The organism is Micromonospora craniellae, from assembly GCF_014764405.1.
GTDB lineage: Bacteria > Actinomycetota > Actinomycetes > Mycobacteriales > Micromonosporaceae > Micromonospora > Micromonospora craniellae.
Genome location: NZ_CP061725.1, coordinates 173015 through 230002 on the forward strand (window position 1 = coordinate 173015; position 56988 = coordinate 230002).

General features: G+C 71.7%; 54 protein-coding genes, 1 pseudogene and 1 CRISPR repeat array (2 of these 56 only partly in view). Of the genes and pseudogenes, 19 read left to right on the forward strand and 36 right to left on the reverse strand.

Annotated elements, in window-relative coordinates; genetic code table 11:
• The 7 genes in view from cas6e to cas3 are tightly spaced (at most 30 nt apart) and all read right to left on the reverse strand, a layout consistent with a single transcriptional unit that may run on beyond the window.
• On the reverse strand, positions 1-386 hold the 5' portion of the coding sequence (cas6e, locus tag ID554_RS00775) for a type I-E CRISPR-associated protein Cas6/Cse3/CasE (protein WP_117230998.1). The gene continues 319 nt to the left of window position 1, outside the view; only the first 386 of its 705 coding nucleotides appear in the window; it begins with the start codon at positions 384-386; its stop codon lies off the left edge, out of view.
• Entirely contained in the window at positions 368-1120 is a 753-nt protein-coding gene (cas5e, locus tag ID554_RS00780; RefSeq protein WP_117230997.1) for a type I-E CRISPR-associated protein Cas5/CasD, read from the reverse strand. Before cas5e ends, cas6e begins: the two co-directional genes overlap by 19 nt.
• Positions 1121-1122: 2 nt before the next feature.
• Positions 1123-2283 carry a type I-E CRISPR-associated protein Cas7/Cse4/CasC gene (gene cas7e / locus ID554_RS00785; RefSeq protein WP_117230996.1) on the reverse strand — a complete coding sequence of 387 codons (1161 nt, stop codon included), beginning with the start codon at positions 2281-2283 and terminating at the stop codon, positions 1123-1125.
• A 12-nt stretch (positions 2284-2295) separates the two neighbouring features.
• Positions 2296-2874: a type I-E CRISPR-associated protein Cse2/CasB gene (casB, locus tag ID554_RS00790; RefSeq protein ID WP_223884382.1), complete on the reverse strand. Its 579-nt coding sequence runs from the start codon at positions 2872-2874 to the stop codon at positions 2296-2298.
• Between the two features lie 30 nt (positions 2875-2904).
• The gene (gene casA / locus ID554_RS00795; RefSeq protein ID WP_117230994.1) at positions 2905-4503 is read right to left on the reverse strand and encodes a type I-E CRISPR-associated protein Cse1/CasA; all 1599 of its coding nucleotides are present in this window, start codon (positions 4501-4503) and stop codon (positions 2905-2907) included.
• Positions 4484-4879 (reverse strand): hypothetical protein, encoded by a 396-nt coding sequence (locus ID554_RS00800; RefSeq protein ID WP_117230993.1) that lies wholly within the window; start codon positions 4877-4879, stop codon positions 4484-4486. The genes casA and ID554_RS00800 overlap by 20 nt, the downstream gene beginning before the upstream one ends.
• On the reverse strand, positions 4872-7340 hold the full coding sequence (gene cas3 / locus ID554_RS00805) for a CRISPR-associated helicase Cas3' (RefSeq protein ID WP_158573865.1): 2469 nt from the start codon (positions 7338-7340) through the stop codon (positions 4872-4874). The genes ID554_RS00800 and cas3 overlap by 8 nt, the downstream gene beginning before the upstream one ends.
• 489 nt (positions 7341-7829) lie before the next feature.
• Here cas3 and ID554_RS00810 point away from each other — a divergent pair.
• Positions 7830-9797 (forward strand): annotated as a pseudogene (locus ID554_RS00810) (N-6 DNA methylase); the annotation flags it as partial.
• 80 nt (positions 9798-9877) lie between these two features.
• Here the strand turns inward: ID554_RS00810 and ID554_RS00815 are convergent.
• Positions 9878-10363, reverse strand: coding sequence for an SRPBCC family protein (locus tag ID554_RS00815; RefSeq protein WP_117230990.1), 486 nt, complete (start codon positions 10361-10363; stop codon positions 9878-9880).
• 3 nt (positions 10364-10366) lie between these two features.
• Positions 10367-10708: an ArsR/SmtB family transcription factor gene (locus ID554_RS00820; RefSeq protein WP_117230989.1), complete on the reverse strand. Its 342-nt coding sequence runs from the start codon at positions 10706-10708 to the stop codon at positions 10367-10369.
• A 248-nt stretch (positions 10709-10956) separates the two neighbouring features.
• A CRISPR array of direct repeats spans positions 10957-11717; the repeat unit is 28 nt; unit sequence CTGCTCCCCGCGCACGCGGGGATGATCC.
• Between the two features lie 466 nt (positions 11718-12183).
• Between ID554_RS00820 and ID554_RS00825 the strand changes: the two genes are divergently transcribed.
• A complete protein-coding gene (locus ID554_RS00825; RefSeq protein ID WP_191088568.1) occupies positions 12184-13077 on the forward strand; it encodes an IS982 family transposase in 894 nt (297 codons plus the stop codon).
• Between the two features lie 21 nt (positions 13078-13098).
• Here the strand turns inward: ID554_RS00825 and ID554_RS00830 are convergent, their stop codons facing one another.
• A complete protein-coding gene (locus ID554_RS00830) occupies positions 13099-14256 on the reverse strand; it encodes an ISAs1 family transposase (protein WP_117230052.1) in 1158 nt (385 codons plus the stop codon).
• A 117-nt stretch (positions 14257-14373) separates the two neighbouring features.
• Positions 14374-15393 (reverse strand): XRE family transcriptional regulator, encoded by a 1020-nt coding sequence (locus ID554_RS00835; protein WP_223884384.1) that lies wholly within the window; start codon positions 15391-15393, stop codon positions 14374-14376.
• 303 nt (positions 15394-15696) lie between these two features.
• On the opposite strand from ID554_RS00835, the gene ID554_RS00840 reads away from it, so the two are divergent.
• The 3 genes from ID554_RS00840 to ID554_RS00850 all read left to right on the forward strand — a co-directional run bounded on the left by ID554_RS00840 (position 15697) and on the right by ID554_RS00850 (position 19266).
• Positions 15697-16848, forward strand: coding sequence for an FAD-binding oxidoreductase (locus ID554_RS00840; RefSeq protein WP_223884385.1), 1152 nt, complete (start codon positions 15697-15699; stop codon positions 16846-16848).
• A gap of 46 nt (positions 16849-16894) precedes the next feature.
• Positions 16895-17581 (forward strand): hypothetical protein, encoded by a 687-nt coding sequence (locus ID554_RS00845; RefSeq protein ID WP_117229832.1) that lies wholly within the window; start codon positions 16895-16897, stop codon positions 17579-17581.
• Between the two features lie 89 nt (positions 17582-17670).
• Entirely contained in the window at positions 17671-19266 is a 1596-nt protein-coding gene (locus ID554_RS00850) for a hypothetical protein (protein ID WP_117229831.1), read from the forward strand.
• A gap of 112 nt (positions 19267-19378) precedes the next feature.
• Here the strand turns inward: ID554_RS00850 and metH are convergent, their stop codons facing one another.
• Entirely contained in the window at positions 19379-22882 is a 3504-nt protein-coding gene (gene metH, locus ID554_RS00855; RefSeq protein WP_117229841.1) for a methionine synthase, read from the reverse strand.
• 294 nt (positions 22883-23176) lie between these two features.
• Between metH and ID554_RS00860 the strand changes: the two genes are divergently transcribed.
• On the forward strand, positions 23177-24046 hold the full coding sequence (locus tag ID554_RS00860) for a PAC2 family protein (RefSeq protein ID WP_117229830.1): 870 nt from the start codon (positions 23177-23179) through the stop codon (positions 24044-24046).
• A 140-nt stretch (positions 24047-24186) separates the two neighbouring features.
• Complete coding sequence (locus tag ID554_RS00865) at positions 24187-24978, forward strand: GntR family transcriptional regulator (RefSeq protein WP_117229829.1); 792 nt, start codon at positions 24187-24189, stop codon at positions 24976-24978.
• 252 nt (positions 24979-25230) lie between these two features.
• Here ID554_RS00865 and mshC read toward each other — a convergent pair whose 3' ends face one another.
• The 4 genes from mshC to ID554_RS00885 form a co-directional block, all read right to left on the reverse strand.
• Positions 25231-26463: a cysteine--1-D-myo-inosityl 2-amino-2-deoxy-alpha-D-glucopyranoside ligase gene (mshC, locus tag ID554_RS00870; protein ID WP_117229828.1), complete on the reverse strand. Its 1233-nt coding sequence runs from the start codon at positions 26461-26463 to the stop codon at positions 25231-25233.
• Between the two features lie 70 nt (positions 26464-26533).
• A complete protein-coding gene (locus ID554_RS00875) occupies positions 26534-27352 on the reverse strand; it encodes an SCO1664 family protein (protein ID WP_117229827.1) in 819 nt (272 codons plus the stop codon).
• Positions 27349-27924 carry a DUF3090 domain-containing protein gene (locus ID554_RS00880; RefSeq protein ID WP_117229826.1) on the reverse strand — a complete coding sequence of 192 codons (576 nt, stop codon included), beginning with the start codon at positions 27922-27924 and terminating at the stop codon, positions 27349-27351. Before ID554_RS00880 ends, ID554_RS00875 begins: the two co-directional genes overlap by 4 nt.
• A gap of 127 nt (positions 27925-28051) precedes the next feature.
• Positions 28052-28765, reverse strand: a complete 714-nt coding sequence (locus ID554_RS00885) for an MSMEG_4193 family putative phosphomutase (protein WP_117229825.1) — start codon at positions 28763-28765, stop codon at positions 28052-28054.
• A gap of 594 nt (positions 28766-29359) precedes the next feature.
• On the opposite strand from ID554_RS00885, the gene ID554_RS00890 reads away from it, so the two are divergent.
• Entirely contained in the window at positions 29360-29947 is a 588-nt protein-coding gene (locus ID554_RS00890) for a hypothetical protein (protein WP_117229824.1), read from the forward strand.
• Between the two features lie 185 nt (positions 29948-30132).
• Here ID554_RS00890 and ID554_RS00895 read toward each other — a convergent pair whose 3' ends face one another.
• Together ID554_RS00895 and ID554_RS00900 are read right to left on the reverse strand one after the other, a co-directional pair.
• Entirely contained in the window at positions 30133-30969 is an 837-nt protein-coding gene (locus ID554_RS00895) for an undecaprenyl-diphosphate phosphatase (RefSeq protein ID WP_117229823.1), read from the reverse strand.
• Positions 30966-32018, reverse strand: a complete 1053-nt coding sequence (locus ID554_RS00900) for an LLM class F420-dependent oxidoreductase (protein ID WP_117229840.1) — start codon at positions 32016-32018, stop codon at positions 30966-30968. The genes ID554_RS00895 and ID554_RS00900 overlap by 4 nt, the downstream gene beginning before the upstream one ends.
• A 147-nt stretch (positions 32019-32165) precedes the next feature.
• Between ID554_RS00900 and ID554_RS00905 the strand changes: the two genes are divergently transcribed.
• On the forward strand, positions 32166-33137 hold the full coding sequence (locus ID554_RS00905) for an aldo/keto reductase (protein ID WP_117229822.1): 972 nt from the start codon (positions 32166-32168) through the stop codon (positions 33135-33137).
• 58 nt (positions 33138-33195) lie between these two features.
• Positions 33196-33390, forward strand: a complete 195-nt coding sequence (locus ID554_RS00910) for a DUF5703 family protein (protein WP_117229821.1) — start codon at positions 33196-33198, stop codon at positions 33388-33390.
• Positions 33391-33473: 83 nt separating this feature from the next.
• Here the strand turns inward: ID554_RS00910 and ID554_RS00915 are convergent, their stop codons facing one another.
• Together ID554_RS00915 and ID554_RS00920 are read right to left on the reverse strand one after the other, a co-directional pair.
• On the reverse strand, positions 33474-34127 hold the full coding sequence (locus ID554_RS00915; RefSeq protein WP_117229820.1) for a hypothetical protein: 654 nt from the start codon (positions 34125-34127) through the stop codon (positions 33474-33476).
• 20 nt (positions 34128-34147) lie between these two features.
• On the reverse strand, positions 34148-35476 hold the full coding sequence (locus tag ID554_RS00920) for a M20/M25/M40 family metallo-hydrolase (RefSeq protein ID WP_117229819.1): 1329 nt from the start codon (positions 35474-35476) through the stop codon (positions 34148-34150).
• Positions 35477-35583: 107 nt separating this feature from the next.
• Here ID554_RS00920 and ID554_RS00925 point away from each other — a divergent pair, with 107 nt between their 5' ends.
• Both ID554_RS00925 and ID554_RS00930 read left to right on the forward strand, forming a co-directional pair.
• Entirely contained in the window at positions 35584-36183 is a 600-nt protein-coding gene (locus tag ID554_RS00925) for a hemerythrin domain-containing protein (protein WP_117229818.1), read from the forward strand.
• Between the two features lie 78 nt (positions 36184-36261).
• Complete coding sequence (locus tag ID554_RS00930) at positions 36262-37257, forward strand: LysR family transcriptional regulator (RefSeq protein ID WP_117229817.1); 996 nt, start codon at positions 36262-36264, stop codon at positions 37255-37257.
• Between the two features lie 245 nt (positions 37258-37502).
• Here ID554_RS00930 and ID554_RS00935 read toward each other — a convergent pair whose 3' ends face one another.
• From ID554_RS00935 to ID554_RS00945, 3 genes are read right to left on the reverse strand one after another with little or no spacing between them, the layout of a single operon-like run.
• Positions 37503-37853: a DUF3140 domain-containing protein gene (locus ID554_RS00935; protein WP_117229839.1), complete on the reverse strand. Its 351-nt coding sequence runs from the start codon at positions 37851-37853 to the stop codon at positions 37503-37505.
• The gene (locus tag ID554_RS00940; protein ID WP_158573797.1) at positions 37853-38017 is read right to left on the reverse strand and encodes a hypothetical protein; all 165 of its coding nucleotides are present in this window, start codon (positions 38015-38017) and stop codon (positions 37853-37855) included. The genes ID554_RS00935 and ID554_RS00940 overlap by 1 nt, the downstream gene beginning before the upstream one ends.
• Before the next feature lie 35 nt (positions 38018-38052).
• Positions 38053-40608, reverse strand: a complete 2556-nt coding sequence (locus tag ID554_RS00945) for an ATP-dependent Clp protease ATP-binding subunit (protein WP_117229816.1) — start codon at positions 40606-40608, stop codon at positions 38053-38055.
• A 169-nt stretch (positions 40609-40777) separates the two neighbouring features.
• Here ID554_RS00945 and ID554_RS00950 point away from each other — a divergent pair, with 169 nt between their 5' ends.
• From ID554_RS00950 to ID554_RS00970, 5 genes are all read left to right on the forward strand, one after another.
• Entirely contained in the window at positions 40778-41155 is a 378-nt protein-coding gene (locus ID554_RS00950) for a hypothetical protein (RefSeq protein WP_117229815.1), read from the forward strand.
• Between the two features lie 200 nt (positions 41156-41355).
• Entirely contained in the window at positions 41356-41616 is a 261-nt protein-coding gene (locus ID554_RS00955; RefSeq protein ID WP_013734364.1) for a hypothetical protein, read from the forward strand.
• Between the two features lie 8 nt (positions 41617-41624).
• On the forward strand, positions 41625-42680 hold the full coding sequence (locus ID554_RS00960) for a hypothetical protein (RefSeq protein WP_223884386.1): 1056 nt from the start codon (positions 41625-41627) through the stop codon (positions 42678-42680).
• Entirely contained in the window at positions 42673-45342 is a 2670-nt protein-coding gene (locus ID554_RS00965; protein ID WP_117229813.1) for an FtsK/SpoIIIE domain-containing protein, read from the forward strand. Before ID554_RS00960 ends, ID554_RS00965 begins: the two co-directional genes overlap by 8 nt.
• Complete coding sequence (locus ID554_RS00970) at positions 45339-46001, forward strand: hypothetical protein (RefSeq protein ID WP_117229812.1); 663 nt, start codon at positions 45339-45341, stop codon at positions 45999-46001. Before ID554_RS00965 ends, ID554_RS00970 begins: the two co-directional genes overlap by 4 nt.
• A 110-nt stretch (positions 46002-46111) precedes the next feature.
• On the opposite strand, the gene ID554_RS00975 is transcribed toward ID554_RS00970, so the two are convergent.
• Together ID554_RS00975 and ID554_RS00980 are read right to left on the reverse strand one after the other, a co-directional pair.
• Positions 46112-47464, reverse strand: coding sequence for a cupin domain-containing protein (locus tag ID554_RS00975; RefSeq protein WP_117229810.1), 1353 nt, complete (start codon positions 47462-47464; stop codon positions 46112-46114).
• A 3-nt stretch (positions 47465-47467) separates the two neighbouring features.
• Positions 47468-47710 (reverse strand): hypothetical protein, encoded by a 243-nt coding sequence (locus tag ID554_RS00980; RefSeq protein WP_117229809.1) that lies wholly within the window; start codon positions 47708-47710, stop codon positions 47468-47470.
• Positions 47711-47893: 183 nt separating this feature from the next.
• On the opposite strand from ID554_RS00980, the gene ID554_RS00985 reads away from it, so the two are divergent.
• Complete coding sequence (locus ID554_RS00985; protein WP_396888445.1) at positions 47894-48637, forward strand: PIG-L deacetylase family protein; 744 nt, start codon at positions 47894-47896, stop codon at positions 48635-48637.
• Positions 48638-48691: 54 nt separating this feature from the next.
• Here ID554_RS00985 and ID554_RS00990 read toward each other — a convergent pair whose 3' ends face one another.
• The 7 genes from ID554_RS00990 to ID554_RS01020 all read right to left on the reverse strand — a co-directional run bounded on the left by ID554_RS00990 (position 48692) and on the right by ID554_RS01020 (position 53272).
• Positions 48692-49072 carry a DUF2267 domain-containing protein gene (locus ID554_RS00990; RefSeq protein ID WP_117229808.1) on the reverse strand — a complete coding sequence of 127 codons (381 nt, stop codon included), beginning with the start codon at positions 49070-49072 and terminating at the stop codon, positions 48692-48694.
• A gap of 428 nt (positions 49073-49500) precedes the next feature.
• A complete protein-coding gene (locus ID554_RS00995) occupies positions 49501-49899 on the reverse strand; it encodes a TraR/DksA family transcriptional regulator (protein WP_117229805.1) in 399 nt (132 codons plus the stop codon).
• A 122-nt stretch (positions 49900-50021) separates the two neighbouring features.
• Positions 50022-50663 carry a nucleoside/nucleotide kinase family protein gene (locus ID554_RS01000; protein WP_117229803.1) on the reverse strand — a complete coding sequence of 214 codons (642 nt, stop codon included), beginning with the start codon at positions 50661-50663 and terminating at the stop codon, positions 50022-50024.
• Between the two features lie 68 nt (positions 50664-50731).
• Entirely contained in the window at positions 50732-51343 is a 612-nt protein-coding gene (locus ID554_RS01005; RefSeq protein ID WP_117229801.1) for a winged helix-turn-helix domain-containing protein, read from the reverse strand.
• Between the two features lie 328 nt (positions 51344-51671).
• Positions 51672-52115: a winged helix-turn-helix domain-containing protein gene (locus tag ID554_RS01010; protein ID WP_223884604.1), complete on the reverse strand. Its 444-nt coding sequence runs from the start codon at positions 52113-52115 to the stop codon at positions 51672-51674.
• A gap of 132 nt (positions 52116-52247) precedes the next feature.
• A complete protein-coding gene (locus ID554_RS01015) occupies positions 52248-52745 on the reverse strand; it encodes a rhodanese-like domain-containing protein (RefSeq protein ID WP_117229799.1) in 498 nt (165 codons plus the stop codon).
• Between the two features lie 65 nt (positions 52746-52810).
• A complete protein-coding gene (locus ID554_RS01020) occupies positions 52811-53272 on the reverse strand; it encodes a cysteine dioxygenase (RefSeq protein ID WP_117229798.1) in 462 nt (153 codons plus the stop codon).
• Between the two features lie 142 nt (positions 53273-53414).
• Here ID554_RS01020 and ID554_RS01025 point away from each other — a divergent pair, with 142 nt between their 5' ends.
• Positions 53415-53810 carry an ankyrin repeat domain-containing protein gene (locus ID554_RS01025; RefSeq protein ID WP_117229796.1) on the forward strand — a complete coding sequence of 132 codons (396 nt, stop codon included), beginning with the start codon at positions 53415-53417 and terminating at the stop codon, positions 53808-53810.
• A gap of 2 nt (positions 53811-53812) precedes the next feature.
• On the opposite strand, the gene ID554_RS01030 is transcribed toward ID554_RS01025, so the two are convergent.
• The 4 genes from ID554_RS01030 to secA2 all read right to left on the reverse strand — a co-directional run.
• The gene (locus ID554_RS01030; protein ID WP_396888446.1) at positions 53813-54583 is read right to left on the reverse strand and encodes a class I SAM-dependent methyltransferase; all 771 of its coding nucleotides are present in this window, start codon (positions 54581-54583) and stop codon (positions 53813-53815) included.
• 134 nt (positions 54584-54717) lie between these two features.
• Positions 54718-55218, reverse strand: coding sequence for a DUF2231 domain-containing protein (locus ID554_RS01035; protein WP_117229795.1), 501 nt, complete (start codon positions 55216-55218; stop codon positions 54718-54720).
• A gap of 77 nt (positions 55219-55295) precedes the next feature.
• Positions 55296-56036, reverse strand: a complete 741-nt coding sequence (locus ID554_RS01040) for a GAF and ANTAR domain-containing protein (RefSeq protein WP_117229794.1) — start codon at positions 56034-56036, stop codon at positions 55296-55298.
• 183 nt (positions 56037-56219) lie between these two features.
• Positions 56220-56988, reverse strand: the 3' portion of a protein-coding gene (secA2, locus tag ID554_RS01045; RefSeq protein ID WP_117229793.1) for an accessory Sec system translocase SecA2. Its footprint extends 1526 nt past the window's final position; 769 of the gene's 2295 nt are visible here — the last part of the coding sequence; the start codon falls outside the window, past its right edge; its stop codon occupies positions 56220-56222.

The window sequence follows — 56988 nt, forward strand, 5'->3', positions numbered from 1 at the left end:
CGCTTGCCGCCCTCGACCGGTGACTGTGTAGCGGTGGCGGGCCGGATGACGCTGCGGGTCGGGTTGCCCACCAGCCGGAAGGCGAATCGTCGTCCCGGGGTGATGGCGTCGAGGAGCGGTTGCAGGCTGCGTACCTGGGCGGGCTCGGTGAGGTAGTCGGCGGTCAGGCGGCTCCAGTCGGGCTTGGAGTTGCTCTGCACGTACTGCACGAAGCCGCGGTGGACGGTGTCGAGCCGCCACAGCACGGCTTGGGACTGCCGGGCGGGTCCTTCGTCGGCCAGGTCCGGCCAACCGGACATGACGGTCCGGTGCATCTGTCGAAGGTCGGCGTGGTCGCGGCGGAAGTCACGCGAGTACACGTTGACCGTCAGCTTGCTGAGGTACACGAGAGGTCCTTCGCAGTGATCAGGTCGTCGGTCAGGTGCACGGTCCCGGACCGGACCGTGCGCGCGGCGTATCGCCGGTCGTCGGGCGTGAACGACTTGGGAACGTCCATCCGCAGTTCGGCGTCCGGATCGGTCAGGTCGCAGTCGATAACCGTACGCAGCGGTTGCCGGTCGGGACGCCTGCGCTCGGCCGCGCGGACTTCAGGCCGGTCCTCCAGCCACGGGTGAGTGGCGAGGACCATCTCCAGCGGTTGCCTCGTCAGTCCCTGGCCCGTGAGAGCCCCGTCGTGATAACCGTTGGTGAGCAGCGGCCGGGCCGGCGGGAAGGCACGCCGACCGAGGAACAGTGGCCAGACCGGCGCCCGCAGCGCCCGTTGGATCTGATCGAGGCGATCCTCGTCGGCATCGGTGAGGACGACGAGGAAGAGTGCATCAGCGAGATAGTAGCGGTGGCTGAGAGCCGTACGATGCCCGCCGCCGGCCGTGGTCGGCACATTCTGGGTGACGTGGAAGTCGCGTTCGAGGATCCCCTCTCGGTCCACCCGGACACCCATCCGCAGCGTGCTCAGCTCGGCCAGGCAGTCCGACTCGTCGCGCGGAACACCGAGGGCTGCGGCGATCAGCCCGACGACGCCGGACTTCGTCGGCTCCCGCGCGGTGTCCCGGATGCTGCCACGCGAACGGGTGCCCCAGGACTGCATCGGCGCGTCGAGGCAGAGGGCGATCGAGTACACCGTCAGCCCTTCGTCGCGGCCAGCACCCGGGCCACCAGTTCGTACCGGCTGGGTGCGACCTCTCTCTCGTCGAGCCCCGCCACGTCCGCCGTGATCGAAGCGGCCACCACCGCTCGGAGGTCGTCCTCGCCGTAGAACCGGCGTAGCCGATTGAAGTGGCCGAAGAGCTGTTGGGTGGAGGTCACCATCAGGTCGTTGCCGGTGACCGGCTTGAGGAAGGCGTTCGCCAGGTTCCAGGCGCTCCTGTCCCGCACGACCACCAGCAGCGTCTCCGGCGGAGTCAGGGCCGCCGTCGAGTTCTGCTTGCCGCTCGGCACGGCGTCGATGAACGCCTCCAACCAGGCCCTCGTCGCTCGTCCCACCAGTTCGGTGTCGCCGCTCAGATTGCTGGCGAGCTGGTCGAGGTGCAGGTTGGCGTAGCGGTAGTAGCAGGCGGAGTTGAAGTCGACCGTGCCGATCATGTCGGCTCCTGACTCGTCCTGCGGCTGGAGGTCGTCGACGGCGGTGTAGTAGTCGTACTCGTTGACCACGGCGTGGGTCGAGATCGCGTGCGCGACCTGGGAGGCCGCACTGACGTTGAAGTCCTTGTTGTCCGCGATCATGCGGCCGAAGAGCGCGATGTCCACGACACGACTGGCGTCCAGGATCCGGGCTGCTGCATCAAGCGTCGCCTTGTCCGGCTTGACCTTGCTCGTCTTCTCCTCGGTGGCATCGGCCTTCTTCTTCTCGGCCGCCTTCGCCCGGCCCACCGCGTCGGCGGCCAGCCGGTCCCAGTCGCGCTCGCAGTACTCGGCGAGCAGCGTGGCCGCTTCGGTGCCGACGAAGAGGAGATACTCGCTCAGCGTCTTGCGCCGCTTGTCGAGCCCGAAGCCGAGGGCGAGCAGTCCCGACGAGGCCACCGCGACGGCTTCCTCAAAATCGCGCTGGTGCTCGTCCTTGAGCAGCCCAGCGGCCTGCTCCACGAGTCGCTTGGTGCGCACCCCGGTCTCGTCGGGCCTCAGCCCGTAGCGGTTGAAGAGCAGCCGGGCGGCGCGCTTGAGCGACTGGCTCGAAATTCGACCGCGAACCTGGCCGCCGAAAGTGGCCGTCTTCGGTTGTCCGACGTCGTCGCGGTTGAGGTTGCTCACCGGGAAGGACTGGAGCAGGTGCAACTCGATGATCACTGGTTCTCCTGGCTACGCGTTGACCGGCGCGGCAGCGACGCCTTCGGCCGGGTCGGTGTGGGTGCGGTCGGTGGGTGCGGTGGGACGCTTGGGCCGGTGGTACTCCCTGGCCCAGCGCAACCGGGTCCGGTGTGCCTGCTCCGCTGACTCCTGCATGTCCACCATGTCGGCCAGCAGCCGGTGGAAGTCGACAGCGACGTCCTCGGCACGGAGAAGTTGGATGGCCTGCCGGAGGTAGTGCGGCAACGCGGGCGGGTCGACCGAGAGCAGCTGGGTGAACCGTCGCGCCGCTGTGGACCGCTTGTCGACCAGGTTGCGCATCGCGAGGCCGAGGCCGCGTCCTCGGGCCGTGCCATGTGGGTGCAGGGCGAAGAGACCGGCGACGAGCAGCCACACCTGCTGCTCCCGCTCGGGCGGATCGTGCGGGAAGACGACGTCGTACGCCTCGGCTTCCTGCCGTCCACCGGTGAAGGACCGCCGCAACCGGGCAAGCGTACGACGGGCCTCGGCGGACTTGTGCGGGTTGCCGGAGTCGACGGCGTAGTGCAGCGCGTAGAGGCTGCGCACGAACGCGTCTCGCCGTTGACCCACCGTCGGTGCTGTATTCATGAGCGCCGTCTCCTACTCGACGTAGCGGGCGAGGTAGCCGCGGTATCTGGGGCGGATGTCGTGGTCGAGTTGGTCGAGGAACTGCTCGTAGCACTGGCTGGCGACGTCGAGACTGCGACCGTGTCGCAGTGCGCGCTCGGCCCACCGCTCGGCGGCCTCGGAGGCGATCCGCCTGACCGCGTGCTCCCAACCGTCGGTGGACGGGCGCGGGCTGATCTCCGCGTCCAACGCTTCGGCGAGGGTGTGCAAGAAGGCGTCGAAGGGCCCGGAGAGCAGTGGCCAGTACGTCAGGTCGAGACCGACGGACGCGGTCGACCTGAACTCCGCACGGTACTGCCGCTCCATCTGGTTGAGCGCGCTGCCGACCTGGTTGGCCAGTTCGATACTGCGTCCGATAATCACGCCGGCCACCTGATGGTCGGAGCGCAACAGCGCGACCGGGGCCGCGACCGTCTCCTCCATGGTCTGCTGCACGACCGAACCCTTGCTGTCGAGCTGCTGCCCGAAGACCCGCAGGGTGTAGACGGCCTTCCGAGGGATCACGTCCTTCACGACCATCGCGGCGACATGATCGAGGGCTAGTGGCCGCTGCCAGTGCCGATCCTCGGAGGCAACCGGGGCGAGCAGCATCTCCTGGCTGAACCGCCACACCCCCCGGTGCTCCTGGAGCCGTACAGCGTACCAGGGGCCGTACTTGGGTGTGGTAGTGCCCCTCCTGGTGGTGCGGGCTTCTCTGATCCTCGGTCGGCGGTGGGCGGCCATCCACTCGTGATCTTCCAGCTCACCGGAGAGCCGGGTACCGGGGGTGATCACCACCCGGTCGACGTACGTCTGGCCGTCGACCCGCCGAGGCACCAGCCACACTCGGCGTGACGGCCAGGTGAGCAGGTCGGTCCAGCCCTTCGGGTGTCGCCGCGCTGGCTCTGGGTCGGGCGGCGGTGCCTCCCACGCCGGACGGTCGTCCAGGTCGGTCGTCCGGGGGCTCTCACCCGGCCGGTACGGCACGAGGTTGAGCAGCAGCGTCTCCTTGAGCGTGCTTCCCTCCACCAGGACCATTCCCAGGCCGTTGACCGGGGCGGCCTGGGAGGACTTGTCCTTCGCATACGGGGTCTTCATGCCGCCCGGGTCGTACGCCTGGAGGGTTACCAGCCACCGCGCGGCCTCGGCGGGCGTCAGGCGCACCTCGGCCTGCGCGGTGGTGTGGTCGAAGAGGGTGGTGTTGTTGCCGACCGCCCGGTAGGACACCAGCTTCGCCGCGCTGGACGCCGGGACACCGGCCACCGCCGGGCACTGGAGGAACGGCTGGACGGCGTCGAACAGCTCGAATCGGTCGGCGTGCAGCTTGGGTCTGGGCAACTGCTTCGCCCGCCACAGCCCTTCCCATTCATCGTCGTCGGCCGGGCCGTAGACCCGGTGCATCAGTGCCAGGACGAGTCGGTGCAGGGCGGCCGTCATCGGCGGACTCTGGCCGAGGATGCGGCGGATCTCGTGCGCCTCCGTCAACAGGGTCACGAGGTCGACGTCCTCGTGCGTGCCGTCCATCCACAGCACCGGCACCCACGGTTGCGTGGTCAGGTTGAAACGCACCGGCTCACCCGTCCTGGTCGTCATCGTCAAGGTCCTCGACCGGGCTCAAGACGCGCAGGCCGATCGCGTCGGAGTAGCGCACCGCCCACGCGCCCACCGTCCCCACCCCGTCACGCACCACGATCGGGTGAGAGTCGATGAGCCACGGCGAGGCGGCGAAGGTCGCCGGCACCGGGATCGCGCGCAGCGCGTCGAGCACGGTCGCCGGAGTTCCTTCGATCGCCGTAAGCCGGACCGTCGAGTCGAGCAGTTCGGACAGCGACTCCGGCCCAGGGGCCTGCCCGTCGGCGAGGTCGACGGGGCGCAGGCCCGCCACCGGCACCGTCCGCCCGTTCTCCTCGCGCAGCACGACCACGTCGACCCCATCGCCGAAGACCGAAGTCCCGCCGTACTCATCCATCGCGGCGGCTCCGTCCGTCCGGCTTACGGGTGTGACCGCTGTGGCGTGGGTGTCGGGTGAGTTCACGGAGCGCGTCCGGCACCGTCGGGGGCGGGAGATAGAGGGCCTTGGCCATGTCGTGGTCGGCGCGTTGCGCCCGGTCGAGCTTCTGTTGCGCGCGGTGCCATCGAGTCTGCCAGCCGGCCGGGTACACGATCCGGTCCGGCTCCGAATAGACGGCGTCCACCATGTCCGGCACGTCGTCGGGCATCCGCAGCTCCTGCCGACCACGCAGCAGGGCCCAGGTCCGCAGCAGAACCGCATCCTGATAGATGTTCGTGGTGTACAGCGGCCAGGTGGGGCCCGCATCGTTCTCGGTCACCCCCACCACCGCGAGGGTCGGCGGTGACTGAGGATCGATCTTCCGGAATCGGTGCAGCCGCCCGGCCCGCTGGATCAGGCTGTCGACCGGCGCCGGATCACTCACCATCGCGTCGAAGTCCAGGTCGAGGCTCTGCTCCAGCACCTGGGTCGCGACGACGACGAACCCCCCCTGCGGTGCCCGACTGCCGTCCCGGCCGAACCGCTCGCGCAACTCCTGCTCCACCGTGGCGCGCACCGCCGCCGTCAACTGACCGGTCAACGCCACGATCTGCGGTCGCTTCGAATCGGGCAGCCCGTTCGTCGCCTCTTCGAGCATCGCCACCGTGTGGTCGACCCGCCGCACGAGGTTGTGCACCACGGCGACGCCCCGTCCTACACGCGCCTGCCGCAGCACCCACTCGATGAGGTCGGCGTCGGTGAGCTGGAGCAACGCGATGCGCCGATCCGCGTTGGTGTCGGAGGCTTCCGCCTGCACGACCTCGGGGACGCCCCGGTCGTCAAGCCAGAGCGCATGCGGGTAGGTCAGCGCGGGCAGGCTCACCTCCACCTCCTCGGGACGTGACCGCCGGACACCGGCGTACCAGTGGCGGAGCAGGGCCTCCCGGCGGACCCGGGGCAGGGTCGCGGACAGCAGAATCACCGGCACCCCGAGCCGGCCCATCCACCACAGGATGCGGTCCAGGATCGTCGACATGTACACCTGATAGCCGTGGACCTCGTCGAGGATCAGCACCCGGTTGGAGAGCCCGACCAGCGGCACCGGAGCCCACGAGGACCGGATGCCCCCTTGCAGGATGCGGTCCACGGTGCCCACGGCCAGCGGGGCGAGTAGCGCCTTCAGCCGGGTGAACCACTCCCGCACGGCGGCGTCCTGAGCGCCGGCAGGATCGTCGGTGCCGACATGCTCCGCCGCGATCGGTTCCGACCGGGCCGTCCGAGCGCGCCGGTCGGCCAGGTGCTCGGCAGCGGTGCCGTGCAGCAGCTTCACCGACAACGTCGGGTCGACGCCCGCCACCAGCGCGTCGACCTCGTCGAACACCTGGTTGCTGGTGGCCCGGGTGGGCATGGCGACAAAGAACCCGGCGAGCCTGAGCCGGTCGACCAGACCGAAGGTCGCCTGGAGCGCGATCTTCGTCTTGCCCTCTCCCGTTGGAGCCTCGACGATCAGAATCCCCGGACGATGCTTGGTGCTAAGCATTCGCTCGCAGGCCCGTTGCAGCGGACGAGGCTGCTGCCCATAGAGCGCGACGAAACCGAGATCACCCGCCGGCTGCCACGCGGACCATCCGAGCCGGTGGACGACCTGCTCGACGGCACGCTCCCGGGCGAGCCGGAGATAGGCCACCAGGTCGACATCGCTGCCGGCGTGGGTGGCCTTACGGATCGATCCGGAGGCGATCCAGTCGCTGACCGTGGTCAACCCGGCAAGCGCGACCGCGCCGCCGATCCCGAGCTGCACCTGCGACCAGCCGACCGTGCGGGGATCAGGCAACCCCAGCAACTCGGCGGTACGGCAGAACAACTCCTCGGCCCAACGCGCCCATCGCCGCCCGCCGTGATCCGGCACGGCCACCTCGGCGTCGAGCAGCACACTGTCGGAGAAGAAGCTGCCGTGATGCCCGCCGATCGCCTGCGCCACCGTCCGGGCCGTCGCGGGCTCGGCTCCCCACTCGATCAGAAGCTGCCGGACATGGTGGCAGGTCAGGATCCCGTGCAGGGTGTCGGTCCGTCCGCCCCGGGCCCTGATCCGGCTCAGCCGGTCGGTCTGTACGACCGCCTCCGGCGGGAGCAGCCTTGCGGCGACATCGGCCCGCAACGCCTGGAAGGCGGGCGAGAGCTTGCCGAGATCGTGCACCCCGCAGAACAGGCCGACCCAGGTGGCGGTATGACCGCCGAGCGGGGCGAAGGCGACGTCGAGTTCCGCGCGGCAGGCGGCGCTGAGCAGCCGTTCGTAGAGCAGTTCAGCGACGGCGGCGGTGTCGAGCGTGTGGCAGATCAGGGGGTGCGGAACGGTTTCCTCGCCCTGTTTGGCCGCGCCGGCCTTGCCCCAGAAGGCACGGACGTCCACCTGCTCACCACTCAGAGGCACAGCGGCCACGCCCACCCCGTCCATTTCCGACTATCAGTGCTAACTCGTCAACGAGCCACAGGCTCATGCTCTGTGGTAGTCATGCGACGAGTACCGAGAATGACCGGTCGGAGATCAACCATCAAAGCACCTGTCAGGAACGTGACATACTGCTGCATATCCCTGCCAGGCAGGGGTGATCCATAGCTCGCCGACGCGGGCATGCCGTGGAGATCGCATTCCCCGCGCTCGCGGGGGTGGGGCCGAGGGAATCGCCCCTCGGCCCAATCTCCGGCGAAGATCACATCCGCACGATGATACACAAGATCAAGACCACCAGGCAGATCACCTCCACCTGCGGCAGAGTCACCGAAAGCTGAATGTTGGGGCGGACGGACACTCTTGCTCCTCAAGTAGCTTGCTGATGCTGGAATGCCAACGCCGTGACCGACGCGGTGACGACTGTAGCAAAGCGACGGTCGCTGGATCCGCTTGACGGCCCGCGTCGTCGTGTCGCGCGCCAACGGCGTGGAGTTCGAGGCGTTGGCCTTCTCCCTCGACGGATCGCGACTCGCGGCCGGGGCGAAGGACAACACCATCCGCATCTGGGCGTGGCGGCACATCGAGAGCCACCAGCCGGCGGCGCAGATCAGCGACGTGCTCGGCATCGCCGGCGCGTTCCTGCTCACCCGGGCCGACGAGACCGCGTCCCTCACCGAGGGTCTGCCCACTCCTCGACAACTCACCACCCGCCTGCGTGCCCTCGACCCCGTTCTGGCCGCGATGGTGGGTGCCGTGCTGCCGAAGCAGTGGAGCGCCCCGCTCACCACGCTGCTGCGCACGCTCGACGAACTCAGCTCGGAACAGGGCGCGGAGGCCGCATTCGAACACCTGCACGGCCGGTACGTCTCCTCCGCCCAGTCGCTGTCCGGCCTCGCCGGCACCCCGGACGTCGTCGCCGAGGTGATGGTGGCCCTCGCCGGGTCCGGAGCCCGCACCCTCGACTTCACCAGCGGCACCGGCTCGATCCTTCGCGTGGCCGCCGACCGGGCGCTGCGACACGGCGCCGTGACCCGCTGCCACGCACAGGAGATCAACCCGCAGTACGCCCTGATCACCCTGCTGCGGCTGTGGTTCGTTCACTTGCGTGCCCGGCGCACCACGCCAGACGCCGAGCCGCCCGTCGTGCACGTCGGCGACAGCCTGATCGCCGACGCGCTGCCCGGCCTACAGGCCGACGTCGTCGTGGCGAACTTCCCCTTCGGCGTACACGACTGGGGTCACGACCAGCTCGCCTACGATCCTCGCTGGACCTACGGCCTGCCCCCTCGCACCGAACCGGAACTCGCCTGGGTGCAACACGCGCTGGCCCACCTCTCCCCCGGCGGGACCGCCGTCGTGCTCATGCCTCCGGCTGCCGCGGCGCGCTCGGCAGGTCGACGCGTCCGCGCCGAGCTGGTCCGTCGTGGCGCGCTTCGGGCGGTCGTCGCCCTGCCGGCCGGGCTGATGCCGCCGGCCGGCCTCGGCCTGCACGTGTGGGTGCTCACCCAGCCCGATCCGCGCCAGCCACCAACCGGTGACCTGCTCGTGCTCGACGCCACCGCCACGCCGGCCAGCCGCACCCTCGCCGGGAGCGTCAGCGCCGCCTGGGACTCCTACCGCACCGACGGGTACGCGGAGCTGCCCGGCGTGCACCGCGCGGTACCCGCCATCGAGGTACTCGACGACCAGGTCGACCTGACCCCACAACGCCACCTGCCGCAAGCCGGTGGCCCCGCCGCCGACCCGGTCGAGCTCCTCGCCAGGATCGACGGCCTCGCCCAACTCCTCGACGAGGTGCGCCATGGCCTTCCGGCGATACGACAGGAAGCGAAAGCGGCGCTGCGCGAAGCTCCCCGGGCCGACATCATCGACCTGATCCGGTCCGGCAGCGTCTCCGTGCACCGCGCCGCCTCGCGGAGTCGCAGATCCGGCGTCACCGCCACCAGCACCGTGCTCACCATCGCCGACATCCTGTCCGGTGGTCCCGCCACCGGCACGACGACCCGCCTCGCCGACGACAACCCGGGACCGCAGGTACGCCCCGGCGACGTCCTCGTCCCCGCGATCGGACAGCGGATCAACGCACGAGTGGCCACCGATGATCAGGTGGGCGCCGAACTCGGGTCAGGTGCGCAGCTACTGCGTGTCGACACCGCTCGCTTCGATCCGTGGTTCGTCGCCGGGATCATCTCCCGTAGCGACAACCTGCGCCTGGCCGGGCGTCCCTCCAGCACCGCCAACGGCGCGCTCCGCATCGACATACGGCGGCTCAGCATCCCCGTGGTGCCGTTGACGCAGCAACGCGCGTACGGGCGGGCTTTTCGTCAGCTCGTGGAGTTCCGCAGCAAGCTGGACCGCGCGGCGGCGGCGGGCGGCGCACTTGCCCGCGAGATCAGCGACAGCCTGGCAGCGGGCACCCTCGACCTCGGGTCCGGACCGACCTGACCATTGACGACGACCGCGACGGCCGGGCGCTGCTCCACACGGTCGCCGGGGCCACGGTCGGCCCCGGCGACAGCGGGCGATCAGGAGGCGATCAGGTCGTCGATCTGGTTGATCGCCGAGGAGGTACCCTCCACCACACCCATGTCCAGCACCTTCTGAAGCGCCTCGGCGGAGGCGTAGGTGCCCACGTAGGTCGCGCGGGTGCCGCCCTCGTGCGGGGTGAAGGTGTAGACGTTCTTCGAGACGGGCGCATCCGGGACAGGTGTGAAGTCGAGGTCGGCGAAGCCGTCGTCGAAGGAGAGCCCTCGCGGCGCGTCCACGGCGGTGATGAGCCAGTATCCGGCGTAGCGCTCGCCCTCGGGGCTGGTCATGTAGTAGGTGACCCGGCCGCCGGGGGTGAGGTCGTGGTCGACCACGGTGGCCGGGTAGGTCGGTGGTCCCCAGATCTTTTCCAGCTGGCGTGGGTCGGCGTACACCTGCCAGATGCGTTCCACGGGGGCGGCGAAGTCGGCGGTGATGGTCAGGGTCAGGTTGTCGAGGTCTTGCTGGACGTCGGTGACGGGCATGGTTCAGTCCTCCTGGTCGGGATCGGATGTGATGAGCGCGTCGATGCGGGTGATGCGGCCGCGCCAGATGTGTTCGAGTTCGGTGAGCATGGCTGTCGCTGATCGCACTGCCTGCATGTCGCCGCTGGCCAGTTGTTCGCGGCCGTTGCGTCGTTTGGTCAGCAGCCCGGCTCTTTCCAGCACGGCGACGTGTTTCTGTACGGCGGCGAAGCTCATGTCGTACTTGATGGCGAGTGTCGAGATGGAGTGTTCTCCGGCCAGCACGCGGCGGAGGATGTCGCGTCGGGTGCGGTCGGCGAGTGCGTGGAACAGGGTGTCTGCCCGGTCCTCATTCGTCTCCGTCACCAGACGACCATACAACCATCCGGTTGTACGTTGCAAGTGTTTCCACCCGCCAGCGGCTTTCGGTCACCCCGGTGGGATCCGGGCTGCGCGGGCATGGCGAGACGTGTTCGGCCGTCGACGCGCGTTAGGCTGAAGGCCGCCTGCGAGATGCTCATCCGGCCTGTCCATCCGAACCGAAGGGCATGATCTTGAGAGTCGAAGTGAAGAGAAACGGCAAGGTTGATCTTTAGCGCCGCAGGTCAGGAAGTCTGCTCCCCGCGCACGCGGGGATGATCCTCTCCGCCATGGACTTTGCATTGTGCTTCGGGTCCTGCTCCCCGCGCACGCGGGGATGATCCCGGCTTCGGCTCCGGACGCGGCGGCGACGGTGCCTGCTCCCCGCGCACGCGGGGATGATCCCGCAGCCGCACGATGCTGTTGGCGCCGGAGGTGCTGCTCCCCGCGCACGCGGGGATGATCCCGACGCCCGACCGATCCTCGGCGACCTCGTCACCTGCTCCCCGCGCACGCGGGGATGATCCCTGGGGACCAGACGAGCTGTGCCCCAAGGTCGTCTGCTCCCCGCGCACGCGGGGATGATCCCGTGCACCAACCCGACTACCACTGGGCGCCACCCTGCTCCCCGCGCACGCGGGGATGATCCCTTCACCAGCCGCAGCGCGTTCACGCTCGGCGGCTGCTCCCCGCGCACGCGGGGATGATCCTGAGCAGGTGACGACGGCGGCGGCGGCGAAACGCTGCTCCCCGCGCACGCGGGGATGATCCTCTGCGCTCCCGGCGGGGGCATTGTCGCTGTAGCTGCTCCCCGCGCACGCGGGGATGATCCCCGGGACGGGCACGGTTTCGCGATCGTGGTCGGCTGCTCCCCGCGCACGCGGGGATGATCCGGTCCGAGCCACCGTGGACGATGCCCCGTTCATCTGCTCCCCGCGCACGCGGGGATGATCCCCCGCAGGCACGGCAGTGATCGGCGTCGTACCGCTGCTCCCCGCGCACGCGGGGATGATCCCGCGGCCAGCACGGGCGACACGCACTCGGCGAGCGCCAGCTGCTCCCCGTGTTCAGTCGGTACCGCACTCGTCTATCGGTTTGCCATGGTCAGAGCGCGCAGTTCATCCAAATACGAGACGACCTCACTCTTATCTGGACAGTGGCTGGCCAACGTATCCGCCAACTCACGCGAGCACATCAAGAGAGACGGCAGCGACTTCCGGTCGCCTTCGAGGGCTCGGCGTCCATGGGACAACGCTGCTTCGATATCTCCATCCCGAGCCGCTGTGACACCCAATGTCACCCAGGCTTCCGCAATCCGCATGGGCTTGCGAGGGATTCCGTGCGGGTCGGTCGAGGAGTTGATGACCTCTTGGGCGTACATCAGGGCGTTCGCAAGGTCGAGGTATGTCCGTTCTAGACGAGTAGTTCCGAAGTCAGGGGTCGATGTCTGGGCATGAAGAGAGGGCATCCAAGATCATGGTGTGACGCAAGACCTGGATACCCTCTTGACCGCACTGTACGTGAAGATCGACGACAGCATCCGCACCCCCCGGTGGCGGGGACGGCCGCCGCTACTGACCGACTCCGAACTGGTATGCCTCGCGGTGGCGCAGGTCCTGCTCGGTGCCCGCTCTGAGGCGCACTGGATCCGCTACGCCCGTATCCACCTGCGCCCCTGGTTTCCCTACCTGCCGCAGCGGCCGGGCTACAACAAACGGCTCCGCGCTGCCCTGCCGCTGATCAAAAAGGTCATCCGGGACCTGGCCCGCGACAGTGACTTCTGGTTCGACCACCACTGGATCGTCGACTCCACCCCCATCCCGTGCGGCATGTCCCGCCCCACCGCCCAGCGCTCAGACCTCGCCGGCTGGGCCGGATACGGCTACTGCGCCTCCCATTCCCGCTTCTTCTGGGGACTCCGGCTCTACCTGGTCTGCACCCCGACCGGGATGCCGATCCTGTGGGCCCTCGCGAACCCGAAGATCGGCGAGCGAGAGGTCCTCGCCGCGATGCTGGACGTCGAGGCCGGCGTGGTGGCAGAGCACGACAGGATCCTGCTGATCAGCGACAAGGGATTCGCCTCCAAGCCATTCGAGCGGCAGTTGGCCGAGCAGGGCATCGAACTGCTGCGCCCGTCCCGCAAGAAGGAGAAGGCCCGCTACGGCGAGCCGATGCTCAAGAAGGTCCGCCAGTTGATCGAGTCGGTCAACGACACCCTCAAAGGCCAGCTTGACCTGGAACAACACGGCGGACGAACCTTCGACGGTGTGGCCGTCCGGGTCGCCCAACGCCTCCTCGCCATGACCGCGGCGATCTGGCACAACAACAAGACCGGCGCACCCGTCACCCGGTCACTGATCGCCTACGACCACTGACCGCAATTCGGAACAACTCGTCTAGGTGAGTCCGAGTATTTGTAGGGATCGGTATGGATCTCGGCTGTTTCGGCGCAGGGTTGCTGCGATCGAGGTGGCGCCGTTGAGGCGGAGGAGGCTGATCGCGGTGTTGCGAAGGGTGGCCAGGGCGCGAGGCGCGTTGCCTGTGCGTAGCCGGCTGGCGTCCTCGCGGTAGGTGGTGTCGCGAATATGGTGAAGGACCTCGATGGCCCAGTGTCCGCGTAGCCAGTCGGCCAGGTCAGCGGGACCGGCCGCGGCTGCGGTCAGGCTGGTGATCGCGTACACGGTGACGGTGGACCAACGTCCGGTGGCCGGGTTGTGTCGGCGGCGCCGGATACGCAGGGCCTGGGCCGCGTGTGGGAAGTCCAGCGCGAGCGGCCCCAGACAGGTGACCGCCTGCAACTCCCGGATGTCGTAGCGGCCGTGCCCGCGCTCACGGGTGGCGTCCAGGGCGGGGATCTTCCCCCAGGGCAGGGCCTTGACCTGTCGGTAGAGCCGTGGCTGATTGCGCTTGACGACGAAGACGTATCCGGCGTGTTTGTCCTCGACCAGCCAGCGGGCATGCTCGCGCTGGGTGTGCAGCGCGTCCGCCGTGATGACCGCCCCGGCCAGGTCCAGACCGTCGAGCAACGGCTGGAACCGGCTGATCTCATTCGTCTTCCCATTAACGTCGATCTGCGCCAGGACGATCTGCTCGGCCTGGTCCAACGCGGCCAGCAGGTGCGCCTGAGACCCGGCCGGGCCGCTGCCACGCAGCGTCTTGCCGTCAACGGCGATCACCCGCCGACCCCGCCCGGTCACACCGGCCCGGCCGAGCAGCCAGCGACACACCGCGGCATCCAACGCGTCGGCGTCGATGCCGGCCAGCACCCGGCCCAGCGTGCCGTCATCAGGCACCCGCCGGGCCCCGGTCAAGGCGTCGCGGGCCGCGCCGAGACGGTCCCACACCGCGTCCGGCAGATCCGCAGCCCACTCGACGATCTCCACGACCCGGCTGGATCCCGAGAGCACCGCCGCGATCGCCATCGCGAGCAGCCCCGGCAGCGCATAGATCCGACCCCGGGCATCACGCGGGTCCGGCACCTCGGCAAGGACCTGCAGCAACCCCGGCGTGTCCCGCTCCGACAACGGCGACACGCCACCCAGGCGTGCGGACAACCCGCCGATCAACAATGATGCTTCCACGAGCGCGGTCTTCCTCGATCATCCAGTCTAGACACCTGAATGATCACCAGAAGGCCGCGCTCTCTCACGTACCCGCCGGAACCGGCGTGACTACCCCACAATCGGCAATCCGGTCATCTCACTACCTTGCGAACGCCCTGGGGCGTACATACTGGCCAGGCGATCTTCACCGACGATGCGGTAGCAGTCCATCGCGTAGAAGTCGAACTTCGCTGGGTCGACCATGAAGTGATGGTCGACGTCCGCCGGGTACGGGAAGGACTCCAGAAGGCGGCGACCCTGATCAAGGGCGGTCTCGACCTGTCGTCTGTCACCCAGACGCGCCCAGGCTTTGGCACGCTGTGCCGCGAGTTGGACTGCGGCGGCATCGCTCGTTGCGATCTCCTCGCCCGCCTCGGCAGCAGCGATCGCACCTCGATAGTCACCCTGCGTCAGGGCGAACCACGCTCGCATCTCGTGCGCCCACGCCGAAACAGCGGTGTTGCCGGCCTCTTCACCGAGCGAGAGCGCCGCTCGCCGGGTGCCCTCTGCGGTTCTACGGTCGCCCATGTCGTACTCAAGGCAGCCGACCAGGAGAGCGACCCATCCGGCAAGGGTCAGGACCTCCCGGTGCTGAGAGAGCGTGAGTCGGCGGTCCATCATGGACGTGATGCGCCGCAGCCATGCCTGGCCCTCGGCGTGGAGCTGCTCCGAGGGTATGTACGGGTACTCGCAGCAGAGACGGTCGGCAGTGACTGTCAGAGCATCCAGGGTCGACGGCGAGACGTCGGACGCACGGACTCTCGCCAGGATTTCCAGCGTTTCCATCCCGGTCCCGGCGAACAACGCCCGATCTGCATCGTGGGAGGTCTGGGGAGGAAAGAACGCGGCGGTAACAGTACCGAAGGTCTTGGCTATGAGCGTTTTGTAGAACGGGTCCGGTTCCGTTCCGCCGGCTTCCCAGCGCTTCCAGTTACGCAGCAAGGTGCTGTCCGTCGGGAGCCGCTCTCTTGAATGGGCACGAAGCGCCCGGATCGCGTCCGCCTGAGACCAGCCCCGCGCCGCGCGTTCGGCGCGTAGTCGGGAGGCCCAGACCGGCCGGTCCTCGGACGCGTCCAGAACTTCTGCCATGCCATCCATTATCGCTCTCTTCAGCGGTGGCAACGAGGGGGCAGGGCCGTGTCACCGCAGTGACATCTGTAGTTGGGTGCGAATCCACGAAAACGTAGACGTCGGCGGTACCGAGCCCCGGCGGGCAGGTGCGACAGGCACGACCGCGCCGAGTTCGGGCGCTCATCGTGACGCCATCGGCCGTTCGACGGAGACCTGACATGAATGTGCTTGGTGCTGACGTATTCACGCCACTGGTGGACGCCACTCACGTTTGCTCGACGATGAGCGGCCGGACTCATGGCTGACGCGAGGTTGTCGTGGGTGGCCGTTCGTGGGGTGCATGAGCGGGCCAGTGATCATTTTTGGGCGTTCATGGAGGATCGGAGCGTGCGGTTCCTGCCGCACCTGTACGCGTCGATGTTCTTCACCACGCTCGGGCAGGTGATCGCGGGGCGGGACGATCCGGCGGGGCGGCGGGCGGCGCTGGCCGTGCTGGGGCGGATGTACCAGCGGTTCGGGCTGCACGCCTATCACGACACCGCGATCAGCGCGGCTCTGGTGGACACGGTGGGCCGGTTCTCGGGTACGGCCTGGGACGCGGGGGCGGCGGGGCGCTGGGAGCGCGGGTGCCGGCGGGCGTTGCGGCTGGTGGAGCGGGTGGCGGGGGCGGTCGGCGACGGGCCGCAGGTGATGGTCGGTGAGGTCGAGTCGCGGACGGAGCCGGTCGCCGGGGTGGCGGTGCTGACGGTCCGGCCGGTACGGCGGTTGCGGTTCCGGCCGGGCCAGGCGGTGCCAATCGGTACGCCCCGGCTGCCGGGCGTCTGGCGGTGGTACTCCCCGGCGAACGCGCCACGTCCGGACGGGACGCTGGAGTTCCATGTGCGCAGTGTGTCGGCGGGGGCGCTGTCGCCGCTGCTGGCGACGCAGGTCCGGCCGGGCGACACGCTCTGGTTGGGGCCGGCGGTCGACGTCGGATTGTCGCTGGAGGCGTCCGCCGGTGCGGATCTGCTGCTGGCGGCCGGTGGGACCGGGCTGGCGCCGTTACGGGCGATGGTGGAGCAGGTCGCCACGGCTCCCAACGGGCGGCGGGTCACGTTGGTGGTGGGCGCGCGCACCCTGTTCGACCTGTACGACGCGTCCACCCTGGACCTGCTCCAGCGGGCCCATCGCGACTGGCTGACCGTCGTACCCGCGTTCTCCGACGATCCGGCGGTGGCTCCGGCCGCCCGGGGTGACCTGGTCACGGTCGCCCGGCGTCACCATCGGCCAGGGCAGGCCGTGTACGTCTGCGGGCCTCCGGCGTTGATCGAGGCGGCCCGGTCCCGGCTGCCCGGATCCGGCATCGCCGCCGCCGACCTGCACCTGGCGGTCACGTTCGGGCGGGCCGGGACTCGGCGCGGTGGGGGGCGACGGCCGACTTGCCCCGAGCGGCAGCGGGACCAGTGCGCCGCCGACCGGCCGGCGCAGGCGTGACGTGCGACCCCTTCGGCATTGCCGATGCTCGATACCGTTCACGGTCGTGGACGAGCTGACGATCGAGCAGCGGGCGACCAGGCTTCTGGCGGGCGACGACGTCGACAAGGACGACGTGCGGTTCTTCCTGTCACGTCTCCTGCAGGTCCAGGAGGAGCAGGGGCGAGGCGCCAGTCGGGCGGTGACCCGTGGGCTCCTTCTCGCCGCCGCATTCGTCCTCCTCACGCACAGCACACTCCTGGAAGCCGAGCTGCTGGGCATGAAGATCCATGACATCTCCCCGGTACGGCTCGTCATCCCGGTCGCCATGATGCTCATGGTGCTCCGTGCGGTCACCGCCCTGCGGCTCTCCATCTTCTATCGCCGCGTCTTCCGCGAGGTGGCCGGTCAGCATCAACCGAGCTGGCGGGCGTCCGGGCTGATACCTCTGCTCAGCCCGTGGAACGGGCCGATGTCGACCCATGCCAGCCCGGTACGTCTCGACGTCGACGAGCATCCCGCGGTGGACCGCCTGCACCAGGTGTTGCGAACGACCGACTCCTGGGCGGGCATCACCGCCCTCACGGTCTTCCAGGTGTACGCGTTCGTGATGCTGTTCCACGATCCGCGAGTCCCGACCATCGCGACTGTCGCTTCTCTCGGCGTGACGGTGAGCCTGATGGCGTTCGTCGCCGCTTACCTGTGGTACGTCAGACGGAGCAGACTCACCCCCGCACCGCACCGCCGAATGTGAGGAGGGGTCCCCTGCTATACACGAGGCGTTAGCAGGGGACCCCTCCTTACATCTCGCGGCGGGTTGCCTCAGGTGATCACAATGGCGGCATGACGCGTACCCGCTGGACCGCCCTGATCGCGGTAGCCGCTCTCGCGACGGTCGCCGGCTGCTCCGACGGGGCGGAGTCGGAGTTGCCGGTCCGGGCGGCACCGTTGCCGGCCGAGGTGCGGGGACTCGGTGCGGCGGTGCTGGCGGTGCCGGTGTCGGACGAGCGGCGCAGCGACCTGGTGGGGTTGTTGGCGCTGGACCGGTTCGGTGACGACGTGGCGGGGGTGACGCCGGCCCGGCGGCACGTCAACCTCGCCCTGGGCGATCCCCGGTTCCCGACGGTCGCGCGGGGCCTGGCGGAGGATCGGCGGGACGCGCTGCTCGTGGGCGGTCGGCTGCGCGACGTCACGTTGCCCGAGCACACGTCCGCCCGGGAGGTCACCGGCGTCGGCGCCGGGCTGTCGATCACGGGATTCCGGTGCCTCACGGTGTCCGGCGAGGGTGCGATCGCACAGCCGTCGGTGGAGGCGGCCTGCACCGCCGCCGAGCTGGGTGGTGTGGTGTGGCAGGACCGGCCGCGCAGCGGGTACGGGGGGATCGACCTGAGGACCGGGGCGGCGAGTCCGCCGGTGACGTTGCCGTCGTACCCGATCGCCGCCAGTGCGGACGGCCGCTACCTGGCCGCGCTCACCAGGGAGCGGCCCCGGCAGCTCGTCGTCGCGGACACCTCGAACGGGCGGTCCCGACCCACCGTTCCCCTCGGCAGCGGTGCCGTTCAGGGGACGATGACAGAAGGCGGCTTCGCGGTGCTGCACCTGGTCGACAGGCTGCGGACGATCAGTGTGGTCGCCCCGGACGGTGCGGTGCGTACCCTGCTCAGCCCGGTCGGGGAGGTCGCCTTCGCGCCCGACGGGCGACGGGCCGTGGTGGTGGACACCCGCTCCGACAGTCGCCGGCTCGCCGTGCTCGATCTCTCGTCGGGCGCGGTCACGCCGGTGGCGGACCTGCCGCCGATGACGGGGTCGGTGACCGCGACGGTGTCCGGGGACACCGCCCTTGTCGTCGACGTGCCGTTCGGGCCGGACCGCGGCGAGCCGACGCCGCGCCCCACGCGCGCCTGGTCGGTGCGGCTCTCCGAGGCCACCACGACGCCGCACCCGAACACGCCCGCCGCGTCGGCGGTGACGGTACGCAAGACCGACACCCCACCGGCCGTCGCGTCGGTGGTGTCGGCGTTGTTGTTCCAGCCGGGCGGCGAGATGCTCACCCTCAGTCCCGACGGTACGGTGACCGTCGCCCCGCCGGGCGCCACGCCCACCGCGAGCCTCGGTGGCGGTGTGGTGCTGCACACGTTGGTCGACGCGGACGGGGAGGAGCGGGCCGACCGGGTGTTGGTGACCGACGGGTCCGGCGGTGCGGCCGAGGTGCCCACCGGTGCCGGCGACGACCAGCGTGTCGACCAGGTGATCCTCACTCCGGACGGGGACCATCTGCTGATCTCGCTGCGTCCGACCCGTCCCCGTGGACAGCCGAGCGACCTCGACGCCGTGGTGATCGCGCGGCGCGACGGCTCCGGCGACCCGGTCGTCGTCTACCGGGGCGCGGTGCTGGCCGGTCTCGGTGTGGAAGGCGACGAGCACGCCGCGACCGGGTGACGGTCGCACGGTCAGCGCACCGCCTGCTGCTCGGTCAACAGGATCCTCTGCAGCGACCACGGCCTGAGCGCCCAGCGGGACAGTGTTCGTGCAGCTCAGGACGGCGACAGTGTCACTTGGCGTTGAAGTAGCTGGCCTCCGGATGGTGGACCACGATGGCGTCGGTGGCCTGCTCCGGCATGAGCTGGAACTCCTCGGACAACTCCACGCCGATGCGTTCCGCGCCGAGCAACTCCACGATCTTCGCCCGGTCCTCCAGGTCGGGGCAGGCCGGGTAGCCGAACGCGTACCGGCAGCCGCGGTAGTCGGTGCGGAGCAGGCCGGCGAGGTCCGTGGGGTCGTCGTCGGCGACGGTACGGCCGTCGGGCAGGGTCAGCTCGGCCCGGACCCGCTTGTGCCAGTACTCGGCCAGCGCCTCGGTGAGCTGCACGGACAGCCCGTGCACCTCCAGGTAGTCGCGGTACTCGTTGCGGGCGAACAGCTTGGCCGCGTACTCGCTGACCGGCTGACCGACGGTGACCAGTTGCAGGGCGACCACGTCCAGGTCGTCGCCGCGCGGGCGGAAGAAGTCGGCCAGGCAGAGCCGCCGTTCCTGGCGCTGCCGGGGGAAGGTGAACCGGGCCCGCTCGGCGTGGCCGTTCTCGTCCAGCACCACCAGGTCGTTGCCCTCGGAGTACGCCGGGAAGTAGCCGTACACCACGGCCGCCTCCAGCACCTTGTCGGCGATCAGGCGGTCCAGCCAGTAGCGCAGCCGGGGCCGGCCCTCGGTCTCCACCAGCTCCTCGTAGGACGGACCCTTGCCACCGCGTGCGCCCCGCAGGCCCCACTGGCCCATGAAGGTGGCCCGCTCGTCCAGCAGCGCCGCGTAGTCGGCCAGCGGCACCCCCTTGACCACCCGGGTGCCGAAGAACGGTGCGCGCGGCACCGGCACGCCGGCGGCCACGTCGGAGCGGACCGAGGCGTCGCTCAGCTCCGGCAGCGACTCGGCGACCACGGCGCGCTGCCGCTCCCGGCGGGCCCGCCGGGCCGCCAGGGCCGCCTCCCGCTCGGCGTCGACCACGGGAGCGCCGCCGCGCTTGGCCGCCATCACCCGGTCCATCAGGGAGAGTCCCTCGAAGGCGTCGCGCGCGTAGTGCACCTGGCCGGGAAACATCGACCGCAGGTCGTCCTCGACGTACGCCCTGGTCAGCGCCGCGCCGCCGAGCAGGACCGGCCAGCGCTCCGCGACCCCGCGCGTGGCCATCTCGACCAGGTTCTCCTTCATGATGACCGTGCTCTTGACCAGCAGGCCCGACATGCCGATGGCGTCGGCGCGGTGCTGCTCGGCGGCGTCCAGAATGGCGGAGATCGGCTGCTTGATGCCGATGTTCACCACCTCGTAGCCGTTGTTGGACAGGATGATGTCGACCAGGTTCTTGCCGATGTCGTGCACGTCGCCCTTGACGGTGGCGAGCACGATGCGGCCCTTGCCGCCGTCGTCGTCCTTCTCCATGTGCGGTTCCAGGTACGCCACCGCGGTCTTCATCACCTCGGCGGACTGGAGCACGAACGGCAACTGCATCTGGCCGGAGCCGAACAGTTCACCGACGACCTTCATGCCGTCCAGCAGGATGTCGTTGATGATCAGCAGCGGTGCGGTGCCAGCGGCCATCGCGGCGTCCAGGTCGGCCTCCAGGCCGTTGCGCTCGCCGTCGACGATGCGCCGCTTGAGCCGCTCGTTGAGCGGCAGCGCGGCCAACTCCTCGGCCCGGGTGGCGCGTGCCGACGCGGCGTCGACGCCTTCGAAGACCTCGATGAACCGCTGCACCGGGTCGTAGCCCTCGCGGCGGCGGTCGTAGATCAGGTCGAGGGCGATCTCGCGCTGCTCGTCCGGGATCTTGGCCATCGGCAGGATCTTGCTGGCGTGCACGATCGCCGAGGTCAGCCCGGCCTGCACACACTCGTGCAGGAAGACCGAGTTGAGCACCTGCCGGGCCGCCGGGTTGAGGCCGAACGAGACGTTCGAGATGCCCAGCGTGAAGTTGACTCCCGGCCAGCGGCGGGCGATCTCCCGGATCGCCTCGATGGTCTCGATGCCGTCGCGGCGGGTCTCCTCCTGCCCGGTGGCGATCGGGAAGGTCAGCGCGTCGATGAGGATGTCGGCGCGGCGCAGCCCCCACCGGCCGGTCAGGTCCTCGATCAGCCGCTCGGCGACGCGTACCTTCCACTCCGCCGTGCGGGCCTGGCCCTCCTCGTCGATGAGCAGCGCGACCACGGCGGCGCCGTGCTCGGCGACCACCGGCATGACCCGCGCGTACCGGGAATCCGGGCCGTCGCCGTCCTCGAAGTTCACCGAGTTGACCACGCACCGGCCGCCGAGCATCTCCAGGCCGGCCTCGATCACCGCCGGCTCGGTCGAGTCCAGCATGATCGGCAGCGTGGAGGCGGTGGCGAACCGCCCCGCCAGCTCGCGCATGTCGGTGGTGCCGTCCCGGCCCACGTAGTCGATGCAGAGGTCCAGCAGGTGCGAGCCGTCCCGGGCCTGGCCACGGGCGATCTCCACGCAGGCCTGCCAGTCGGCGGCGAGCATCGCCTCCCGGAACGCCTTGGAGCCGTTGGCGTTGGTCCGCTCCCCCACCATCAGCACGCTGGCGTCCTGGGCGAACGGCACGTGGTGGTAGATCGAGGAGACACCGGCGTCGGCCCGCGGTTCGCGGGCCACCGGCCGGACGTCGCGCATCCGCTGGGAGAGCACCCGGATGTGCTCGGGCGTGGTGCCGCAACAGCCACCGACCAGCGCGACGCCGTACTCGACGACGAACCGCTCCAGGGCGTCGGCCATGTCCTCCGGGCCGAGCGGGAAGTACGCGCCGTCGGCGGTGAGCACCGGCAGGCCGGCGTTCGGCATCACCGAGACCGGGATGCGGGAGTGCTGGGCCAGGTAGCGCAGGTGCTCGCCCATCTCGGCCGGGCCGGTCGAGCAGTTCAGCCCGACCAGGTCCACCCCGAGCGGCTCGATCGCGGTCAGCGCCGCGCCGATCTCACTGCCCAGCAGCATGGTGCCGGTGGTCTCGACCGCGACGTGACAGATGATCGGCACCTGGACGCCCGCCTCGGCCATAGCCCGCTTCGACCCGGTCACCGCGGCCTTGACCTGGAGCAGGTCCTGGCAGGTCTCGATGATCAGCGCGTCCGCGCCACCGGCGAGCAGACCACCGGCGTTCTGCTGGTACGCGTCGCGCAGCGTGGTGTACGCGGCGTGACCGAGCGTGGGCAGCTTGGTCCCGGGGCCGATCGAGCCGAGCACCCAGCGGGGCCGATCCGGCGTCGAGTACGCGTCGGCGGCCTCCCGAGCCAGCCGCGCCCCCACCTCGGACAGCTCCCAGATGCGCTCGGGGATGTCGTACTCGGCGAGGTTCGGCAGGTTGGCACCGAAGGTGTTCGTCTCCACACAGTCCGCGCCCGCCGCCAGGTACGCCTCGTGCACCCCGCGCACCACGTCCGGGCGGGTGACGTTCAGGATCTCGTTGCACCCCTCCAGACCGTCGAAGTCGTCGAGGGTCAGGTCTGCGGCCTGGAGCATCGTGCCCATCGCCCCGTCGGTGACGAGGATCCGGTCTGCCAGCGCGTCGAGCAACGAATTCCGCACGCCCTCAGGTTAGTGCGACTCAGCGCGCCCGCAGCCCCACGTAGGGGCCGTTCCCACAATGTGTAGCCCGGATCACCTGCCCGCTTTTGCCCACTATGTGAGCTACGTTCCGTCAACGCGTGCCGCACCCCCGGTGGCGGCCGGTGCCGGATCCGGCGCGGCCGACGGGCCGGGTACCGGCGCGGCACGTAGGCTGACTGATGTGAGGGACATCAGCGACACCACCACGCACGGCGGGCGGTCGCCCGGGGCCGCCGGTGACGAGCAGGGTGAGGTGACGGCGTGACCGAGTTCGACGGGTTGCCGGTGCTGCGGTCCCCGGTGGCCATCGCCGCCTTCGAGGGGTGGAACGACGCCGCCGACGCCTCGACCGCCGCCGTAGAACACCTGGAACAGGTGTGGGAGGCCCGACCGATCACCGAACTGGACCCGGAGGACTTCTACGACTTCCAGGTCAGCCGGCCCACCATCACGATGGCCGAAGGCGCCACCCGACGGGTGGAGTGGCCGACCACCCGGTTCACCGTGGCCAGCCCGTCCGGCACGGAACGGGACGTGGTGCTGATCCGGGGCATCGAGCCGAGCATGCGCTGGCGCACCTTCTGCGAGCAGGTGCTGGAGATCTGCCACAGCCTGGAGGTCGAGCGGGTGGTCCTGCTCGGCGCGCTGCTGGCCGACGTGCCGTACACCCGGCCGCTGCCGATCAGCGGCAGCGCCTCCGACGCCGACGCCGCTCGCCGCTACCAGCTCACCCCCACCCGGTACGACGGACCGACCGGCATCGTCGGCGTGTTGCACGACGCCTGCACCCGCGCCGAGGTGGACGCCGTCTCGTTCTGGGTGCACGTGCCGCACTACGCCAACAACCCGCCCTGCCCCAAGGCCACCCTCGCCCTGCTGCACCGGGTCGAGGAGGTGCTCGACCTGCCGGTGCCGATGGCCGACCTGGCCGAGGAGGCCGCCGAGTGGGAGCAGCGGGTCCGCAGCGCCGCCGAGCAGGACGCCGAACTCGGCGAGTACGTCCGCGAGCTGGAGGAACGCGTCGGCGACGCGGGCATCACCCCGTTGACCGGGGACGAGATCGCGCAGGAGTTTGAGAAATACCTGCGCCGCCGTGGCGGCTCCGCCGGCCCGACCGCCGGGTCCTGGTAGCCCTTCCCTTCTTGCGCGACGCCCCGGACACGGTGACGTGTCCGGGGCTTTCCTTTGTCGGCAGCCGGTGCGTGGTGTCGGGGTGGCGCGGCACACGCCGTGTAGTGCATCCTAGGAACCTAGCTGATAGGAGGTCGGCGATGCAGATCAACCCAGGTGCCGCGGAGTGCCCGCACCGGCAGATCGCCGCGCAGCTCAAGGCACAGATCCGCCGGGGCGACTGGGGGCCGGGTGAGCGGCTGCCGTCCATCCCGGCGATCGCCGAGATGTTCGGCGTGGCCAAGCAGACCGTGCAACGCGCCGTCGACCAGCTCCGCGTCGAAGGCATCCTGATCACCAAGCCCGGCTCCGGCACGTACGTGCGAGGCACCCGGCGGCGACTCAACCGGCTCTCCCGAGGTCGCTACGGCGGCTTCCGGGGCTACCACACGGACCTGGCCGCCCGGTACCGCCAGCAACTCGTCGCGGTCGGCCGCTCCCCCGCACCGCCCGAGGTCGCCGACGCGTTCGGCGTGCCCGACGGCACCGAGCTGCTCTGCCGCCGCCACCTGGTCCGCACCGAGGACTCACCCGTCGAGGTGGGCGCCTCCTGGTTCCTGCCCGCCGACACCGCCGGCACCACACTGGAACGCGCCGAGGCGTTCGGCCGCCCGCTCTACCAGGAGGCCGAGGAGGCCATCGGACGCCGGTACGCGACCGCCACCGACACGATCACCGCGCGCCAGCCCAGCCGCGAGGAGTCCGAGACCCTCCAGATCCGGCCGGACACCCCGGTGCTGCACCTGCTGCACGTGGCCTACGACGCGCACCGCAAACCGATCGAGGTCGCCCAGGCCACCTGGCCCGGCCCGGTCACCACCCTGACCGAGGAGTACCAGATCCCGGCCCCCACCACCGACCCCGACCCCGACCCCGGCCTGGTCCTCGGCTGACCCCTGCTCCTCAGTCCGCCGCCAAGACCTGCCCCGCCGGCCGGGCCACTCGCCGCCGACCGGACTCGCCCCGCGGAACCGCGCGGGTTGCCGTCGATCATGGACTTCTGGCGATGACATGACGGCTCATAAGCGAGCGAACCACGTGCCACGACTCCATGATCGACGCGGTCCGGCACGACGCGGTCGAGCACGAGGCCGCACGGCAGACGCTGCCGGGACCGACGCGGTGCGGGCGCGAGAGGGTAGGGGTCAGAGACGGATGCCGAGGAGGGCGTCCAGGGTGGTGGTGACGAGGGCGGGGGCGGCCGGGTCGTCGGCCTCGCCGGTGAGGGTGCGTTCGGCCCACTCGTCGGCCAACTGGACGGCGCCCGGGGAGTCGAGGTCGTCGGCGAGGTGGTCGCGTACGCCGGACAGGAAGGTCTCGCCGGACGGCCCGGCGGGTGCGGCGGCGGCCCGACGCCATCGGGCCAGGCGCTCCTGCGCGGCGGTCAGCAGGTCGTCGGTCCAGGAGCGGTCGGCGCGGTAGTGGCCGGTGAGCAGGGCCAGCCGGACGGCCATCGGGTCGACCTTGTCTGCGCGCAGCCGGGAGACGAAGACGAGATTGCCACGGGACTTGGACATCTTCTCGCCGTCCAGGCCGATCATGCCGGCGTGCACGTAGTGCTCGGCGAAGGGCAGCGTGCCGGTCAGCCGTTCGGCGTGCGCGGCGGAACACTCGTGGTGCGGGAAGATCAGGTCGTTGCCGCCACCCTGGACGCCGATGGTGGCACCGAGCAGGTTCAGCGCGATGACCGTGCACTCGATGTGCCAGCCGGGACGGCCGGGGCCGAGGTCGTCGCCGGGCCAGGACGGTTCGCCCTGACGGGCGCCGCGCCACAGCAGCGGGTCCAGCGGGTCGCGTTTGCCGGCGCGGTCCGGGTCGCCGCCGCGCTCGGGGAAGATCTTGAGCATCTCGTCACGGGACAGGTTGGACTCGTAGCCGAACCGCGGCGCGGCGGAGATGTCGAAGTAGACGTCTCCGGTGCCGTCGTCGAGGCGGTACGCGGCACCGTCCTTGATCAACAGCAGCACCTTCTCGGCGATGTCCGGGATCGACTCCACGGCACCGACGTAGTGTGCCGGCGGGATGATCCGCAGCGCCTCCATGTCCTCCCGAAACAGCGCCGTCTCCCGCATCGCCAGGACCTTCCAGTCCTCGCCGTCGCGCTCGGCCCGTTCCAGCAGCGGGTCGTCGATGTCGGTGACGTTCTGCACGTACCGCACCTCGTGGCCCGCGTCGCGCCACATCCGCTGCACCAGATCGAAGGTGATCATGGTGGCCGCGTGCCCCAGGTGGGTGGCGTCGTACGGGGTGATGCCGCAGACGTACATGGAGGTCGGTCCGTCGGCCGGATGCACACCCTGCCGCGCCGAGTCGAACAACCTCAGCGGCCCGCCCCTGCCCGGCAGCCGCGGCACCTCGTGCCCCACCCATGACTCCATGACCGCCAGCCTAGCCAGCCGACCGCAGGCGTCACGCCGGGCTTCGAGTGACCAAGCCGACATGGTCAGGTCAGACCGGCGGCCACGGCACAGCCGGCCAGTCCCGGGACGGCTGCGGAAAACGGCAGGTCTCGCGCAGCCGACCGATCCGGGCCGCCACCTCGGCGATCTCGCCGAGGGTGAGATGGTCGGCCAGCTCGTCGCCGAGCGGGCCGGCGACCTGACCGGCGAGCAGGTCCAGCGCCTCGACGGCGTCCGCCGGCAGCGGTCGCCCGGCCCAGCCCCAGAGCACCGTCCGCAGCTTCTCCTCGACGTGGAAACTGACCCCGTGGTCGACGCCGTACACGCGGTCGTCCGGGCCGAGCAGGACGTGGCCGCCCTTGCGGTCGGCATTGTTGATCACCGCGTCGAGCACCGCGAGTCGGGCCAGTCGCGGGTCGTCGGCGTGCGCCAGCGCGTACGGGGTGCCGTCGTCGTCGCGGGCCGCCACCACCGGGAACCAGCGGGGCGGCACGGCGTCGGCCGGCACGAACCCGACGAGGCGCTCGGTGTCGTCCGGCTCGTCGATCCACAGTTGACAGGAGCCCGGGCCGAACGGGCCGTCGCGCAGCACCGTGGGCGGCACCAGATCCCAGCCGCTGGCGGCGGAGACCAGGTAGGCGGCCACCTCACGGCCGGCCAGGGTGCCGTCCGGGAAGTCCCACAGGGGGCGCTCACCGCGTACCGGCTTGTAGACGCAGCGGGCGGTCGCGCCGTCCAGCGTGAGGATGGCGCGCAAGGTGGTGTTGGAGGCGTCTACCAGCCGGCCCTCGATGGTCAGGTCACCGTCACGCAGCAGCCGCAACGCCGCGCCGCCGTCCTGCCGGGGTGCCAGGCCGGACGAGGTCACCGGTGGTAGCCGTTGTTCCGGGGGCAGAGGTGGCCGGCCGGGTCGAGCGGCTGGCCGCACAGCGGACACGGGGGCCGGCCGGCGTTGACCACCCGCCGCGCCCGCTCGATGAACTCACGGGTCGCCTCTGGCGTCAGCCGTACCCGGAGCCGGTCGAGGTCCTCGTCCGGCTCGACGTCGTCGGCCTCGTCCTCCTCCGACTCCCCGAGCTCCAGCTCGCTCTCCGTCTCGCCGACGGCGATGGCCTCGATGACCACGGTCGCGCTGTCCGCGTCGAAGGCCAGCCCCAGCGTGCCGACCCGGAACTCCTCGTCGACCGGCGTCTCCAACGGCTCGTTGTCGCCCAGCGAGGCGGGCGCCTCGGGCAGGTCGACGCCGAACCGGCGCTGCGCCTCGGTGAGCAGCTCCTCCAGCTTCTCGGCGAGCAACGAGACCTGGACCTTCTCCAGCGCGACGCTGACCACCCGGCCGCCGCCCCGGGCCTGGAGGAAGAACGTACGCTCCCCCGGCGGCCCGACGGTCCCGGCGACGAACCGCTCAGGCGGCTCGAAGGCGTGCACCTGGTGCGTCATACCCACGACCCTATCCGGCGGCCCCACACACCGCGCACCCCACCGGCCCGTCTCGACCGTCGGGCGGCGGAGCCGTTCACCACGGCGCCCGCCGCGTTCCGGGTCGGCGCGGGACGGCCGGCCGGGGTCACCTGGCTCCGCCCGCACCGCCGCCGACGGCGGCGTCCGAGTCCGCCGGCCGCGTGGCCCGGCGACGCCGCTTGCGGACCGGCGGCACCAGCCCGGCCAGGTCGCCGCCGACGTCGTTGAGGCGGACCAGGAAAGGACGCAGCGGCGAGTAGCGGATCGCGGTCACCGACGCCGGGTCGACCACGATCCGCTGGAAGAGATCCAGGTGTACGCCGAGCGCGTCGGCGACGATCGCCTTGATCACATCACCGTGGCTACAGGCCAGCCAGACCGCCTCCGGGCCGTGCTCGGCGGTGATCCGGGCGTCCCAGGCCCGTACCGCCGCCACCGCCCGGGCCGCCATCTGCGCCATCGCCTCCCCCTCGGGGAAGACCGCCGCGCTCGGGTGCTGCTGCACTACCGCCCAGAGGGGCTCCTTGGCCAGCTTCTTCAGCGGCTGGCCCTCCCAGGTGCCGTACCCGCACTCGATGAGCCCGTCCTCGACGACCGGTGCGGCCTGCGGCAGGGCGAGTTCCAGGGTCTGCCGGCAGCGGATGAGCGGGCTGGTCACCACGGCGGCCAGCGGCAGGCTCGCCAGTCGCTCGCCGACGGCCCAGGCCTGGGTACGCCCGGTGTCGTCCAGTTCGACCGGTTGCCGACCGGCCAGACCCCCGTCGGCGTTGGCGGTGGTGCGTCCGTGTCGCAGGAGCAGGAGTGTCGCCACCCGCACCACACTAGGCCCTCACCGCCGCCCGGCCCGTCCCGTCGGTAGCGCCGACCCCGACATACCTCGCGTGTCGCACCGAACGGCACGCGGCTCGTTTCCGCGTGCGACAGCGACCGTCCCCGACCACATGTTCGGGCGGGAGATGGAAGGAAGGGTCCCCTGCTAACGCCTGGTGTATAGCAGGGGACCCTTCCTAACATCGCGACACGAGGAGAGCCCAGGGTGGGTAGATCTGTGGTCGCTCTGGCGACCACAGATCTACCCACCGCCGGCGCAGTAGCCCGACCTCAGCCGAACGACGCGACACATCTGGGCCCTTTGTCCGCTATTCACTGCTTGTCGGTGGAATTCTCGGCGGCCGGGGGTCGTTGTAACGAAGACCGGCCGCCTCCAGCGCGCCCGCTGCGGCAACCCACGCGAGCCCTGGCTCCCCACCGGGAATGACCCGCCCCGGCCGGTCGTTACACCTGGACCCGGCACCGCGAGCGGCGACCACACCCCGCCAACCCGGGCCACACCATCCCCCGAGAACCACCCCAGCGCCAGACGGCGTCGGCACCGCATCCCCCGCGGCGCCCCACCCCCGAATGGAGCTAACCCATGAACACCATGCTGCGCAACAGCGTCCTGGCCATCGCCGGACTCACCGTCGCAGGCGGCCTCGCCGCCGGCCCCCTCAACCACACCACCACCGACACCACCCCGACCAACCCCATCACCGCCGCCGTCCAGGCCGACAAGCCCGACACCGGCACGCTGATCCCGCACGGTGTGCAGGGCACCCAGTCCCGCATCGACCTGGACGACGAGCAGGTCGCCAACGCGAAGGCGATCATCGCCGCCACCAAGAAGGCCGGCATGGACGAGCGTGCCGCGGTGATCGCGATCGGGACGGCGTTCCAGGAGTCGAAGCTGGAGAACCTGGGTCACCTCGGCGCCCGCAACGACCACGACTCGCAGGGCCTGTTCCAGCAGCGCCCGTCCTCGGGTTGGGGCACCGTCGAACAGATCACCGACCCCGAATACTCCACCCTCGCCTTCCTCAAGGGTCTGAAGCAGGTCGACGGCTGGCAGGACATGCCCCTCACCGTCGCCGCCCAAACCGTGCAGGTCTCCGCATTCCCCGACCACTACGCCCAGTGGGAACAGCAGGCCGCCGACCTCGTCGCCGAGCACTGGAACAGCTGACCCACCAACGCCATCACCAGCAGCGACACCCCACACCACCACGACGGCCGGCACCCCATCCGGGGCGCCGGCCGTCAACGCACCACCAACCCTGCCCGAAAGCGACGCGACGCCCGAAAGCGACGCACGATAGGAAGGGTCCCCTGCTATACACCAGGCGATAGCAGGGGACCCTTCCTTACACATCAGGTGGCGCTGATGGTGCCGGTGAGCAGGAGGGCGAACACCAGAGTGCCGACCGCCACCCGGTAGAGCACGAAGACGTACAGGGTGTGGTGGGCGACGAAGCGCAGCAGCCACGCGATGGCCGCGTACCCGACGGCGAAGGCGATGAACGTGGCGACGACCATCTGCGCGACGGTGGGCGCCGACGTGCCCGGGGCCGCCGGTTCGAAGACGTCCCCGAGGCTGAAGATCCCGGACATCACCACGGCCGGGATGGCCAGCAGGAACGAGTAGCGGGCCGCCGTCTCCCGGGTCAGGTTGAGGAACAGACCGAAGGTCAGCGTCGCACCGGACCGGGACACCCCGGGGATCAGCGCCATCGCCTGGGCGAGGCCCATCACCACGCCGTCGCGCATCCGGAAGTCCTTCAACGTCCGGGTCTGCCGGCCCCAGTACTCGGCGAAGGCGAGCACGAAGGCGAACACGATCAGGGTCGTGGCCACCACCCACAGGTTCCGGGCGGTCTCCCGGATCTGGTCCTTGAACAGGAAGCCGAGCGCCCCGATCGGGATCGAGCCGACGATCACGTACCAGCCCATCCGGTAGTCGAGGCTGGACCGCACCGAGGAATCCCAGATCCCGACCGTCCAGGTACGGCCGATACGCCAGATGTCCTTGGCGAAGTACAGCAGCACGGCTGCTTCGGTGCCGAGCTGGGTGACTGCGGTGAACGACGCCCCGGCGTCACGGTCGAAGAAGATCGCCGAGGTGATCCGCAGGTGCCCCGACGAGCTGACCGGAAGGAACTCGGTCAGGCCCTGGACGATGCCCAGGACGATGGCTTCGATCCAGGTCACTCCCCGACTCCCGAGAGTTCCAGCGCCTCGGCGACGGTACGCAGGGTCTGCACCCCGCTGTCCCGGTCACCGGCGAACAGGGTGACCGACAGGGTGGTGACGCCGGACTCGGCGTACTCGCGCATCCGCTCGGCGATCCGTTCCTTGGGTCCGAGCAGCGAGGTCCGGTCGATGAACTCCAACGGCACCGCGGCGGCCGCGTCCCGCTGCCGCTTGGCCAGGTAGAGGTCCTGCACCTCGCGGGCGGCGTCGCCGTACCCCATCCGGGTCGCCAACTGGTTGTAGAAGTTCTGCTGGCGGCTGCCCATCCCGCCCACGTACAGGGCGGCGTACCAGCGCACCAACTGCGCGCAGGAGTCGACGTCGTCGCCGACCACGACCGGCGCCGACGGCACCACGTCGAAACCGGCCAGTTCCTTGCCGACCCTGGCCCGCCCGGCGCGTACCGCCGCGAGCTGTTCCTCGGCGAACTCGGGGGCGTAGAAGACGGCCAGCCAGCCGTCGGCGATCTCGCCGGCCAGTTCCAGGTTCTTCGGGCCGACCGCGGCGAGGTAGATCGGGATGTGCTCACGCGGCGGATGGAAGCCCAACCGCAGTGCCTTGCCGGGTCCGTCGGGCAGCGGCAACTGGTAGAACTCGCCGTCGTAGGCGACCTCCTTGCGGGCCACCGCCAGCTTCACGATGTCCACGTACTCCCGGGTACGCGCCAGCGGCTTGCCGAACCGTACGCCGTGCCAGCCCTCGGAGACCTGCGGGCCGGAGACGCCCAGGCCGAGCCGGAACCGGCCGCCGGAGAGGGCGTCGATGGTGGCTGCGGTCATCGCGGTCATCGCGGGCGTACGCGCCGGGATCTGCATCACCGCGCTGCCGACGTCGATCCGCTCGGTCTGCCCGGCCATCCAGGAGAGCATGCTCGGCGAGTCCGAGCCGTACGCCTCCGCCGCCCACACCACCGAGTAGCCGAGTCGGTCCGCCTCCTGAGCCATGGCCAGATGATCCGCCGGCGTGCTCCAGGCTGTCTGGTATCCGAGGTTTAGCCCGAGTCGCACAGAGTCCTCCCCCATCCGCAGTCGCATCAGGTTACGCAATGCCGCCGAGAGCGACGATCACCGGCTCACCCGAATCGCCGTGCGTCTGGGCAGACTCGACGGGAGCGAGGATATCGGTTCGGCCCCCGTTCGAAATAAGGTTCACCCATGCAACAGCGACCGCTCGGCCGAAGCGGGCTGGCGGTCTCCCGGCTCGCGCTCGGCACCATGACCTGGGGCCGGGACACCGATGCCGACGACGCCGCTGCGCAGTTGAAGAGTTACCTCGACGCGGGTGGCAACCTGATCGACACCGCCGACGTGTACGGCGACGGCGACGCCGAGTCGGTGATCGGCTCACTGCTGGGCGGTCTGGTGCCCCGCGACGAGCTGCTCATCGCCGCCAAGGCGGGGTTGCGCCCGGGTGGCCCCCGCCGTCGCGACGGCTCCCGGGGACACCTGCTGCGCACGCTCGACGCCTCGCTGCGACGGCTGGGCACCGACCACGTCGACCTGTTCCAGGTGCACGGTCACGACCCGGCCACCCCGCTGGAGGAGACCCTGGCCGCGCTGGACCACGCGGTGGCCAGCGGCCGGGTCCGCTACGTCGGCGTGTCGAACTTCTCCGGTTGGCAGACCGCCCGGGCGGCGGCCTGGCAGGCGGCCTGGCCGGGACGCGCCCCGGTGGTCGCCGCGCAGGTGGAGTACTCCCTGCTGGAGCGGGGGGTCGAGCGGGAGGTGCTGCCGGCCTGCGAGGCGCTCGGCCTGGGTGTGCTGCCCTGGTCGCCGCTGGGACGCGGGGTGCTCACCGGCAAGTACCGGCACGGCCGGCCGGCGGACTCCCGGGCGGTGTCGCCCCATTTCGAACGCTTCGTCGCCACCTATCTGGAGCCGCGCTGCTCCAGCATCGTGGAGGCGGTCGCCACCGCCGCCGGGGGCCTCGGGGTCTCTCCGCTGGAGGTGGCGCTGGCCTGGATCCGGGACCGGCCCGGGGTGACCGCGCCGATCCTCGGCGCGCGGACCTCCGGGCAACTGCTCGGCGCACTCCAGGTGGAGCGGATGACCCTGCCCGAGGAGATCACCATCGCCCTGGACGACGTCTCGGCCCTGGAGGTCGGCTACCCCGAACGCGACGGGTGACCCGCCTCCCCGCCCACAGGGTGGCGCGCGGTGGCTTCGAATGGGCAGCATAGGGCTCATGGACTACGAATACGCGCCGCTGCGGTTACCGCCGAACGTCGACCGGTTGGCGGCTGCCGCGCAACTGGCGATCCAGGCCGAGTTCAGCGGGTGGGAGCTGGCCCGGGTACAGCTGTTCCGCGACGGCACCCGCCAGGTGGTGCTCCGCCGCCGCCTGGCCAGCGGCACGCCGCAGCCCGGCCTGTCCTACTGACCCGAGCCAGCGGTGGGTAGATCTGTTGCTGCGTAAGCGACAACAGACGTGCCCACCACCGGACGAAACCACCGTGCGCGGCCTCAGCGCACGTGGTCGTGCTCGTCGTCGAGTTCCATGAACGGGTGCTCGTCGAGTCGGCCGACCAGCCGGTCGTCGGCCGCCGGCTGGAACGGGCCCACCGGGTCGTCGTCGTCGAACGACTCCAGGTCGACCGGGGTGCCGACCTCGCTGACCATGACCACGCCGTCGAGCGGCTCCAGCTCCGGGACGTCGAGAGCACCCAGCGAGCCGTCGCCGCTCTGCAGCAGCTCCAGCACCGCCTCGCCGACCCCCTCCACCGGGGGCATCTGGTCCTCGCCGGGAGCGCCCTCGCGGCGGGCCGCCTCGGCGACCCGGATCAGCGCCGAGACGCTGGGCACCCGGTAGTCACGCCGCTGGCGTACCGAGATCACCTGCGGGTGCGGGTCGGTCGGCTCCACGCCTTCGGCGCCACCGAAACGCTGGTCGGCCTCGTTCGGGTCGATCGACTCGACGTCCCACGGGGTCACCTCGCCGAAGGCGTCCATGAGTTGCTCGTCGTAGGCGTACGACGCGTTGTTCAACGCCACGTACGCCTGCCACACGTCGTCGTCGTCGATCCGGCCCTCAGCGGCGCGGACAGCGGCCAGGTGGTGGCGGGCCGCTTCGATCACGCGCTCGAGTGCGGCTTCCAGCTCACCGTGCTGGTCGGTCATGGGGCGTCCCTCTCACGTTACTAACAGGTGCGCAGGAACCGGTCGAGAACCCGCACGCCGAACTGTAGTCCGTCCACCGGTACCCGCTCGTCGATGCCATGGAACAGCGCGGAGAAGTTCAGGTCGGCCGGCAGCCGCAGCGGTGCGAAGCCGAAGCACCGTACGCCGATCTGCGCGAACGCCTTCGCGTCCGTGCCGCCGGAGAGCATGTACGGCACCGGCCGGGCGCCCGGGTCCTCGGCGACCAGCGCGGCGGACATCGCCCCGACCAGGTCGCCGTCGAAGGTGGTCTCCAGGGCGGGCTGGCGCTGCACGTACTCGATGGCGATGTCCGGGCCGACCAACTCGCGCAACTGTCGTTCCAGCAGCTCCGACTGGCCGGGCAGGCTGCGGCAGTCGATGGTGGCGCTGGCCCGGCCGGGGATGACGTTGTCCTTGTAGCCGGCGGCGAGCCGGGTCGGGTTGGCGGTGTTGCGGATGGTGGCGCCGATGATGTTGGCGATCGGGCCGAGCTTGGCGATGGCGGTCTCCGGGTCCTCCGGGTCCAGCTCGACGCCGAGCACCTCGGAGACCTCCTCCAGGAAGGCCCGTACGGTGTCGGTGACCACCACCGGGAAGCGGTGCCGGCCGACCCGGGCCACCGCCTCGGCCAGCGCGGTCACCGCGTTGTCGTCGTGCACCATCGAACCGTGCCCGGGGCGCCCCCTGGCGTGCAGCCGCAGCCAGTCGATGCCCTTCTGCGCGGTCTCGATCAGATAGAGCCGCCGCGACTCGTCCACCGTGTACGAGAAGCCGCCGACCTCGCCGATGCCCTCGGTGCACCCGTCGAACAACTCGCGGTGCCGGTTGACCAGGAAGTGCGCGCCGTACTCGCTGCCCGCCTCCTCGTCGGCGGTGTACGCGAGCACGATGTCCCGCGGCGGGCGGACGCCGGCGCGCTGCCAGTGGCGCACCACGGCGAGCACCATCGCGTCGAAGTCCTTCATGTCGATGGCGCCCCGGCCCCACAGGTAGCCGTCGCGCAACTCGCCGGAGAACGGGTGCACCGACCATTCGTCGGCGTCGGCCGGCACCACGTCCAGGTGGCCGTGCACCAGCAGGGCGCCCCGGCTCGGGTCGGCGCCGGGGATCCGGGCGATCACGTTGGCCCGCCCGGGTGCGGACTCGTGGATCACCGGGGCGATGCCGACCTCCGCCAGCTTCTCGGCGACGTACTCGGCGGCGTGGCGCTCCCCGACGCTGGTGGCGTTGTCGCCGGTGTTGGTGGTGTCGATGCGCAGCAGGTCCCGGCAGAGGTCGACGACCTCCTCGGTCGGCGCGGGGAAGGCGGGGTGCGCGTCGCTCGTCATGCCCCTTCATACCAGGCCAGCGGTTTCGGCCCGGATGAGTGCGGGTACTGCGCGCGCGTCCGGGTGCCATATCATCGTCGCTCCGCCTGCCCCGCCGAGGAGGGACCGTGTCCGTCCACCTGCCGCCGTTGCCGCCCTCGACCGGTGACGGCTACCAGCCCGCCGGGCAGAGCATCGCCGCCACCATCGCCGACGAGCACCAGCAACTGCTGAGCCTGACCCGGCGCCTGGTCGAGCCGGGCCAGGCTCCCGCGCACGGCCGGGAGATCCTGGTCGCGGCGCTGTCCCGGCACCTGGCCGCCGAGGAGCAGTGCCTGCTGCCCGCCATCCGGCAGGCCCTCACCGACGCCGACCAGCCGGTCGCCGACGTCCTCGTCGGCGACGCCGCGCTGCTGATGGCGTTGCGCGGGCTGGACGACGCCCGTCTGGCCATCGTGGCCAGCCTGCTCGAGGCGCACGTGGTGGCGGTCGACGCCCTGGTGCAGCGGCTCTGCGAGGCGGCCACCGAGGAGGAGCTGATCCGCCTCGGCAACCGGCTGGATATCGCCGAGGAGGCCGCGCCGACCCGCCCGCACCCGGGGATCCCGCACACGCCGCCGTGGAACCGGATCGTCGAGCCGGCGGTGGCGCTGGTCGACAAGTTCCGGGACGCGGTCACCGGTCGGCACACCCAGCTCAGCGAGGTGGCGGAGCCGCCGCAACGCTGAGTCACCAGTGGGATGTTCATGGTCGTTGATCCGTCCGGGCCCTTCCGCCGGGATGCTCCATGGCCCTACCGTCACGCTATGAACCTGGAGTTGCGGCACCTGCGGGTGGTCTGCGCCATCGCCGAGACGGGCAGCGTGACCAAGGCGGCCTCCACGCTCGGCCTGGCGCAGCCGGCGCTGACCGCCCAGCTCCAGCGCATCGAACGGACCCTCGGCGGGCCGCTGTTCGAGCGGGACCGGCGCGGCGCCCGACCGACCGCCCTCGGTGAGCTGGTGCTCGCCCGGGCACGGGTGCTGCTGCCGGCGATGAAGGGACTCCAGGACGAGGCGGCCCGGCTGGCCGGGGCCGGCGACGCACCGCGCCGCTACCGCTTCGGCGGGGTGAACAGCCCGATCCTGGGCCGCCTGGTGCATCGACTCGCCGCCGAGCACCCACAGGCGCAGATCACCACCTACGCGTCCTGGTCGGTCGACGAGTTGGCGCAACTGGTCGCCGGTGGACGGCTGGACTACGCGCTGACCGGGGTGTGCGGCGACTCCACCCCGTCGGCGGACTACGGGCTGAGCTGGCGGGAGGTGGCCGTCGACCCGGTGATGGTACTGCTGCCGGAGATCCATCCGCTGGCCGGCCGCAGCGAGGTGGCGCTGGCCGAGCTGCGGCACGAGCAGTGGGTGGCGGCACCGGGTGACGGCTGCTTCGGTGACTGTTTCGCCGCCGCCTGCGCGCGGGCCGGATTCACCCCCCGCAAGCTGTACGAGGCCGACGTGCGCGGCTGCATCGACCTGGTGGACGCCGGCGAGGCGGTGGCGTTGTGCCAGGCCACGTTCCGCCCGGTGGCCGGCCTGGTGACCCGGCGGCTGGCCGGCAGTCCGCTGCGCTGGCGGCTGATGCTGGGCTGGCACCCGGAGTCCCCCGCCGCGCGGATGGCGGAACTGGTGCTGGACACGGCGCTGGTGGCGTACACCGACGCGCTCGCGCCGCATCCGGCGTACCTGGCCTGGCTGCTCGGCAATCCGGCCTTCGGGGTACGCCGTCCGGCGGCGACGGCCGACCGGGGACTGCGGAGCGCCTGACGGCGGGCGCGAACCGGCTGACGGCGGGTAATGGGCGGGTATCACCGACCCAGTCTGGAGAGCGAGTAGGACGTGCGCGGGGTGGTGTGAAAGGAGGGGTCCCCTGCTAACGCCTCCGGTATAGCAGGGGACCCCTCCTAACACCGCGCGCCCGCGTCCGCGACGGCGACGGCGACGGCGACGGCGTCACACCCGCGCATGCCCGCGCCCGGACCGGCGTCGGCGCACCCGAGAAGACGAGGACGTCAGCGTTCGACGAGGACGTCGTGCCCGAGGTCGAGCAGGGAGTGCCGCCACTCGTCGTCGGCGTTGCCCCGTCGGGGCTTCTCCGCCGTCAGCGACCGGATCCGCTCCACCGCCTCCCGCATCACCTCGATGTCCTCGGGCGTCAGGTCGACCTTGCGTTTGCGCAGCACCGCGAGGATCTGCCGGCCCGGCTCGGGCAGGTTCAGGTCCGGGTCCGGGCCGAACGCCTCCTCGCCGGAGCCCCGGGTCAGCAGCCATTGCCGGAGCTGCTCGGAGGGCACGTTGACCTCGGCGTGGAAGTCCTCCCAGAGCACCTCCACCTCGGGGTCGAGCCGCTGCTCGCGTACCATCACGCCTCCTCTCCGGACGGCGACCCGGAGTGCTCCGGGTGCCGCTCGTCGGTCTGCCCGCCCAGCCCCTCCGCCGGCACCTGCACCCGGGCGGGGTTGGCGGTCGGCGGCGCCAGGATCGGGTCGCTGCGTTCGTCGTCCCGGGCCTCGTCCGGTTCCGTCATCGCCTTGCCCTCTCCGGTCGTCGGTACCCGGCCGGTCAGCGGGGGTGGGTGGTGCCGGCAGTGGCGTGCCCGCGCGCGCCGGCCGCCACGTCGAAGGCGAGCTGGCCGTCCCGGGCGTCCACGGTGACCCGCTGACCGGGCGAGAGCTGCTGCTCCAGCAGCATCCGGGACAGGTGGTTGTCCACCTCCCGCTGGATCACCCGGCGCAGCGGCCGGGCGCCGAACTCGGGCTGGTAGCCGTGCTCGGCCAGCCAGTCCACCCCGGCCGTGGTGAAGTCCACCTCGATGTCCTGGGCGTGCAGCCGGCGCCGGGTCTCCTCCAGCAGCAGTCCGGCGATCTGCCGCAGTTGCTCGGCCTCCAGCCGCCGGAAGATGATCACTTCGTCGATACGGTTGAGGAACTCCGGCCGGAAGTTCTCCTGGAGCCGACGCATCAGCCGCTCCCGCAGCTCGTCGCTCTCCTGCTCGCTGCCGGGAGCACCCGCGCCGAAACCGACCGCGCGCTGGCTGCCGGTGATCAGCTCCGAGCCCAGGTTGCTCGTCATGATCAGTACGGTGTTCTTGAAGTTGACCGTCCGCCCCTGGCTGTCGGTGAGCCGCCCGTCGTCGAGCACCTGCAACAGGATGTTGAACACGTCGGGGTGGGCCTTCTCGATCTCGTCCAGCAGCACCACCGCGTACGGGCGGCGGCGCACCGCCTCGGTGAGCTGGCCGGCCTCCTCGTACCCGACGTAGCCGGGCGGGGCGCCGACCAGCCGGCTGACCGTGTGCCGTTCCTGGAACTCGCTCATGTCCACCCGGACCATCCGGTCGGCCTCGCCGAACAGCGCCTCGGCCAGGGCCCGGCCCAGTTCGGTCTTGCCCACGCCGGTCGGGCCGAGGAACAGGAAGCTGCCCATCGGGCGATTCGGATCGGCCAGTCCGGTCCGGGAACGGCGGACCGCCTCGGCGACCGCCCCGACCGCGTCCTCCTGCCCGACGACCTTCTCGTGCAGGTGCCCCTCCAGGCGCAGCAGCCGGTCCCGTTCCTCCTCGGTGAGCTGGCTGGCCGGGATGCCGGTGGCCCGGGAGACCACCTCGGCGATCTCGTCCGGCCCCACCTCGGGCACCTGGTTGTCGTTGCCGTCCTCGCCCCGGGCGCGCTGTACCTGCCGTTCCAGCTCGGCGACCCGGTCGCGCAGGGTGGAGGCACGTTCGTACTGCTCGTCGGCGACCGCCTGCTCCTTGTCCCGGCGTACCTCATCGAGCTGCTGCTCCAGGTCGCGCACGTCGGCGGCGGGCGTCCGGGTGCGCAACCGCACCCGGGCGCCGGCCTGGTCGATCAGGTCGATCGCCTTGTCCGGCAGGAAGCGGTCGGTGACGTACCGGTCGGACAGCTCGGCGGCGGTGACCAGCGCCTCGTCGGTGAACCGCACCTGGTGGTGGGCCTCGTAGCGGTCCCGCAGGCCGCGCAGGATGGAAACGGTGTCCTCGACGGTGGGCTCCGGCACGAAGACCGGCTGGAACCGTCGGGCCAGCGCGGCGTCCTTCTCGATGCTGCGGCGGTACTCGTCCAGCGTGGTCGCGCCGATCACCCGCAACTCGCCCCGGGCCAGCGCGGGCTTGAGCATGTTGGACGCGTCCATGCCGCCCTCGCTGCCGGCGCCGCCCGCGCCCACCAGGGTGTGGATCTCGTCCAGGAAGATGATCAGCTCGTCCCGGTGCGCCCGGATCTCGTCGATCACCTTCTTCAGGCGTTCCTCGAAGTCGCCCCGGTAGCGGGTGCCGGCGACCAGCCCGGCCAGGTCGAGCTGCACGACCCGCTTGCCGAGCAGGGTCTGCGGCACGTCGCCGTCGCAGATCCGTTCGGCAAGCCCCTCCACGATCGCGGTCTTGCCGACGCCCGCCTCCCCGATCAGGACCGGGTTGTTCTTGGTACGCCGGGACAGGATCTCCACCGCCTGCTCGATCTCGTCGGCGCGCCCGATCACCGGGTCGATCTGGTCGTTGCGGGCCAGGTCGGTGAGGTCCTGGCCGTACTGGTCGAGGGTGGGGGTGCCCCGGTCCGGGCGGGGATTGGTCATCGGTCCGCGTTCGGCGTTGGCGGCCTGCAACGACTCCGGCTGGATCCGGCCGGCGGCGAGCATCCGGCCGGCCGGCGACTCGGGGTTGAGCGGCAGCGCCATCAGGATGTGCTCGGGACCGATGTAGTTCGCCCCCATCGCCCGGGAGAGCTGGTGGGCGTCGAGCAGCGCCCGTTTGGCCGCCGGGGTGAGCGACAGGTTGGGCGGCACCTCGCCCTGCGGGGCGCCGTCGGCCCGCCCACCCAACGCGTTGAGCAGGGTGTCCGGGTCGGCGCCGGCCCGGCGTACCAGGTCCCGCAGCGGCTCGCGTTGCAGCGCCGCCCACAGCAGGTGGTCGGTGTCCAGGTCGCTGCTCTTCTTCTGGGCGGCCCGGCGTGCCGCGTCGGCCAGCATCTCGCGGGCGTCGGCGGTCATCAGCCGGGTGATGTCGACCCGGTGCGCGGGGCGCCGCCCGCCCTCACCCCGGCCGAAGTACCGAGCCAGAAACTCGTCCCACGGGTCGGAGCCGAAGTCGCCGGGTCCAATCATCTCTGTCCTCCGCGGTCGGCGCGAGACGGTCGGCACGGGCTACCCGGCCCGAGGCCGGACAAACGCCACCGGCGGGCACCGGCGGGGCGGCGCCGGGTGCCGGCACAGGCGAAACGCCGACCGGCCGGCGAGGCAGGCAGGGCGGCCGGGTGGATGGCAGGGTGGGCGGATGGAGTCGACTCCGCTGCTGATCGTGGACGCCGCCAACGTCGTCGGGTCCCGCCCGGACGGCTGGTGGCGGGACCGGGCCGGGGCCACCGTCCGGCTGCGGGACACGCTGGCCCCGGTGGGCGGGCGCGGCGTACCGCCGGAGGTGTCCCCACCGGTCGAGGTGGTGCTCGTGGTGGAGGGTGCCGCGCGGGGCGTACCCGGGGTCGACGGGGTGCGGGTGGTCCCGGCCGACGGGTCCGGGGACGACGCCGTGGTCGAGCTGGTGGCCGAGGCCGGCAACCGGCGACGGCTGGTGGTCACCGCCGACCGGGCGCTGCGGGACCGGGTCACCGCGCTCGGCGCGGAGGTGTACGGCCCCCGCTGGCTGCGCGGCTGACCGGGCGGCCGCGGCCCGGAGCGGTCGCCCTGCGTGATCTTCCGACCCCGGGTCCCACGAATCGGACTCGCCGCGCCTGCGGTCGACAACCGGTCAGTAGGGCAGCAACACTGACAGGGTATGTTCGTCCCCCAACCGGCATTCGTCCCCCAACCGGCATAGGCTCTAATGGAGTCCTCCCCGCCCCCAGGAGGTTCCGCGTGGCGAGCGTCGCCGAGCTCAAGGCAGCCATCGATATCGCGCTTCAGCAGATCGGTGACGGCCAGAGCGCCGTGCAGGCCGCCGGCGAGAAACTGGCCGAGGCACAGCAGACACTGGCCGGCGCGTTGGAGGGCAGCGGCCACACCACCGTCGAAGCGGCTCAGGCCTCGCTGACGCAGGCCAGCCAGGAGTTGGAGGAGTGCCTCGCCGCGACGCTCGTCGCGGTCGAGCAGGCCCAGCAGTACGTCGCGACGCTGTAGGGGCGGGCGTGTCCATCGTCGAGGACGTCGGCGCACAGGTGCGGGCCACCGCCGAGGATCTGCCCCTCGGTCTGCTGGGGCAGGCGCTGGAGAAGTTCGGGCTGGCCGCCGAGCGGCTGCGCTGGGTGCGGCAGGAGTCGGCGAACCCGATGGGCGTACCGGAGCTGTCCGCAGCCACCGAGCACGCCGAGACCGCCGGGTACGCGCTGCGCGTCGCCCAGGAGCAGCTCACCGCGTACCTGGCCGCTATCGGGCTGGCCCCCGACGGAGCCGCGCCGCCGCCGGCCGGTGAGCGTGAGCGCCGCCCGGTACACGACGCCCCCCGCACGGCCGAGCCGGTGGCCGACGCGCCGGAGGCCGCCGGTGAGATGCGGCTGCGCCGCTGGTGGTCGGTGCGGGTGGCGGAGCTGACCGGCGGCCGGGAGGGCCCGGCGGAGGAACCCGACGAACGCATCACCGACTCCCAGGAGTTGCTGCGCCGGGTGGTGCGCGGGGTCCGCTCCGGCGACCGCGACCGGCTGCACCGCGACCTGCGCGGCGCACACGCCGACGTCGGGTTGGGGCTGGCCGCGGTGGCCCCGCCGTTGCTGCGCGACCTCGCCGCCGAGCTGCTCGGCCACCCACCACGCGGCGACGACCTGTCCCGGCTGCGCCGCGAGCTGGACGGCCGGGTCCGGGACCTGCTCCCCGGCCTGCCCGCCCCGGTGCTGGACACGCTGCTGACCCGGGTCTGCCGGATGCCTCCGCCGCGCCGGGGCGAGGACGAGCAGCCACACGCGGCCGACCCGGCGGTCACCGCCGGGGTGCTCGCCGGCGTCCTGCTCGACCGCCTCGGCCGCGACCTCTCCGCCGACGGCGGTGAAAGGAAGGGCCCCCTGTTAACGCCTGAGGTAGTAAAGGGGTCCCCTCCTCACACCGGCGACGCACCCCGCGTGAGCACGCACGGCGCGAGCACACAGGGCGCGAGCACGCACAACGGAAGCGCGAACGGCGCGGGCACACCCGGCGCGAGGCCGTTCGGCGGATTCCGTCCGGCTCGACCGGGGCACGGTGTCGATGGCTGACCGGCGCAGCCAGCTGGTCGCCCGGGTCCGGGAACTGCTCGCCGAGGCACAAGGCGCGTCCCGTACCCGGTCCACCGCGGCCCAGACGACGCTGGCCGCCGCCCGGGACCGGGCGGTACGCGTACGCCGCGCGGCGTCCGGCGTACCGGAGCGGGTGGGTGCCGAACGGGACCGACGCCTCGCCGAGATCGACGCCCGGCACGCGTCGCGGCTGGCCGTCCTGGCCCGGCGGGCCGCAGAGGCAGCGGCCCGGGAGGCACCGGGCGCCGGCTCGGCGGACTGGCCGGGATGGCGGCCCACCCCGGCCACCCGTGGCGAGTCACCGGGTGCCACCCGGGTGGGCACCATCCGGCTGCCCGACGCCGAGCCGGTGCCGGCGCTGGTGTCGCTGCTCGACGGCGGGCACGTCGCGCTCGACGGCGACCCGGAGGGCTGCGCCGCAGTGGTGACGGCACTGCTGCTACGCAGCCTCGGCCGGGCCGCGCCCGGCAGCGTCCGGGTGGTCGGGTACGACCCGGACCACCTCGGCGGCGGGCTGGCCGGGTTCGCCCCGCTGGGCCCCGCCGGGCTGCTCACTTTCGTCGGCCCGGGTGGCCTGGGCCGGTTGCTGGACGACCTGGTGGAGCAGATCCGCCGGATCAACGAGACCGTGCTCGCCGGTGAGCACGCCTCGCTGCGGGAACTGGCCGCCGCGACCGACCGCCGGCCGGAGCCGTGGCGGGTGGCGGTGCTGCTCGGCGGGGACGAACTGTCCCGGCACGAGCGCGGCCAGCTCGACCGGGTGGTACGCGCCGGGGTGGCGTGCGGCGTCCACCTGATCGTGCGCGGAGTGCCGCTGCCCGACGACGCGACACTGACCCGGATCGCGGTCACCGCCGACGGTGCCCGGGTCGGCACCCTGCCGGTACGCCTCGACCCACCGCCGCCGGCCACCCTGGTCACCGAGACCTGCCGCCAGATCGCCTCGGTGGTCAGCGCCGGCCCGGCGCCCACCCCCTTCACCGACCTGCTGCCGCCGCCGGAGCAGATGTGGCAGGAGGATTCGGCGACCGGGTTGACCGCCCCGATCGGCGAGGGCCCGCAGGGTCGGCCGGTGCTGCTGACCCTCGGCGACTACCCGCCGCACGCGTTGATCGGAGGTCCGTCGGGCACCGGCAAGACCAACCTGATCTTCGCCTGGATCGGCGCCCTCGCCGCCCGCTACTCCCCCGCCGAGCTGGAGTTCTATCTGCTCGACTTCAAGGAGGGGGTGTCGTTCGCCCGGTTCGCCAAGGGGCGGCGGGACCCGAGCTGGCTGCCGCACATGCGGCTGGTCGGCATCAACGTCAACACCGACCGCGAGTTCGGCCTGGCGTTGCTGCGCTTCCTCGCCGAGGAGCTGCGCCGACGCGCCGACGCGGCGAAGAAGCACGAGGTCACCAAGCTGGCCGAGCTGCGCGCGGTGGACCCGACCGGGCACTGGCCCCGGATCGTGGCGGTGGTCGACGAGTTCCAGATGCTGCTGGCCGGCCGGGACGCGGTGGCCCGGGAGGCGGCCGACCTGCTGGAGGACCTGGCCCGCCGGGGCCGCTCGCAGGGCATCCACCTGGTGCTGGCCTCGCAGGACGTACGCGGCATCGAGGCGCTGTGGGGCCGCCCCGCGCTGGTCGCCCAGTTCACCCTGCGCATCGCCTTACCCAAGGCGCTGCGCATCCTCGCCGAACGCAACGACGCCGCGCAGTCGCTGCCGAAGTTCCACGCGGTGGTCAACGCCGAGTCGGGGCTGCCGGAGGGCAACGAGGTGGCCCGGATCCCGTCGGCCAGCGAGTGGGAGACCTGGAGCGAGTTGCAGCACCGGCTGTGGCGGATGCGGCCGGCCGAGGCCGCACCGGCCCGCCTCTTCGACGGCGACGCGATCCCGCGGCTGGCCGAGGCGCCGGACTTCCGGGCGCTGACCCCGCCGGAGGTCGGTACGCCGCGCGGCCCGGTCGCGCTGCTCGGCGAGATCATCGACGTGCAGGCCCGCTCGGCGGCGCTGCGGTTGCCCCGGGCCCCCGGGCGCAACCTGGCGGTGCTGGGCACCCGGATCGACGAGGCGTGTGCGGTGCTGGACGCGGCGGCCCGCTCGCTGGCCCGGCAGCACCGGCCCGGCACCGCCCGGTTCTCCATCGCCTGCCTGGACCCGGACGCCGACCCGGCGGCGCGGGCGCTCTACGAGGACCTCGCCGACGACGCCGCCTGGTACGACGAGGAGACGGTGGCCGAGCTGATGGCCGAGACCGCCGACGGCATCGGCGGGCCCGGCGCCGGCGGGGGGCCGCACTACCTGCTGCTGTTCGCCGTCGACGCGGCGGCCGGCGCGCTCGCCGCGCGGGTCGGCAGGTCCACCGGGCTGGAGCACCTGCGCCGGATCCTGCACGACGGCCCGGAGCGGCGTACCCACGTGCTGGCCTGGTGGCGGGGCGTGGCCCGGATGAAGGCCGACCTGGGTGGCACGGGCGCCCGCACCGACCAGATCGGCGCCTGGGTGGCCCTGGACACCCATGGCGGGGACCTGAGCGGGCCGCTGTACCCGGGCAGCGGCGGGCCGGACTGGTATCCCCGGCCGTGGCGGGGGCTCTTCTTCGACCGGGCGGTGCACCGCACCGGGCAGACCATCATCCCCTACGGACCGGCCCGATGAACGAACCGGTGACCAGCGAGACCTACGCGGCCCAGCTCCGGCGGCTCGCCGAGTTGACCGCGCGGGTGCAGGAGCAGCGCGCCGAGGCGAATGCCTGGCACGCGCAGCAGTGCGCGGCGGCCGACCGCGCGGTGGCCGAGTCGGCCGACGAGGTCAACCGGGCCGAGCGGGAACTGGCCGCGGCCCGCGAGTCGCAGGAACTGGTGGACGCCGAGACGGCGATCCTGTGGCAGGAGCTGAACGGCCGGCTGGGCGGCGGCGGGCGGCGGGCGGGCGCCCCGCCGGCACCGGCCCAGGACGCCGCCGGCGACCCGATGCCGCTGCTGGACGCCGCGCGGGACCTGCTGCGCCGCACGCGCCAGCCGGGCGAGCTGCCGAACAGCGTGAACGCGCTGCTGGCGCTCTGCGGGGTGGTCGGTGCGGTGCTGGCGTACGCGCTGGGTGCGGGGGCCCGGGCGCTGGGCGGACGCGCCGACGGTGAGCTGGGCGTCGGCCTGCCGGTGCTGGCGCTGGTGGTGACGCTGCTCGGCCCGGTGATCGGGCTGGTGCCGGCCCGGGTGCTGGCCGACCGGCGGCACGCGGTGCTGAGCCCGCGACCGGTGATCGTGGTGGTGCTCGCCGGCCTGGTCACCACCCTGCTGCTGCTGATCGTGACCTGAGTCGACCCGGCCGCGCCGGGACCGGCCCGGTGGCCGGAATGGCGACGTGACTGGCCGGTGGCCAGGGCTGCGACCGGGCCCGGCATCATGCGGTGCCGGGCCGGGTGCCGTCACGCGGGGACGAGCACGGCCTCGCGCAGCAGGCGGCGGGTGAGGGTGAGACGGTCGGTGTCGGCGTCGAGGCCGGGCAGGTCACCGACCCGGACGACCGTCCCGGCGAGCAGGACCCGCAGCGCCGGTGCGCACTGCGCCGGCAGCGTGACAGCTCGGTCGAACAGCCGCAGCACCACCTGCTCGTCCCGCTCGTCGAGCTGCCGACGCAGCCCGGGACGGACGGTCACCCGGCTGTCGGCGTCCAGCGCGGCGATCGCTTCGGCCTGCGCGAGCGGTCGTAGCGGCGCCGGACGCGACGCCGGCCAGGCGCGGTGCCGCAGCCGGGCCGCGACCTTGCCCGGGTCGGCCCGCAGCAGCCAGTCGCGCAGCGCCTCCACGGTCTCGGTCAGCTCCGGCTCGATGGCGTCCGGGTCGGCCAGGTCGGTGCCGAACGGCAGCGTGGCCCGCAGCCGGCGGTCCTCGGCGGCCAGCGCGAGCAACTCCTCGACCAGGGCGTACCGGGTCAACGCGCGGATGCCGACGGTCAGGTGCAGGGAGCTGGACTCCTGGGCCTCGGCGCTGTGCAGCCAGCCTCGGGGCAGGTAGAGCGCGTCACCCGGTTCGAGCACCACGTCCAGCGCGGGTTCTCCCTGGGCGGTGGCGGTGACCTCGTCGGCCCGGCCACCCCACTGCTGGCGTTCCAGCGGTTCCGGCAGCACCGGCGGGTGGACACGCCAGTGTTTGCGGCCGTCGACCTGGAGCACGAACACGTCGTGGGTGTCGTAGTGGGTGGCGAAGCCCTGGTTGCCGGCCGGCGTCAGGTAGGCGTTGACCTGCATCGGCTGCCCGACGGCCAGACTGAGGTCGCGGGTGAAGTCGATCAGCGCCGGCCAGGTGCGGTGCAGGCCCTGCAGGACGAGGGTGGCCCCGTCGGCGTACAGCTGCATGACCTTCTCGTCGAGGACCTGGTCGCCGATCTCGGCGCCGGCACCGCCGCCGCCCGTGTACCGCGCCGCCGGCAGCACCTGGCCGTCCTTGGCCACCCGCAGGAAGGGGGTACGCAGGCCGCGCCGACTGAGCAGCTCGTCGGCGTCGGCGGGGCTGAGCAGGTCGGTGAAGCCCGCCGGGTTGGGCAGCCCGGCGGCGCGGGACAGCAGCGGGGTCTGCCCCCAGTGGGCGGCGGCGAACTTGGCCGGCTCCACGCTGACGCACCGGGCCAACACCGCCTCAGCGGTCGACGCCGATCCGCCGCCGGCTGCCGCCGCCTCGGCGACGCCGTGCGGGGCTGCTGTGTCGCGGGGTGCCGCTCCCGGGGGTGCGGACGGGACCGCCGGGCGGCCGTGGCCGCCCGGCGGGTCGAGTCGCGTCATCGCCTAGCGCGCGGCGCCGTCGGCGCCACCGTCGTGCTGGCCCGGGGTCGCCCCGCCGTCCGCCGGACCCTCGGCACTACCGTCCGCGCCACCGTCGTGCTGGCCCGGGGTCGCCCCGCCGTCCGCCGGACCCTCGGCACTACCGTCCGCGCCACCGTCGTGCTGGCCCGGGGTCGCCCCGCCATCGGCCGGACCCTCGAGCCCGCCGCCGCTGGTGGTCTGCATGTCATCGTCGTTGAGTGGCATCGTGCTCCCTCGGATCAACCCGATCCCGCCGTCGGTCGGGTGCGTCGTGCGGCGGGTGTTACCCCGCGCCCGATCTTCTCTAACCACGCTGCACCCCACCGTAGACGCCCGCACCGCCCCACACGCGCCGTTCGCAGGTTAGGCGGGTGGCAGGATGGACGGACCCGACCCGACCGGACGGAGATGCCGATGGACACGCCGCTCACCCCGGTGACCGAGGACTGGCAGCGCGCACTGGCGATCGTGGCGCATCCGGACGACCTGGAGTTCGGTGCCGCCGCGGCGATCGCCCGCTGGACCGGCCAGGGCAAGCAGGTCGTGTACTGCCTGGTGACCAGCGGCGAGGCCGGCATCGACGGGATGGCTCCGCCGCAGGCCCGCGCGGTACGCGAGCAGGAACAGCGCGCCTCGGCGGAGCTGGTGGGCGTGGACACCGTGGAGTTCCTCGGCCTGCCCGACGGGATCCTGGAGTACGGCGTACCGCTGCGCCGGGAACTGGCCGCCGTGGTGCGCCGACACCGTCCGGAGGTCGTCATCACGAACAACTTCCGGGAGACCTGGGACGGCGCGGACACCCTCAACCAGGCCGACCACATCGCGGTGGGCCACGCCACGCTGGACGCGGTCCGGGACGCCGGCAACCGGTGGATCTTCCCCGAGCAGCTGACCGGCGAGGTCGAGCCGTGGGGTGGGGTGCGTCAGGTGTGGGCGGCCTCGTCGCCGCGCTCCCAGCACGGGGTGGACACCACCGAGACGTTCGCGCAGGGGGTGGCGTCGCTGCTGGCGCACGACGCGTACCTGACCGGGCTGGGTGACGGCAGTTTCGACGCCGAGGAGTTCCTGGAGGGCGGGGCGCGGCCGGTCGGGAGCCGGCTGGGCGTGCGCTACGGCACCTCGTTCGAGGTGTTCCACTTCGACCTCTGGTAGCCCACGGCCCACCCCACGCAGGGCGGGGCGGGCCGGTTCGTGCCGGTGCACGGGTCAGGGCATGATCCGGGCCAGGTCGGCGGGCATGGTGTCCAGCACCACCTGGACCACCTGCTCCGGGCCGCCCTCCACGTCGTACGGGAAGCCCTGGCGGACCTCGTACAGGAAGTCGTCCCGGTTCAGCTTGATCGGCACGTTCGAGGGCTGCCAGCCGTCGAAGTAGATGCCGCGCACCACCATCGGCAACTGGACGGAGAACTCCACGCTCTCCTCGACCGGCATCCGGTCGCGCAGCAGGTGCAGCACCGTCCGCAGCGCCGCGTACGACTGATTGCGCTGCTCCTTCGGCCACCCGTACGTCTGCTCGATGTCCTTGAGAATCAGGATGGTCTTGTCCATCGAGGACTCGACCGCCGACTCGAACCGCTCAGCCATCCGTCCACCCCCGTAGGTCGGTCTCCCACCGTCGGTCGTCGTGCCGTCGCGGCGGCCCCACCGGGCCGCGCCGGGGCCGGACCGGGCTGCTCCGCCCGGCTCGCGGCGCCCGCCGGACCTGGCCGGACGCGCCGACGACACGCAGCACCGCGTCCCGTCGCCAGCGTGGTACCACCCGAGCCGTCATCGTCAGCCACCTCCGTGTCGCCCCCCACCCCCGGCCCGCCGAGTTGATCAAGAAGTTTGGGCGCTCATTCCGCACGCGCCAGGTCCCCAACTTCTTGATCAACCGGGTGGGGGCGGGTGGGGGCGAGGCAGCGCCGGTCGACCTTCAGCAGGGTCCGGTCGGTCCAGGAGGCGGTTCCCACCCTGATCTCGCCCATGGGTGAGGTCCCCGCCGCGTCCCGGACCGACCGGTCGCCGCCGGCTCAGGCAGCCCGACGCTCGCGCGTCTGCTTGCAGGTCACGCAGGTGGTCGCCGACGGGAAGATCTCCAGCCGTTCCACCGGGATCGGCGAGGTGCAGCCCTCGCAGAAGCCGTAGGTGCCCTCGGCGAGGCGCGTCAACGCGTGCTCGTACTGGGCACGCCGGTCCAGGATGGTCCGCAGCAGCGACTGCGCGGTGTCCCGCTCGGCGGTCTTGGTGCCGCTGTCGGCCTGGTCGTCGCCGGCGGTGTCGCCGACCTCGACCAGCCGCAGCACGTGGCTCTGCTGCACCGCCTGCTCGTACTCCGCGGACAGCTCGTCGTGGCGGGCCTGCAGGGAGAGTCGGATCTGGTCGATCTCCTCCTGGGATCGGCCCGTGCCGACCGTGTCGTGGACGAGCATGGCTGCCTGCCTTTCCTGGTCCTCATCGTCATCGCGGACGGGCCTGTCCCCACCCGGTCATACCGCCCAGGCGAGGACACCCGGGCGCCGTGAGCCCCGCGAGTACCCGGTGCGTCCGCAGGTCAAACCGGGTCGTCGCCGGGTTCCACGATCGCCGGTCGGCGCGGGTCGTCGGCCCGCACCACCACATCGGCGAAGTCGGCCGGTGCGACCTCGTCGGCGTACCGGGCGAACGCGGGCAGCGTCCAGGCCAGGTCGGGGTCGGTGCGCCGGCGCAGCGCGGCGGGCGACAGCTCCAGGTGGACGACGACGTCGAAGGGCAGTCCGCCGCCGAGCAGGAACGTGCCGCTGACCAGCACCACGCCGCCGGGCCCGAGTTCGAGGTAGCCGGCCCGGCTGGCCCGGTCGGCCCGGGCGTCCCAGAGCGAGGGCAGTACCCGACCGGAGCCGTGGGGCCCGGTCGGGTCGAGCACCTCGCGGCGTAGGCCGGCCTCGTCGACCCAGCCCTCGTAGTAGGCGTCCGGATTGGTACGTCCGCGTTCCAGACGTACCGAGGCGGGGCGGAGGAAGTCCTCGGCCCGGACGTGCAACACCGGGCGGCCGAGGGTGCGCAGCGGGTCGATCAGGGCGGCGGCCAGGTCGTCGGGGCGGGCGGCGGGGGCGCCGTCCACGGCGACCCGCAGCCGTCGCGTCGGCGCGGCGTCGGCGAACCGCTCGGCCAGCTCGGCGACGAGCAGCTCTGGTGAGACCGGACGTACCCGCATCCGACCATCGTGCCCGGATCGCCGTCGGCTGTTCGTCGTGACCCGGCCGGCGGGCGCGCTCGGGCGGGTCAGGCGGTGCGGTCGAGGGTGACGCGGGCGTCGTCGGCCAGCCGGTAGCCGACGCCGTAGACGGTGGTGACCAGGGGTACGTCCACCCCGACCTTGCCGCGCAGCCGACGCACGTGCACGTCCACGGTACGGACCCCGGCGTGTTCGTAGCCCCAGACCGCGTTGAGCAGTTGGAGCCGGGTGAACACCCGTCGCGGGTGCGCCACCAGGTGCAGCAGCAGGTCGAACTCCAGCCGGGTCAGCGGCAGCGGGTCACCGTCGCGCAACACCGAACGGGACGAGGCGAGGATGTGCAGGGTCGGGATGGTCGGGGCCAGTTGCCGCGCCGGCGAGCGTCCGGCGGGGACGCTCTCGGTACGCCGCTCCGGCACCACCGGCGCACTGGCGACGATCGTCCCCTCGCCTCGTTCCAGCAGTTCCCGGGCCGCGTCGAGCAGCCGCCGGGCGGCCGGTGTCAACGACTCCTCGCAGACCAGCGGAATGGACAGGGTGACGGTGAGGACGGGTGTGGTGGAGTTGGCCGGACGTCGCTGACCGCCGGGCGGGCGACCGGGCACCGCAGGTTGGGACGTATGCCATCCGGCGCGCGACGATGCGGGGCTGACCGACATGGTCCTCCTTGGCTGGTCCGGGCTTTCCCCACGGCCCCGGGACGCCGCCTTATCGATGCTTCCCGGCACCCGTGCGAGGGTCAAGGGGCGGCCGCGTTGCATGAATGTGACAATTGACCGACACATCGGAGCCGACCGCTCGCTCTGCGTACGAGGCCAGTTGATTACAGCAGAGTCGCAAAGTTGACCTGATGCGGGGGTCGCCGACGGGTCTCGCGTTCCCCCCGATGGCGTGACGGACCTCGTGCGGGATCGGCACTGTCACGCATACGAGACGGACCGGTGTGGCGTGTCCCGTCAGGGGGCACGCCACACCCGTCGGTCGGGCTCACCGCCGGACGGTCACCCGGGCGTCGTCGGCGAGGCGGTACCCCACACCGTGGACCGTGGTCAGCAGAGGCGTGTCGACGCCCAGCTTGGCGCGCAGCCGACGCACGTGCACGTCGACGGTGCGGGCCACCGCGTGGTCGTGGCCCCAGACCGAGTTGAGCAGTTGGAGGCGGGTGAACACCCGACGCGGCCGCTCGGCGAGGAAGAGCAGCAGGTCGTACTCGATGCGGGTCAGCGGGACGTCCCGGTCGCCCTGACGCACCCGGCGCGGTCCGGTGAGTATCCACACGGCCCGCGGGTCCTCCACCACGGTCGGCCGCTCGACGTCGTCGTTGCCCGACACCCGCCCCTCGCCCGACTCGGCGAGTTCGCTCAGCAGCTCCAGCAGGCGGTTCAGGCAGGGGCTCGCGGCCGCCGAGGCGAGGTCGACGGTGATGGTCAGGGTCGGCCCGGTACGCTGCCGCACCAGCCGGGCACGGTTCGTGCGGCCGGGCGGAGACTGGCGTGGGTTGATCGCGACGACGGACATGGTGGCCTCCTGGGGACTACCGCCACGCCGGGTGGGCGTGGATGCTCAGTGGGACGCCCGGCCGGCGGTCGCCGGGGACGCGAGGGTGGACGGTCTGGTGGGCGGGGTGGGACCGAGCACGGGCAGGCCGACGATCCGCCAGGCGGCGAACCCACCGATCACGTCGGTCGCCCGGTACAGGCCGATGTCCTGCAACGCGGCGGCGGCCAGCGACGAGGTGTAGCCCTCCTGACAGATGACGATCACCGGCACGTCGTACCCGACGGCCTGCGGTAGCCGGGCGGCGCAGCGCGGGTCGAACCGCCACTCCAGCACGTTGCGCTCGACGATCAGCGAGCCGGGCACGGTGCCGTGCGCGGCGCGCTGGGCGGCCGGACGGATGTCGACCAGCAGAGCACCGGTCCGGTGCGCCATGTGCGCCTGCTCGGGATCGAGCCGGTCGAGTCGGGTGCGGGCGGCGGCCAGGATCTCGTCGATGCCCCGGGAGCCCGGGGGCGGCACCGACGCCGGACAGCGTGTGGCGACGGAACGGTTCTGCGACATCATCGGTTCCCTCCAAGGGGGTACGCGGCCGGGCGCACGATCGGGTGGCGACGCGGCGTGGGAGATCACCATGACACGCCGGCCTCGGCCACCTCGGCGACGAGCAGCCGGCCCTGTGCTAGGCGATAACGAGTCATCCGGCGCAGTGCCGGGCGGTAGACGTGCACGCTGACCGCGGGTTCGGCGTGCCGGTTGGTCACCACGTGCACGTGCCGTGGTCCGAAGCGGCGGCCGGAGCCGGCGGCGAGCAGGTGCGGGCGCAGCCGCCCGCCGCTCACCGTCTCCTCGGTCAGGACGCCTGCGGTGACCAGGAAGGCGCCGGAGGAGCCGCCGTGGTCGTGCAGGTCGGTGCCCTGCCCGGGGAGCCAGCTCAGCGCCCACACCTCGTGATGGGAGTCGGCGGCGAGTCGCGCGTACCAGCGGGTGGTCGGGTCGAAGCGCAGCGGCACGGGCCAGTTCGCGGCTTCGGCGGCCCACCGCCGGGCGACGGCGAGCAGGTCCGGCTCGGTGACGGGCAGGGCAGACATGTGGCCTCACGGACGGTCAACGGTGCGGTTACCGGGCCAGTCTAGACGGTAAGCCCTATAGGTTTAGTAGGTAATTCTACATGCTGGGAGGCCGACACGGACCGCGCCGAGCAGCGGCGTACCGCCCCACTAACCTGTACCGGTGAGCGAGGAACTCGACGCCGAGACCCTGGAGTTCGCACACCGGATGTTCGACCTGGCGCGCGACGGCGCGACCACGGAACTCGCCGGTTACGTCGACGCGGGGCTGCCGGTCAACCTGACCAACGAGCGGGGCGACAGCCTGCTGATCCTGGCGGCGTACCACGCTCACCCGGAGACCGTCACTGCCCTGCTGGGCCGGGGCGCCGACCACTCCCGAACCAACGACCGGGGCCAGACCGCCCTGGCCGCGGCGGTGTTCCGCAAGAACGCCCCGGCGGTCCGCGCGCTGCTCGACGCGGGTGCCGACCCGGACGGCGGCAATCCGTCCGCCGTGGAGACAGCCCAGTTCTTCGACCTGCCGGAGATGCTCGCGCTGCTGCGCCCGGCGGCCTGAGGTCAGGGCGCCGCCGGCCGGGTCGCCTCGACGAGGAACCGCCGGGCGTACGCGACGAACGGGCCCTCGGCCCGGATGCGCGCGTGCAGGCGGGCCAGCGCAGGCCGGTACGCCTGCACGGTGAAGCCGGGTACGGTCCAGACCACCTTGCGCAGGAACCAGACCACTGTACCGATGTCGTGGAAGACCGTCCGCAGTGTCGCCTCGCGCAGGTCCACCACGGTCAGGCCGGCCGCACGGGCCTGCGCGACCGCCTGCTCCGGATGCCGGTACGCCGGTGGCGGCAGCGGCCCGAGGATCGCCTCGCTGAGTTCGCGTACCGTCCCCGGGCCGATCTGCTGGGACAGGAACGTCCCGCCCGGCCGCAGCACGCGCGCCACCTCCGGCCAGTCGGTACGTACCGGATGGCGGCTGACCACCAGGTCGAAGCTGCGGTCACGGAACGGCAGCGGCGCGTCCGGGGCCACCGCCACCACGGTCGCCCCGAGCGGGCGGAGATTCTCCCGGGCCACCGGCACGTTCGGTGGCCACGCCTCGGTCGCCACCAGCAGCCGAGGCGGACGCGGCACTCCCGCGAGCACCTCTCCCCCGCCGGTGTCGACGTCCAACGCCGCGTCGGCGGTCGCCATCCGCGCCGCTACCAGGCGGGCGTACCCCCAGGGGGGACGCTCCTCGGTGGCCCGCCCGGCCAGCCAGTCGAACGCCCACCCCTCGACCGGCGCGGCCTCCCCGTCGGCGACCAGTTCCTCGAATCCCGCTCCCATGGACAGCATCGGGCCAGCATCCTCGCCTGCCCCACCCCGGCAATCCGATTTCGGGTTTCGGGTCCGAGCGGGTTTCGGGTTCGAGTTAGGAGGGGTCCCTTCCTATACACCAGGCGTTAGAAGGGGACCCTTCCTTTCACCGACTACGGGCGGGGGCGGACGACCTCCGCGGTCGGGGCGTCGACGCCGCGCAGGGCATCGAAGCCGGCCGCCTCGGTGCTGGCGGACTCGAAGTGGCGCATCAGCCGCGAGCCGAGGTGCACGCCGACCCCGCCGATCGCCAGCGCGACCACCTCGACGACCAGCAGCGCGGGTGCCGCGCCGCGGTTCGGGGCGTCGGCCCGGACCAGGCAGGAGATCAGGAACAGCCCGGCCATGCCGGCGTTGACCAGGTTGAAGGTGATCGCGGTGCGGCGGACGCGGTCCGGTGGCACGTCCCACAGGTCGACCATCCCGGCGATCGTGGTCAGCGCCGCCGCCACCAGCGCGGCCACCGCCGTCCAGTAGCCGACCTCACCGAGGAAGACCGGACCGCCGACCACGTCGGCGAGGTCGAAGATGGTCGCGCAGACGAAGAGCCCGTACGGGAACGTCACCAGCATCGGTTGGATGGGGTGCCCCTGCACCCGCAGCCGGCTCTGCATCGCTTCCCCCTGGGATCGGATCAGCCGTCAGTCCAGGGTGCTACCCGGGCGCCAGCCGGGCGAAACGACGCCTCGGGTCAGTTGTCCCGAGGTCGGGAGACCGTACTCACCAGCCGTTCGGCCACCTCGCGCAGCGGGATCGACAGCGACGAGGCCGCGCTGCGCAGCACCTGGAGGGCGTCGTCGGCCGGGCAGCCGCGCTGCGTCATGATCACCCCGACGGCGTGGCCGATCACGCCGTCGGCGAGCAGCGTGGCGTCCTGCTCGCCGGCCAGGGCAGCCCGCCGCTCCCGATCGCGTACGGCGGCCAGCAGCAGGCCAGCGTGCTCGGCGAGCAGCATCGCGGTCAACTGGTGACCGGAGGAGAGCACATCGCACTCACCGGCGTAGAGGTTGACCGCGCCGATCACCTGCTCGTCGATGTCGACCGGCGCGGAGATCACGCCGTGCACGCCGAGTTCCCGGGCCCGGGGCGTCCAGTCCGGCCAGCGGGGCTCGGCGTCGAGGTTCTCGGCGCCGACCATCTCGCGGCGGCGGATCGCCTCCATCGCCGGGGTGTCGGGGCCGTAGCTCAGGTCGTCCAGCCCGGCGAGCGGGGCGTCGGAGGCGGCCACCCCAGCGGGCTCGCCGGCCCGCAGGGCGGTGAAGCCGCACCAGCTCACCCTGGCCAGGGCGTCGCGGGTGATGCGTACCAGCGCGGTGAGCGCCGCGTCGAAGTCCTCCACCGCGATCAGCCCGGCGGTCAGTTCCCGCAACAGGGCTGCCGTCTCCAGGACGCCGAGGGTCTCGGCCGGTGGAGGGCTGGTCTCCAGGTTCACCTGCGCCCCGCTCCGGCACCCGCGGCCAGCGTCGTCACCTGTCTCCTCCTCGGTCTGCGCCTCGATCCGAGGACGACTCCGGTAGCACGGACCCGCCCTACTACCCACCCGAATATGGGTCGAAACGCCGCAAACCGGCGCCCCTCCCAGGGTACGACGACCACCGGGAGGGGCGTGGACGGGTCAGCGGGAACCGGCTCCGGACAGACGTCGGCCGACCGAGGCGATCAGTCGGTCCAGCTCGGAGCCGAACGGGTTGTCGTGCACCAGGTACGTCCAGGTGGCGCTCGGCCGCGTCAGCTCGGACTCGTCCGGCTCCCAGTCCTCGTCGAACTCCGTTTCCTCGAAGGTCGCCAGGGTGCGGGCCTCGATCTCGGGCACCAGGTTGGTGAAGGCGGGCACGGCGGCGCGGTGGAACTCGTCGAGCGGGTCCAGTCGGCCCAGTGCCCGCAAGTGCACACCTTCACGCACCTCGGAGAGCTCGGCCAGGTGCGCGGCCCAGAGCCGGTCGAGGTGGTAGAGCGCGATCGACCGGGCCGCCCGGGCGAGCAGGTCCTCGTCCATCTCTCCGGCCTTGTCGGGCATCTTGTCCAGCAGCATCAGCGCCGCGACGTCGCTGGTCAGCAGCCGCTCCCGGCGTTCGGCGAGCGCCTTGCGCTGCTGCTCGATGACCACGCTGTAGCGCCAGGTGTTGCGGTGGATCTCGTGGTTGACCCCCTCCGCGACCCGCTGCGCGTGCTCCACGGCGTAGTCCACCTGCGCGTCGGTGACCAGACCGTCGGCGTTCATCCGGGGCGAGGGCGGCACGGTGTCACCGGCGTGCCGGACCACCAGGTCGTCCTCAAGGCTGACGAAGAAGACCGACCCGCCCGGGTCGCCCTGCCGCCCGGCCCGGCCACGGAGCTGGTCGTCGACCCGGCGGCTGTCGTGCCGGCCGCTGCCGATCACGTAG

What these genes read in the sequence shown, in the direction of transcription:
- ID554_RS00905 (WP_117229822.1), top strand. Translation starts at nt 32,166, where the DNA reads ATGCAACAGCGACCGCTCGGCCGAAGCGGGCTGGCGGTCTCCCGGCTC.
- ID554_RS00975 (WP_117229810.1), bottom strand. Translation starts at nt 47,464, where the DNA reads ATGACGCGACTCGACCCGCCGGGCGGCCACGGCCGCCCGGCGGTCCCG.
- ID554_RS00945 (WP_117229816.1), bottom strand. Translation starts at nt 40,608, where the DNA reads ATGATTGGACCCGGCGACTTCGGCTCCGACCCGTGGGACGAGTTTCTG.
- ID554_RS01015 (WP_117229799.1), bottom strand. Translation starts at nt 52,745, where the DNA reads ATGTCGCAGAACCGTTCCGTCGCCACACGCTGTCCGGCGTCGGTGCCG.
- ID554_RS00995 (WP_117229805.1), bottom strand. Translation starts at nt 49,899, where the DNA reads ATGCTCGTCCACGACACGGTCGGCACGGGCCGATCCCAGGAGGAGATC.
- ID554_RS00965 (WP_117229813.1), top strand. Translation starts at nt 42,673, where the DNA reads ATGGCTGACCGGCGCAGCCAGCTGGTCGCCCGGGTCCGGGAACTGCTC.
- ID554_RS00890 (WP_117229824.1), top strand. Translation starts at nt 29,360, where the DNA reads ATGAACACCATGCTGCGCAACAGCGTCCTGGCCATCGCCGGACTCACC.
- ID554_RS00990 (WP_117229808.1), bottom strand. Translation starts at nt 49,072, where the DNA reads ATGGCTGAGCGGTTCGAGTCGGCGGTCGAGTCCTCGATGGACAAGACC.
- ID554_RS00915 (WP_117229820.1), bottom strand. Translation starts at nt 34,127, where the DNA reads ATGACCGACCAGCACGGTGAGCTGGAAGCCGCACTCGAGCGCGTGATC.
- ID554_RS01020 (WP_117229798.1), bottom strand. Translation starts at nt 53,272, where the DNA reads ATGTCTGCCCTGCCCGTCACCGAGCCGGACCTGCTCGCCGTCGCCCGG.
- ID554_RS00815 (WP_117230990.1), bottom strand. Translation starts at nt 10,363, where the DNA reads ATGCCCGTCACCGACGTCCAGCAAGACCTCGACAACCTGACCCTGACC.
- mshC (WP_117229828.1), bottom strand. Translation starts at nt 26,463, where the DNA reads ATGGAGTCATGGGTGGGGCACGAGGTGCCGCGGCTGCCGGGCAGGGGC.
- casA (WP_117230994.1), bottom strand. Translation starts at nt 4,503, where the DNA reads ATGACGACCAGGACGGGTGAGCCGGTGCGTTTCAACCTGACCACGCAA.
- ID554_RS00800 (WP_117230993.1), bottom strand. Translation starts at nt 4,879, where the DNA reads ATGGATGAGTACGGCGGGACTTCGGTCTTCGGCGATGGGGTCGACGTG.
- ID554_RS00835 (WP_223884384.1), bottom strand. Translation starts at nt 15,393, where the DNA reads ATGGCAGAAGTTCTGGACGCGTCCGAGGACCGGCCGGTCTGGGCCTCC.
- ID554_RS01000 (WP_117229803.1), bottom strand. Translation starts at nt 50,663, where the DNA reads ATGCGGGTACGTCCGGTCTCACCAGAGCTGCTCGTCGCCGAGCTGGCC.
- ID554_RS01035 (WP_117229795.1), bottom strand. Translation starts at nt 55,218, where the DNA reads ATGCAGAGCCGGCTGCGGGTGCAGGGGCACCCCATCCAACCGATGCTG.
- ID554_RS00950 (WP_117229815.1), top strand. Translation starts at nt 40,778, where the DNA reads ATGGAGTCGACTCCGCTGCTGATCGTGGACGCCGCCAACGTCGTCGGG.
- ID554_RS00850 (WP_117229831.1), top strand. Translation starts at nt 17,671, where the DNA reads ATGACGCGTACCCGCTGGACCGCCCTGATCGCGGTAGCCGCTCTCGCG.
- ID554_RS00910 (WP_117229821.1), top strand. Translation starts at nt 33,196, where the DNA reads ATGGACTACGAATACGCGCCGCTGCGGTTACCGCCGAACGTCGACCGG.
- ID554_RS00985 (WP_396888445.1), top strand. Translation starts at nt 47,894, where the DNA reads ATGCCGATGGACACGCCGCTCACCCCGGTGACCGAGGACTGGCAGCGC.
- ID554_RS00935 (WP_117229839.1), bottom strand. Translation starts at nt 37,853, where the DNA reads ATGGTACGCGAGCAGCGGCTCGACCCCGAGGTGGAGGTGCTCTGGGAG.
- ID554_RS00865 (WP_117229829.1), top strand. Translation starts at nt 24,187, where the DNA reads ATGCAGATCAACCCAGGTGCCGCGGAGTGCCCGCACCGGCAGATCGCC.
- ID554_RS00970 (WP_117229812.1), top strand. Translation starts at nt 45,339, where the DNA reads ATGAACGAACCGGTGACCAGCGAGACCTACGCGGCCCAGCTCCGGCGG.
- ID554_RS00920 (WP_117229819.1), bottom strand. Translation starts at nt 35,476, where the DNA reads ATGACGAGCGACGCGCACCCCGCCTTCCCCGCGCCGACCGAGGAGGTC.
- ID554_RS01005 (WP_117229801.1), bottom strand. Translation starts at nt 51,343, where the DNA reads ATGTCGGTCAGCCCCGCATCGTCGCGCGCCGGATGGCATACGTCCCAA.
- ID554_RS01030 (WP_396888446.1), bottom strand. Translation starts at nt 54,583, where the DNA reads ATGCTGTCCATGGGAGCGGGATTCGAGGAACTGGTCGCCGACGGGGAG.
- ID554_RS00930 (WP_117229817.1), top strand. Translation starts at nt 36,262, where the DNA reads ATGAACCTGGAGTTGCGGCACCTGCGGGTGGTCTGCGCCATCGCCGAG.
- ID554_RS00980 (WP_117229809.1), bottom strand. Translation starts at nt 47,710, where the DNA reads ATGCCACTCAACGACGATGACATGCAGACCACCAGCGGCGGCGGGCTC.
- ID554_RS00880 (WP_117229826.1), bottom strand. Translation starts at nt 27,924, where the DNA reads ATGACGCACCAGGTGCACGCCTTCGAGCCGCCTGAGCGGTTCGTCGCC.
- ID554_RS00940 (WP_158573797.1), bottom strand. Translation starts at nt 38,017, where the DNA reads ATGACGGAACCGGACGAGGCCCGGGACGACGAACGCAGCGACCCGATC.